Genomic DNA, 57,671 nt, shown 5'->3' with positions numbered 1-57,671 from the left:
CATGGGCCGGCTCGGCAGCAGCAACCGGGATGGTGGCGGTCATGCCGAGCAAGCTGGCCAGGCCGAAGGCGGTGAGATTCATGGAGCGACTCCTGTGCAGTGGAAAGTGGGCACAGGATGCGGAGCGGATGGCGCACGAACCAGCCGTGAAACAGCACATGATCTGTGCGATATCAGCACAGACCGCTTCTGTGGAGTCGAGCCATGCTCGACTCTACAGAGGCGGAAAAACGCAACGGGGCGCCCGAAGGCGCCCCGCTGTGGGTCCGACCGAGGTCGGCCGGCCGCTTACAGGCGGCTGGCAATGGCCTTGGCAAAGCTCATGGTGGTGCCGGTGCCACCCAGGTCGCCGGTCAGCGAATCCTTGGCTTCCATGGTCGCCACGATGGCCTTGCGCAGGCGCTCGGCGTTTTCCGGCTGGCCGATGTGGTCCAGCATCTGCGCGGCCGCCAGCAGCAGCGCGCACGGATTGGCCTTGCCCTGGCCGGCGATGTCCGGCGCGGTGCCGTGCACGGCTTCGAAGATCGCCGCATCCTTGCCGATGTTGGCGCCCGGAGCCAGGCCCAGGCCGCCGACCAGGCCGGCGCACAGGTCGGAGATGATGTCGCCGAACAGGTTCGTGGTGACGATCACATCGAACTGTTCCGGGCGCATCACCAGCTGCATGCAGCAGTTGTCGACGATCATTTCCTGGAACTCGATGTCCGGGTACTGCGCGGCCACTTCACGGGCGACATTCAGGAACAGGCCCGAGGTCGACTTGATGATGTTGGCCTTGTGCACGGCGGTGACCTTCTTGCGGCCGGTGCTCTTGGCCAGCTCGAAGGCGTAGCGCACGATGCGCTCGGAGCCCTTGCGGGTGATGCGGGTGCCGGAGAAGGCGGTCTCGCCGTCGGCCGACACTTCCTGGCCTTCGGCCAGGTAGGCACCTTCGGTGTTCTCACGGACGGTGATCAGGTCGACGTTGTCGAAACGCGACTTGGTGTTCGGGAAGGTGTGGGCCGGGCGCACGTTGGCGTACAGGTCGAAGTGGCGGCGCAGGCTGACGTTGATCGAGGTGAAGCCACCACCGACCGGGGTGGTCAGCGGGCTCTTCAGCGCGACCTTGTTGCGCGCGATCGATTCCAGGGTCACCGCCGGCATCAGGTCGCCGTGCTTTTCCAGGGCCACCAGGCCGGCGTCGGCGTCTTCGTACTCCAGGCCAGTCTTGAGCTGGTCGAGCACGAACAGGGTGGCGTCCATGATTTCCGGGCCAATGCCGTCGCCGCGGATGACCGTAATTTTCTGCGTCATTGATCGATGTTCCGAACAGGGGGAAAAACGCCGTCCGGACGTGCCCGGAAACGCCGGCGCAAAGGAAGTTTCACCGGCAATTATGCCTGAGCCGGGGCCGAGGTCCCAAATAGACCATGGTCCCAGTCCCCGGCTCAGGCAGAATTGCCCGCGCATCGCCCCTCTACCCCCGCCCTGTCGGCGCGCCCCTTCAACAAGAAGGGGCTCCTGGGCTGTTGGATCGCGGGACAGGCCCCCTCGAGGGCCCGGTAGTGCCGGCCGCTGGCCGGCAACCCCGGCCATGTCGGGTTCAGGGGATGCCGGCCGCTGGCCGGCACGACCCTCAGTGCTCGTGCGCGGCTGGCGCGGCGGCGCCGCCTTCGAGCTGGTCGAGGAAGTCGACCGCGCGGCGCAGGTGCGGGATCACGATGGAGCCGCCTACCACCAGGCCGACCGAGAAGGTCTCGAAGAACTCCTCACGGGTCACCCCGGCGTCCTTGCACTGGGCCACGTGGTAGCTGATGCAGTCGTCGCAGCGCAGCACCATCGAGGCCACCAGGCCCAGCAGCTCCTTGGTCTTCACGTCCAGCGCGCCGGCCTGGTAGGTCTGCGTATCCAGCGCGAAGAAGCGGCGCACCACCTGGTTCGGTTCGCCCAGGATGCGCTCGTTCATGCGCTTGCGGAACTCGGTGAACTCGGCGATGCGGTCCTTGCTGCCGTCGTCGGCCGCGCTCATGCCTGGCCCTGCCCGGCCAGCAGCGGCTCGAGCTTGCCTTCACGGTGCAGGGCCATCATGTCGTCGTAGCCGCCGACATGGACGTCGCCGACGAAGATCTGCGGCACGCTGGTGCGGCGGGTCAGCGCCATCATCTTCTCGCGCTCGGCCGGGTCCAGGTCGATGCGGACCTCGGTCCACTGCTGGCCCTTGCTCTTCAGGAAGTTCTTGGCGGCCACGCAGTACGGGCAGACGGCAGTGGAATAGATGGTGATGGCGGGGGCACCGCCGGCGGTCTGGGCTGTCACGGGAAACTCCACGATGGATCGACGGTCTACATATGGTACCGGTGCGCTGGAATTTCCACGCCACGGCCGCAACACTGTGGATTAACGAATGGTTGCCCCCCGCCCTGCCACGCTTGGCGCGCCCCGCCCGAGGACCTTCTGCTTGCGAGCCCTGCTGCTGACTACCGCCGTCACCCTGGCCCTGGCCATGCCGCTGGCCCAGGCCCAGGAGAAGCTGCCCGACATCGGCTCTTCGGCCGGCGAGCTGCTGACCCCGGCCCGCCAGGCCGAGTACGGCGCGATGATGCTGCGCGAGCTGCGCAACTACGGCTACCTGCTGGAAGATCCGCTGGTCAACGACTGGCTGCAGACCATGGGTACCCGGCTCGGCTCCAATAGTGACCAGCCGCGGCAGCCGTACACCTTCTTCGTGATGAACGACCGCCAGATCAACGCGTTCGCCACGCTGGGCGGCTACATCGGGGTCAATGCCGGACTGGTGCTGACCGCCGAGCGCGAGGACGAGGTCGCTGCGGTGCTGTCCCACGAAATCGCCCACGTCACCCAGCAGCACGTGCTGCGCGGTGTCGAGCGCGCCCAGCGCGACCAGATCCCGATCCTGCTGGGCATGCTGGCGGCGGTAGTGGCCGCCCAGGCCAGCAACAGCACGTCGTCCGGCAACGCGACGATGGCGGCGATCAGCTCCGGCATGGGCCTGATGCAGCAGCGGCAGATCAACTACACCCGCTCCAACGAGTCCGAGGCCGACCGCCTCGGCATCCGCACCCTGTCGCGCAGCGGCTACGACGTGGATGCCATGGCCGGCTTCTTCGAGCGGATGTCGGCAGCCATGCGCGGCAACGAAGGCGGCTACAGCGTGCCCGAGTTCCTGCGCACCCACCCGGTCAACATCACCCGCATCAGCGAGGCCAAGTCCCGCGCCCAGCAGATGAAGAAGGATACGGTGCTGCTCACCACCAGCACGCCCACCGGCGAGCGCAAGGAGCGGGTGGACCCGGCCGATCCCAGCCTGGGCGAGCCGCTGCTGCGCGGCAACAACCCGCTGCTGCCCGGCAGTGTGCTGCGCCTGCCGATCGGCCAGCTCAACCGTGGCGCCAGCGGTGACTTCGAGTGGGCGCGTGAGCGTCTGCGCGTGCTCAGCGCGGACTCCACCCCCGAGCTGGAGCGCGAGTACGCCGACCTGGCCAAGCGGCAGAAGGACGGCCTCAACGATGCGCAGCGCTACGGCCAGGCGCTGGCGGTGATGCGCGGTGGCCGTGCCGGTGCCGGCCAGGCCCGGCAGACCCTGGCCGGCCTGCTGCAGACCCACCCCGGCAACCTGTGGCTGGCGCTGGGCCTGGGCGAGGCGGAGTCACGCGCAGGCCAGGCGGCCCAGGCCAACAGCCGCTTCGAGCAATTGTTGCGCGAACACCCCAACAGCCGCCCGGTGGCACTGACCTATGCCGAGATCCTGAACGAACAAGGCAGCCGCGAAGCCGGCCAGCGTGCGCAGGCGATGCTGCGCCCCCTGCTGTCGCAAAGTGGTAACGATCCGGTCTTCCAGCAGCGTTTCGCCCGCGCCAGTGAGTTGGCTGGCGACAGCGTGCGCGCCAGCGAGGCCTATGCCGAGGCCGCCTTCCTCAGCGGGCGGCCAGAACAGGCGCTGATGCAGCTGCAGGCGCTCAAGCGCAACCCGGCGCTGGATTACATCGGCCGCGCGCGGGTTGACGCGCGCATCGAATCGATCACCCCGACGGTGCTGGAACTGCGCCGGCAGGGCGTGCAGGACCCGGATCTGGACCGTCGCTGAGCACCGCATGACCGGCCGATGGCAATCCGGGCCGGTTCCGGCCGGGTAGTCACAAACATGTCATCAAACCGTAGTCTACTGGCACCACTCCAGTAACCGAGCCCTACGGTGTCCTCGTGCAGAAACGCATCCTGATCGTCGATGACGAGCCCGCGATCCGTGAAATGGTCGCCTTCGCCCTTCGCAAGGGCGATTACGAACCGGTCCACGCCGGCGATGCCCGGGAGGCCCAGACCGCGATCGCCGATCGCGTTCCCGACCTGATCCTGCTGGACTGGATGCTGCCCGGCACCAGCGGCCTGGACCTGGCCCGTCGCTGGCGCAAGGAAACGCTGACCCGCGAAGTGCCGATCATCATGCTGACCGCCCGCGGCGAGGAGAACGATCGCGTCGGTGGCCTCGAGGCCGGTGTCGATGACTATGTGGTCAAGCCGTTCTCGGCACGCGAACTGCTGGCCCGCATCCGCGCGGTCATGCGCCGCGCCCGCGAAGATGACGAGGACGGCAGCGTAGCCGTCGGCCCGATCCGTATCGACGGCGCCGCCCATCGCGTGTTCGCCAACGACCAGCCGGTGCCGATCGGCCCGACCGAATACCGCCTGCTGCATTTCTTCATGACCCACCCGGAGCGCGTCTACACCCGCGCGCAGCTGCTGGACCATGTGTGGGGCGGCAGCGTTTACGTGGAGGAACGCACCATCGACGTGCATATCCGCCGCCTGCGCAAGACGCTGGAGCCGTTCAACGCCGAGAACATGGTGCAGACCGTGCGCGGCGCCGGCTACCGCTTCTCCACCGCCACCTGAGTCTCGTCGTGCCGGCACCGCGCACCTGCAGTGCAGGTGCCGGTGCCGGCAACTCTGCTATAACCCTCGGTTCACCCCAGTGAACCGCCGCACCTCAACGACGAGATCGCAATGCCCCGCCACATCCGCTCTGCCTGGTTGAAGACCCTGGCCACCGTTGCCGCGGTGCTGCTGTTCGCCGGACTGGTGGGGTGGTTCACGGGCCATCTGTGGTTGTGCATCGCACTGGGCGCGCTGGCGACCCTGGCCTGGCATTACTGGCGCCTGCGCAGCGTTCTGCGCCGGCTGACCGCTCGCCAGCGCTGGGACACCGCCGAAGAAGGCACCGGCGTCTGGAACGAACTGGACCGCCTGCTGTACCGCAACCAGGTGGAAATGCGCGTGCGCAAGCGCCGCCTGCTGGACATGCTGCGCAGCTACCGCGCCGCTGCCGCCGCGCTGCCCGATGCTGTCGTCGTGCTGGATCGCAACAGCCAGCGCGTGCAGTGGTTCAACGAAGCGGCTACCGCCCTGCTCGGCCTGCACCATCCCGGCGACCTTGGCGAGGCCCTGGTCGAGCGCCTGCAGCCGATGCCGCTGGCGCACTGGCTGGCCGGTGGCCGCAATGCCGAGCCCATCCTGGACGTACCCTCGCCGGTCGATCCGGCGATCCGCCTGAACCTGCGCCTGATTCCCTATTCGTCGGACTACTGGCTGCTGATCGCGCGTGACGTCAGCAAGCTGCTGCGCCTGGAGCAGGTGCGGCGGGATTTCGTCGCCAACGTTTCACACGAGCTGCGCACGCCGCTCACCGTGGTCCACGGCTACCTGGACATGATGGACCCGGAGGATTTCCCGGGAACCGGACCGATGCTGGAAGAAATGCGCAAGCAGAGCCAGCGCATGGCCCAGCTGGTGGAAGACCTGCTGACCCTGTCGCGCCTCGAATCGCAGGAACACAGCGAGGACGAGACCGTAGCCATGCAGCCGATGCTGGCCACCCTGCGCCGCGAAGCCGAAGCGCACAGCCAGGGCCGCCACCAGATCAGCATCGACGACCTGGCCGGCGTTGACCTTCAGGGCTCGACCAAGGAGCTGCACAGCGCCTTCTCCAACCTGGTCACCAATGCGGTGCGCTATACGCCGGCCGGTGGGCGCATCGCGGTGGAGTTCCGCCGCGAGGGCGACGGTGCGGTGCTGGCGGTGCGTGACTCCGGCTACGGCATCCCGGCCACCCACCTGCCGCGCCTGACCGAACGCTTCTACCGTGTCTCCAGCAGCCGCTCGCGCGAAAGCGGTGGTACCGGCCTGGGCCTGTCCATCGTCAAGCACATCCTCGGCCTGCACCACGCACGGCTGGAAATTGAAAGCGAAGTCGGCAAGGGCTCGGTGTTCTCCTGCCATTTCGATGCCGACCACGTGCGCCCGCGCGAGTCCGCCCCCTTGACCTCCATCGAAGAATGACGCCATGAGCAGCCTCGGATCCCTCCCCCTCCCCGTGAGCCCGGACAACGATCCGTTGCGTGACCCGGCGCTGTACATCAATCGCGAACTGTCACAGCTGGATTTCAACTTCCGCGTGCTGGCCCAGGCGATGGACCCGCAGGTGCCGCTGCTGGAGCGCCTGCGCTTCATGTGCATCTCCTGCACCAACCTCGACGAGTTCTTCGAGATCCGCGCCGCCGCCGTGCGCCACGCGCAGGAGTACGGCCTGCCACCCGCACCGGACGGGATGAGCCCGCAGGCCATCCTGAGCGCCATCCATGACCGCGCCGCCGAACTGGTGGACCAGCAGTACCGCTGCTGGAACGAGACGCTGCGGCCGGCGCTGATGGAGGCCGGCATCGGCGTGCTCGGCCGCCACTCCTGGACCGACCGCCAGAAGCGCTGGCTGCGCGCCTACTTCCGCAACGAGATCATGCCGGTGCTGTCGCCACTGGGCCTGGACCCGGTGCACCCGTTCCCGAAGATCCTCAACAAGTCGCTGAACATCGTGGTGGTGCTCAAGGGCACCGATGCGTTCGGCCGCGCCGGCCACCTGGCCATCGTGCGTGCGCCGCGCTCACTGCCGCGCATCATCCAGCTGCCGGAAAAGCTCGGCGGGCCCCAGAACTTCGTGTTCCTCTCGTCGGTGCTGTCGACCTTCGTCGATGAGCTGTTCCCGGGCATGGAAGTCCAGGGCGCCTACCAGTTCCGCGTCACCCGCAATTCCGAGCTGGTGGTGGACGAGGAGGAAGTGGAGAACCTGGCGCTGGCACTACGCGACGAACTGGTCGACCGCGGCTACCGGCCAGCGGTGCGGCTGGAGATCGCGCACGACATGCCGCGCGAGATCGTGCGGACCCTGCTGCAGAATTTCGGCCTGACCGAGAACGCGGTGTACCGCATCGATGGCCCGGTCAACCTCAACCGCATCATCCAGCTGTACGACCTGATCGCGCAACCGGACCTGAAATACCCGCCGATGACCCCGCGCACGCTGCGCGACAGTGACGGCATCTTCGAGACGGTGGCGCGCCAGGACCTGCTGCTGCACCACCCATTCGACGCCTTCACCGCAGTGCTGGACCTGATCCGGCAGGCGGCAATCGATCCGAACGTGCTGGCGATCAAGCAGACCCTGTACCGCACCGGCAAGGACTCACTGATCGTCGATGCGCTGATCCAGGCCGCGCGTAACGGCAAGGACGTGACCGTGGTGGTCGAACTGCGCGCCCGCTTCGACGAAGAAGCCAACCTCGGCCTGGCCGATCGCCTGCAGGAAGCCGGCGTGCAGGTGGTGTACGGCGTGGTCGGCTACAAGACCCACGCCAAGATGCTGCTGATCGTGCGCCGCGAGGGCCGCAAGCTGCGCCGCTACGTGCACCTGGGTACCGGCAACTACCACAGCGGCACCGCCCGCGCGTATACCGACATCAGCCTGATCACCGCCGATGCGGACATCGGCAATGACGTGCACCTGCTGTTCCAGCAGCTGTCCGGGCTGGCGTCGAAGATGAAGCTCAAGCGCCTGCTGCAGTCGCCCTTCACCCTGCACACCGGCATCCTCGGCCGCATCGAGCGCGAGACGCGCATCGCCGCCGCTGGCCGCCCGGCGCGGATCATCGCCAAGATGAACGCACTGAACGAACCGCAGGTGGTGCGCGCGCTGTACGCCGCGTCGCAGGCCGGCGTGCAGATCGACCTGATCATCCGCGGCGCCTGCACGCTGCGACCGGGCGTGCCGGGCATCTCGGACAACATCCGCGTGCGCTCGATCGTCGGCCGCTTCCTGGAACACAGCCGCGTCTACTGGTTCGGCAACGACGGCGCACCGGAAATGTACTGCGCCAGCGCCGACTGGCTGGAACGCAACCTGCTGCGCCGGGTCGAGACCTGCTTCCCGATCCTCGATCCGGAACTGGCCAAGCGGGTCTACCGCGAAGTCCTGCAGAACTACCTTGACGACAACCTCAACGCCTGGGAGCTGGACGCGCACGGCATCTACCACAAGCGTGCCCCAGCCCACGACGAAGCCCCGCATTCGGCGCAGATGGCGTTGATGCAGGGGCTCTGACCCTGCCCCGGTAGATCCCGACCGCTGGTCGGGGTTCGATCGCCACGGGGTCAGATCCCTTTCCTGCGGGAAAGGGATCTGACCCCTTGCAGTCCTGCGGCACGCCCTCTTCCAAAATGTGAAGGCCGCGCGGTGACGAGCACACCGCCCCTTCGGCTAACATTCGTCCATGCCGCACACCACCACGACTCCGCCCGCATTGCAGGATGGCGACCTGCTGGCCGCCATCGACCTTGGCTCCAACAGTTTCCACATGGTCATCGCGCGCTATACGCTCGGCCAGCTGCGGGTGATCGACCGCCTGCGCGAGACGGTGCGCATGGCCGATGGCCTGGATGGCAAAGGTGGTCTCTCTTCCGCTGCACGCCAACGTGCACTGGAATGCCTGGCCCGCTTCGGCCAGCGCATCCGCAATGTGCCGCCGCACCGGGTGCGCGCGCTGGCCACCAACACCGTGCGCCAGCTGCGCTCGCCGCAGTCGTTCCTGGTACCGGCCGAGACCGCACTGGGGCATGCCATCGAAGTGGTCAGCGGGCGCGAAGAAGCGCGCCTGATCTACCTGGGCGTGGCCCACGCGCAACCGCCCAAGCCCGGGCAGCGCCGGCTGGTGATCGACATCGGCGGTGGCTCCACCGAGTTCATCATCGGCATGGGCATGCAGACCCTGGAGCGCGAAAGCCTGCAGGCCGGCTGCATCGCCAGCACCCGGCGCTTTTTCCCCGGCGGCAAGCTGAGCAAGAAGCGCTGGAAGGACGCGCTGGCCGAGATTGGCCGCGAGTTCCAGCCTTTCGCCAGCAAGTACCGCGCGCTGGGCTGGCAGGAAGCGTTGGGCTCTTCGGGCACGCACAAGGCGATCAGCGAGATCTGCGCGACGATGAAGCTGAGCAAGGGCGCCATCACCGCCGAGGCCCTGCCGCAGCTGCGCGATGAACTGCTGAAGGCCAAGAAGATCGACGACATCCAGCTGCCGGGCCTGTCCAGCGACCGCCGCCCGATCATCGCCGGCGGCATCCTGGTGCTGGAAGCGGCCTTCCAGGCGCTGGGCCTGCAGAAACTGCTGGTCAGCAAGGCGGCGATGCGCGAAGGCATCCTGTATGACATCGTCGGCCGCGCCGGCGAGAACGACCTGCGTGACGAATCGGTGGCTGCGCTCAGCCAGCGCTACGGTATCGATACCGTCCAGGCCGAGCGCGTGCAGGACACCGCGCTGTCCCTGCTGGAACAGGTGCAGGAGCGCTGGAGGCTCGATGCCGACGATGCGCGCATGCTCGGCTGGGCCGCGCGCCTGCACGAGCTGGGCCTGATGATCGCGCACAGCGGCTACCACGTGCATGGCAGCTATGTGCTGGAACACTCGGATATCGCCGGCTTCTCGCGCCAGGAGCAGCAGATGCTGGCGGCTCTGGTGCGCAGCCACCGCCGCAGCGTGACCAAGACCGCCTTCGACGCCCTGCCCGAGCGACTGCTGCTGACCGCACGCCGGCTGGCGGCCCTGCTGCGGCTGGCGGTGCTGCTCAATCGCGCCCACGAAGACGATCCGCTGCCGGCACTGGAACTGACCGCCGACGACAACCGGCTGTCGCTGATCGTGCCGCAGGCCTTCATCGATGCCCGCCCGCTGCTGCGCGCGGACCTGATCGGCGAGACCGATGGCATCGCCGGGCTGGGCATCCAGTTCCGTCCGTTCGTGGCCTGAATACGCTGTCCGCTGTTGTCCACAGGACAACCGAGGTGACGCATTTCCCACTCCCACTTTGCGCAGTCTGGCGGTTTTTTGTGCTGCTCCGCACCACAACGGCGCGCTGTGGGCCATCGCTGCCATCACGTAAGCGCCTGCTTTTGTTCACGTTTTGTGAAGGCTGGCGCGGCCGCGTGACATGAATGGATACGAACTCTTTACAGAGCATTAACTAACGAGACTACTATCGGGTCACCGGCTCGGTCATCGACCCTGCTGGCTCCTTCGACGCCCCCTTTGGCGTCCTGTGCACGACCTGAGAGAGAGAGAGCTCGCCATGACTTCACGCACCACCGCACTGGGGCAGGCCATCCGCTACGCCCTGGCTACCACTGCAGCGCTGGCAGCGCTGCCCGCGTTTGCCCAGGAAGGCAGCAACGCCAACCCGACCAACCTCGACCGCATCGAGATCACCGGCTCGCGCATCCGCCAGGTGGACGTGGAAACCGCACAGCCGGTGTTCGCGATCAGCCGCAACGACATCGAAAAGCAGGGGTTCAGCTCGGTTGCCGACATCCTGCAGAACGTCACCGCGATGGGCAGCCCGACCATCAGCCGCGCCAATGCGCTGACCGCAGGCGAGAACGCGGGCGGCACCTACATCGACATGCGCAACCTGGGCACCCAGCGCACCCTGGTGCTGGTCAACGGCAAGCGCCTGGGCATCAGCACGTCCGGCTACCAGGACATCTCCACGCTGCCGGTGTCCGCCGTGGAACGCATCGAGGTGCTGAAGGACGGCGCCTCTGCGATCTATGGCTCCGACGCCATGGCCGGTGTGGTGAACATCATCACCCGTTCCAATGTCACTGGTGTGACTGCCAACGTCTACCACGGCCAGTACAGCCAGGGCGACGGTGCCCGCGACCGCTTCGACGTGGTCGCCGGCTGGAGCAATGAGCGCGTGTCGTTGACCCTGTCGGCCGAGCATGCCGAAGAGAAGGGCGTGTGGGCGCGCGATCGCGGCTTCAGCAAGTACGGCATGACCGATCGCCATCCTTACGACAGCAGCAACTGGACCACGATCAGCCAGTACGGCCAGTTCACGGGTCTGCGCGGCCCGGGCTGTACCGCCACTGCGGGTTGCGGCTATTCCCTCAACCGCGGCGCGGATCCCACCAACCCGGCCAATTACCACCTCACCGATACCACGCCTTTCACCGGTGACGTGAGCAACGCCAACGACCAGATGCATGTGATGTATCCGGTCAAGCGCGACTCGGTCTATTTCGACGGCCGCTTCAAGATCACCGACAACGTCAACTTCCGCACCGAGCTGGGCTACAACAAGCGTGAGTCCACCCGCCAGATCGCGGGCTATCCGCTGCAGTCGAGCACCGCCGGTGTCGGCTCGATGTCGATCAACAGCTACTTCAACCCGTTCGGCCGCCAGCACGGTTACGCCAACCCGACCGCCGTGGCCTGGAACCGCCGCACCTGGGAAGTGCCGCGCGTGACCACCAGCGAGCTGAAGACCTACCGCGCGGTGGCGTCGTTCGACGGTTCGTTCGAGATCGGCAGCCGCTACTTCGACTGGGAAGTGGGCTACCAGTACAACCGCAATGAGCTGGAATCGGTGGCCACCGGCAACCTGCACAAGGGTCGCGTCGCCGGCGGCGTCGGCCCGTCGTTCTACAACGCCGCCACCGGCAAGGTGCAGTGCGGTACCGCAGCTGCACCGATCTCCTATGACGTGTGCAAGCCGTGGAACCCGTTGGTGCCGTATGGCACGACGGCTGCCGATGGCCTGTACGGCAACGAAGAACTGCAGGCGTGGCTGTTCCCGGAAGAGATCACCAAGGGCCGCACCACCTCCAAGAACTTCTTTGCCAACATCGCTGGCAGCATCGTGACCCTGCCGGCTGGCGATCTCGGCTTCGCCTTCGGCGTGGAAAGCCGCAAGGAAGAAGGCAAGTACACCCCGGATGCCCTGGCCCAGACCGGCGCTACCACCAACCTGGCCGCAGGCCCGACCGGCGGTGACTACACCGTCAACGAGGCCTACCTGGAAGTGAACGTTCCGGTGCTGGCCGACCTGCCGGGCGCGAAGGAACTGACCTTCAATGGCGCAACCCGCTTCTCGGACTACAACACCTTCGGCAACACGCTCAACAGCAAGTTCGGCTTCAAGTGGAAGCCGATCGACTCGCTGATGGTGCGTGGCACCTGGGCCGAGGGCTTCCGTGCACCGACCATCAGCGACCTGTTCGGTGGTGGTTCGGAGACCTTCGCGCAGTTCAGCGATCCGTGCGACACCCGTTTCGGTTCCTCGGCCTCCAGCGCCGAAGTCCGTGCACGTTGCGCACGCGACATCGCCAATGCGAATACCTTCCGCCAGCTGCGCCAGGGCGGCACCCCGGTGAACACGTCGACGGACGCAACCCCGGTGCCGTTCACCTCCGGGTCCAACCCGCTGCTGACGCCGGAAACCTCGACCAGCAAGACCCTGGGCCTGGTCTGGAGCCCGAGCTTCATCCAGGGCTTCAACGCCTCGCTGGACTGGTGGAAGATCCGCATCGACAACACGATCATCGCCGACACGCCGACCCAGATCCTGCAGGACTGCTACGAGTCGGGCATCGAAGCGCGCTGCTCGCGCTTCCAGCGTGACCCGGTGACCGGCATCGTGACCAACCTGAAGTTCGGCAACCGCAACGCGGGCTTCATGGAAACCGAAGGCTACGACCTGGACGTGAGCTACCGTCTGGACACCCGGTTCGGCAAGTTCAACGTGAACTCGGCCACCACCTACGTGTCCAGTGCGACCTACCGCACCTCCAACGACAACTCGATCGTTCCGATCGTCACCAACGGCATCGGCAGCGCCTTCCGCGTCCGTTCCAACCTGGTGCTGGGCTACGAGCGGGGCAACTTCGGCGCGAGCTGGACCGCGCGTTACTACTCGGGCGTGAAGGAAACCTGCTCGAACATCGCGCTGTACCCGGACGAATGCTCGGATCCGGGTGTGTATGCACCGTGGTACAAGGGCGCCCGCAACTACAACGAGCGTGGTGCGGTCACCTTCCACGACGTGCAGGTGCGTTACTCGCTGCCGTGGGATGCCACCGTGTCGGTCGGTGCCAACAACGTGTTCGAAAAGACCGGCCCGATCATGTACAGCAAGCCGAACTCGGCCTTCTCGTACTACGGTGGCTACGACATCGGCCGCTTCGTCTACATGAAGTACCAGCAGCGCTTCTGATCCATCGCGCTGTGACATGAAGCACCAGGACCACGGCCCTTCGGGGCCGTGGTTTTTTGTTGGCCGCAGCGCCCCTTCGGTGGCCGGCGCCCCCGTCATCTGACGGTCGCAAAGCGGTCATGTCGGCTACATCGCCAGGCCCGAGCATGCCGGAAACCGGGAGGCCCGCCATGCGCTATGCCATCGTCACCGAGACCTATCCGCCGGAAGTCAACGGCGTCGCCCTCACCGTACAGGGCCTGGAGCAGGGTCTGCGTGCAGCCGGACACGAGATCGACCTCGTCCGCCCCCGCCAGTCCACCGAAGCGCTGGATTCGGCACCCGGCACCCTGCTGGTTCCCGGCGCTGCCCTGCCCCGCTACCCCGGCCTGCGCTTCGGCCTGCCAGCCCCGATCCGGCTGGGCCGCCATTGGCAGAATCAGCGTCCGGATGCGGTCTACATCGCCACAGAAGGTCCACTCGGCTGGTCGGCACTGCGTACCGCACGTCGCCTCGGCATTCCGGTCGCCAGCGGCTTCCACACCCGCTTCGACGAGTACTTGCCCGACTATGGCGTGGCATGGCTGCAGGCCGCGGCCATGCGCTGGATGCGCCGCTTCCACAACCAGGCGGACGCTACCCTGGTGCCGACCCGCGAACTGCAGCAGTTCCTCGGCGAACAGGGCTTCGAACGCGTGCGCCTGCTGGCCCGTGCGGTGGACAGCCAGCAGTTCGATCCAGGCCGGCGCGACCCTGCACTGCGCGAGGAATGGGGCGTGGATGGCAACGGCCTGGTGGCGATCCATGTCGGCCGCATTGCTGCCGAAAAGAACCTCGGCCTGGCGGTGAAGGCATTCCGCCGCCTGCAGCAGATCCGGCCCAAGGCACGCTTTGTATGGGTGGGTGACGGCCCGGCCCGCGAGAAGCTGGCACATGAAAATCCCGATTTCATCTTCTGTGGCATCCAGCGCGGCGATGCGCTGGCCCGCCACTTCGCCAGCGGCGATCTGTTCCTGTTCCCCAGCCGCAGCGAGACATTCGGCAATGTGACTCTGGAAAGCATGGCCAGCGGTGTGGCCACCGTGGCCTTCGACTACGGCGCCGCGCGTGAGTACCTGCGCAACGGCGAGAACGGCGCAGCGGTGGACAGCGACGAGCAGTTCATCGAGGCCGCCGTGCAACTGGCCGCCGATGACGCGAAACGCCACGAACTGGGCGGCAATGCTGCACGCGCGATGAAGCGATTGCATCCACAGCAGGTGGTGGCCGAGTTCGATGCGTTGCTGGCCGAGCTTGCGCAGTCGCGGAGGAGCGGCCATGCGCACCACGCCGCTTGAACTGCTGGCAGGGCGCGAGGCGCGCTTGTGCCGGCGGGCGAACCACTACTGCCGGCGCCGCCGCGTGCGCCACCTGTTCTCGGTCATCAGCCGTCTCGGCGATGGCGTGTTCTGGTATGTGCTGATGGCTGCGCTGGTGGTGCTGGATGGCTTCGATGGCCTGCGCGCCTCGGTGCACATGGCCGCCACCGGCCTGGCCGCATTGCTGCTGTACAAGGGCCTCAAGCGCTGGACGCGGCGTCCGCGGCCTTACGCGGCCGATCTTCGCATCCGCGCCTGGGTGGTACCGTTGGACGAATTCAGCTTCCCCTCCGGGCACACCCTGCACGCAGTGTCGTTCACCATCGTCGCACTGGCCTATTACCCCTGGCTGGCACCCTTGCTGGTACCGTTCACCCTCGGTGTCGCGCTGTCGCGGGTGGTGCTGGGCCTGCACTATCCTTCCGACGTGCTCGCCGCCACGGGCATCGCCGTCCTGCTGGCTTCGGCCAGCCTGACCTGGCTGCCGCTGCCGGTGTAGCCCAGGGATCAGATCGCTTTTCCGCCGGAAATGCGATCCGACCGCGCGACTCCCGCGGCGCTACCATCATCATTGATGGCCTAGAATGCAGGCATGACCACGTTGTTCATATCCGACCTGCACCTGGACCCCAGCCGTCCGGAGATCACCGACCTGTTCCTGCGCTTCCTGCGCGAGCAGGCGCCCGGCGCCGATGCGCTGTACATTCTCGGCGACCTGTTCGAGGCCTGGATCGGCGACGACACGCCCTCTCCGGCCGCCGATGCGGTGGCCGATGCGTTGAAGGTGCTGTCCGACAGCGGCGTGCCCGTGTACTTCATCCGCGGCAACCGCGATTTCCTGCTTGGCGAGGACTATGCGCGCCGTGCCGGCCTGCGCATCCTGCCCGACCCGTGCGTGATCGAGCTGTACGGCCGCCCGGTGCTGCTGCAGCATGGTGACCTGCTGTGCACCGATGACATCCCCTACCAGCAGTTCCGTGCGCAGACCCGCGACCCGGTGTTCCAGGCGCAGTTCCTGTCGCAGCCGCTGGCCGCACGCATCGCCTTCGCGCAGAAGGCGCGCGAGGCGAGCCAGGCCCGCCAGTCGGAAATGAAGCAGGGCGATCGCGCGCAGTTTGAGACCGTCACCGACGTCGCCCCGTCCGAAGTCGATGCAACCTTCGTCCGCCACGGCGTGGACACCATGATCCATGGCCATACCCACCGCCCGGCCATCCATACGCTGCAGGCCGGCGGCCGCGACCGCACCCGCATCGTGCTCGGCGACTGGTACGAACAGGGCTCGGTGCTGCGCGTGGATGCCAATGGCTGGTCGCTGGATACCCTGCCCCGCGGGTAATTCCCGCCGGCAGGAAATCCGCGGCCGCACAAGGCGGCCGCGGACAGTACAGACTCAGCGGAAGGCCGCGATGGTGGCCTTGGTGTTGACCAGCACGCGCTGGTTGTCAGCGGTACTGGCATTGCCCATCGGGATGCCGTTGTAGCTGATGTTCGGGTTGGACCAGTAGTTCAGGCGCGGGCAGCTGCGGGTGCAGTTATAGGCCATGATCGTGCGCCAGCCGGTGCCGCTGGACGGCTCATAGCGGTAGCCGTGGCCATAGGCGTAGGGCGATGTGCTCGGGTCGGTGGCGATGTCATGCCGCGCGCTCTGCAGGTGGCCGATCTCATGCGCGAATGAGTAGTAGCCGGTCGCGCAATCCCAGTACACCGCCGCGAACGCCGTCGACGCGGTCGAGCCGATCCCCGAGGCCAGGCCGCAGTAGGCACTGTTGTTGATCAGCAGCACGCCGACATCGGCCGCGGTGGTGTTGCGGCTGGTGTGGATGCTGTCCATGTAGCCGTCGCTGGTGCCACGGAAACGCGACAGGTCGGTGGTGAAGTTGCCAGACTCGCTGTAGCTGGTGGTCTCGTAACCGGCCAGTTGCAGCGTCAGGCCGACGTTGCTGTTGCCGTAGCCCTGGTTGGACTCGGCCACCGCCAGCTGGACCAGCGACTGCATGTTGCCGCCATAGGCGGCGACGGCGGCATTGGTCGCCACCACCAGCACACGGATGGTCGCCGGCGTACCGGACGATGCCTGCGCGATGCCGATGCGATCGTTGTTGCCCATCGGGATCTTCGGCAGCTGGTTGTAGTCGGCCGGATGGTCGGCCGGCATCCGCGATTCATCCACTTCCACCAGCACGTGGCGGTTGCCCAACGGGCGCAGGCGATACAGCTTTCCATCCTTGCGGATCGAGCCGGTGACGGTGTCGCCCGAGCGCACCAGGATCAGCGAATTGCCGGGGTCGTCCTGGCCGTTGGAGGTGGCCGCGGTCAGTTTGTCCGAGGGCGAACGGAACTGGCCGTACCAGATGCTGCCGCCATCGGGCAGTGCTTCGACCTTGCTGCGCACCGCCTGCACCCGCCGGCCGAGCAGTTCGAATTCCAGCTGCGGTTGTGCAGTAGCTGCTGCATCGACACGCACTTCCTGTACCGTCGCCGTGGACGGGGTGGCCAGCAGCTTGCCCAGCGCGGGCTCGCTGTTTGCCGATGCGCGGCTGATGACCGTCACCGGCTCGAACAACGGTGCCGCATGTGCGACCGCTGCCACCGACAAACCCAACACCAGGCCACCTGCCGCTTTGCCAATCGATCTGGACAACATTGCGTCGCTCCTTGAATGATGTGAACAGCGTTGATGCAGCACGACCCGGTTTGCCGGGTCTGGTCATATGGCCTGCGCGGGTCGTGTGAATTCAATAGGCGAGAGAAGTGAAAATCAGGATTTGTGATCGACCGCATCTGGGTTAAGTAAGGTCAAAAGCGTTACTACACGTCGCCAAGACACCGCTTTCGCGCTACCGTGACGCAGCCACGACGGGGAATGCACATGGCACCATCGCAGGACACGGACGAAGAGGTCGGCTTGCTGCGGATCGGGCTGTTCTTCGATGGCACCCGCAACAACGCACACAACCTGGCCCGTGGCAGGCCCCAGCTGCCGCAACCGCGCCCGGCGCAGCTGCGTGCGGATGACGATTCGACCTACCAGAGCCGGTTGACCAGCAGCTACGACAATGGCCTGACCAACATCGCCCGCCTGCAGCAGCTGTACCCGGACAGCCGCAGCGGGACATCGGCGGCCCCCTCGCTGTCGATCTACGTGGAAGGTGTCGGTACCCGCGATGACGCCGACGACGACCTGATCGGACTGGCGTTCGGCATTGGCGCCAGCGGTGTGCGCGCCAAAGTGCGACGCGCGCTGCAGGTGCTGCTGCCGGCAGCACTGGGTGCACTCGCTACGCGCTGGCAGCGACCACTGCGTGGCGTGCAGCTGGATCTGTTCGGCTTTTCACGGGGTGCGGCCGCCGCGCGCGATGTGGCCAACCAGTTGCAGGCCTGGGATCGCACCCGCTGGCGGCAGCTGTTGCAGGCCGCTGGCCTGTCCTGCACAACGGACTTCGCCCCGGCCGCTCCGCTGCTGCGCTTCATCGGCCTGTTCGACACGGTGGTTGCGGTCAGCGGTGGCCGCACCGACGAACAACCTCATCTCGCGCTGCATGCAGGCGTTGCCAGGCAGGTGCTGCAACTGAGCGCGCGTGACGAGCATCGCCAGCACTATCCATTGACCAGCGTGGCGCCAACGTTCACCGAGATCGCCCTGCCCGGCGTACACGCCAACATCGGCGGCGGCTACAACCAGCTCGAAGAAGGGCCCAAGCTGCTCAGTCGCCCGCGCCGGCAGCTGCTGCGCCGCCCGAGCGTGGCCGAGTACCAGACGCCACCGCTGGCGATCCTGCAGGCGACCACGGCCTACGCCGAGGCACAGGCCGACGCCGAGCGCTGGCGGCAGCAGTTGGGCCTGGACGAAAAGGAAGTCTGGGTGGATGTCTGGCACCAGTGGCAGCAACAGCGTCGCGCCGGCAGCCGCAGCGTAGTGCTGTCACCGGTGCTGTACGTGACGGCGGCCGTGGTGTTGCGCCGGCGCATCGACTGGCGCTACCAGCTGATCGCGCTTCAGGTGATGCAGCAGCATGCCATCGATGCCGGCGTGCAATGGACGGCCAATGCCAACGCAGTCCCCGACTGGGAACTGCCGTCGGCCCTGCAACCGATCGCACGACGACTGGTGGCCGGACAGCCACTGACGCAAACGCAGGAGGCGCTGTTGCGACGGCGTTACCTGATGCAGTCGGCGCACTGGAACTTCGACGCGCTGGGCGACACCGCACTGACCTACGCTGCCGACGCCGGCGTCAGCGAGCTGCCGTACCGGCCGGGCCCCGGCCTGTTCTACATCAACCGGCCAACGGTGGATGGCAAGCGCGTGGTACTGCCGAACGCATGAAAAAGGGGACGGAGGGATCAAGTCGTTTTGGCACAAACGACTTGATCCCTCCGTCCCCTTTTCTTCAACCGGCCTGCTCGACCAGGTTGGCGAGTTCGTCCGCATCGAATCCGGCCAGCAGGCGCGCTTCCATGTTGAACGGCCCGTGCAGGTAGCCGCCGGCGTACTCCACCAGCAGCTCCTTGAAACGCGTGCGCGGCTCGACACCGGCGCGGTCGCAGTACCAGCGATACCAGCGCGAACCGGCGGCAACATGCGCCACTTCCTCACGCAGGATCACCTCCAGCACATCGGCGGTTTCGCCATCGCCGACATTGCGCAGCTTCTCGATCATGCCCGGGGTGACGTCAAGGCCACGCGCTTCCAGCACGCGCGGCACCAGCGCCATGCGCGCCAGGCCGTCATGCGCGGTCTTTTCGCACATTTCCCACAGACCGTTGTGTGCGGGGAAATCCGCATAGTCGTGGCCATGCACCTGCAGGCGCTCGCGCAGCAGCATGAAATGCCGCGATTCGTCATCGGCACAGCTGACCCAATCAGCATGGAACGCCGACGGCAGGCCCCGGAACCGGTACACCGCGTCCCAGGCCAGGTCGATCGCATTGAGCTCGATATGGGCAATCGCGTGGATGAAGGCAGCCCGCCCTTCCACGCCACCCAGTCCACGCCGTGGCACCTCGCGCGGATGCACCAGCACCAGTCGTCCCGGACGACCCGGCATGCAGATCGGATCCGGCGGCGGCGCATCCGCGGCCACCTTCAGGCGGCCGGCACGGAACGCGGCCGCATACGCCTGGGTCAATGCGACCTTGCGCAGCGGATCGGCTTCAGCCAGGCACTGCTGCGCAGCGCGCAGCAGGTCGCCACCAACGTCGGGCACATCCACCACGCCTGATCCTCAGGCGCGGCGCTTGTGCTTGGCATCGTCCGAACGCAACTGCTGGATGCGCTCGAAGTAGCCCGGCTCGATACCGGTCGGGTAGTGGCCGTTGAAGCAGGACGAATCGAAGCTGCGCAGCGCCGGGTTGCCTTCGCTCACCGCCGCTTCCATGTCTTCCAGGTCCTGGTAGATCAGCCAGTCGCAGCCCAGGTGGGCCTCGATCTCTTCCACCGTGCGGTTGTGCGCGACCAGCTCTTCGGCCGCCGGCATGTCGATGCCGTAGATGTTCGGGTAACGCACCGGCGGCGCGGCGCTGGCCAGGTAGACCTTGCGCGCGCCGGCATCACGGGCCATCTGCACGATCTGCTGGCTGGTGGTGCCACGCACGATCGAATCGTCCACCAGCAGCACCACGCGGTTGCGGAACTCCAGGTGGATCGGGTTGAGCTTGCGGCGCACCGACTTCACGCGTTCACCCTGCCCCGGCATGATGAAGGTGCGGCCGATGTAGCGGTTCTTGATGAAGCCTTCGCGGTACTTCACCCCGAGCACATTGGAGATCTCCAGCGCGGCATCGCGCGAGGTATCCGGGATCGGGATGATGGTGTCGATGTCGTGGTCCGGGCGCAGGCGCAGGATCTTCTCGCCCAGCTTGATGCCCATGCGCATGCGTGCCTTGTGCACCGAGACGTTGTCGATCATCGAATCCGGGCGCGCGAAGTAGACGTATTCGAAGATGCATGGTGTGTGCTCGGCCGGCTCGGCGCAGATTTCCGAGAACAGCTCGCCGCGCGCGGTGATCACCAGCGCTTCGCCCGGCTGCACGTCACGCACGCGCTGGAAACCCAGCACGTCCAGCGCGGCCGACTCGGACGCCACGATGTACTCGTCGCCTTCTGCGTGGCTGCGCTTGCCCAGCACCAGCGGGCGGATGCCATGCGGGTCGCGGAAGGCCACCAGGCCCAGGCCCAGCACTACGCTGACCACTGCATAGCCGCCCTTGCAGCGGCGGTGCACGCCGGCCACCGCGCGGATCGCGGCTTCCGGGCTGAGCTGGCGCTGCTGCTCCAGTTCGTAGGCGAACACGTTCAGCAGCACTTCGCTGTCCGAATCGGTGTTGACGTTGCGCCGGTCCTGTTCGAACACCTGCTGGCGCAGCGCCTCGGTGTTGATCAGGTTGCCGTTGTGGGCCAGCGCGATGCCGTAAGGCGAATTCACGTAGAACGGCTGTGCCTCGTCCATGCCTTCCGAACCTGCCGTCGGATAGCGCACGTGCGCGATGCCGACGCTGCCTTCCAGCGTGGACATGGTGCGGGCGTCGAACACATCGCGGACCAGGCCGGTGGCCTTCTGCACCCGCAGGCGGCTGCCATTGGCGGTGGCGATACCTGCCGCGTCCTGGCCGCGATGCTGGAGAACGGTCAAGCCGTCATACAACTGCCCGGCGACGTTCTGGTTGCCGACGATTCCGACGATGCCACACATGGTGCGAGGTCTCCGCTGGGCTGTGCCCAGTTACAAGGAAGGTGGCCGTACCTGGCCGCGGTGGTCGCCGCGCCTGCGGTCGACATTGGCCGGATCGTCCGGCTCGATACTGTCCGGCAGTGCTGGGGCGTCCGGGCGCACTTCGGCCGGATCGTATGCATCGCCCTGTTCCGCTTTCGCGGGCCGCAGCCATCCGCCGCCCGCCACTACCTGGTTGAGGATGCCATTATCGCCTGCCCCGCCCGGCTTTCCCAACCCGGCGCCTGCGTTCTTCCCCAATTCCATCAATGCAGATGGGGACAGCATGTCGGTCGGCAAGGCCTTGGGCAGCATATCGGCGCCCGGTACCTGCCAGCGCGGCAGCTTCCCGTTCATCCAGGTCACGGCCGGATTCAGCACCGGGCGAACCGCCGAGCGCTTCCAGGAGGGCTCGGCAGTCAGCGGGGTGAAGCCGGCCAGCAGCACCAGGATCGCCGCGATCAGGCCACCACGCACGGCACCCAGTACACCGCCCAGCAACCGGTCCAGGCTGGTCAGCATGCTGCGGTGGATCATCGCCTTGATGACCATGCCGATCACCGCGACCACGATCATCACGCCGATGCCCACGCCCAGGTAGCCGCCGACGAAATGTTCGCCGCCAGGTGCGGCGGGCGCCGCCCACCAGCGCGCGGCATCGTTGCCGAAGGCGAAGGCCGCCCATGCGGCCAGCAGCCACGACAACGTGCCGATGACGATTCCCACGAAGCCACGCAGCATCCCGAGCAGCGTCGAGGCGGCGATCACGATCAGCAGCACCACGTCGATCATGGCGCCCCGCTCCTTCGGCGGCGCTGGCAACGGGCCTGCGCGTCGGTCATGGGTGCGGTCGGACCATGCCGGCGACGCCAACCTTGGCGGCGACCTGCGCCTTCAGCTGTTCGGCGTCAGCCCGGTTGGCCACCGGTCCGACACGGACGCGATGCAGGGTGCCCTTTTCGGTACGCACCTGCTCGACGAAGGCGCTGAAGCCGGCAGCACGGACCTTGTCACGCAGCGCATTGGCATCGCTGGCCTGACCGAACGCGCCCAGCTGCACGGCGAAGCCGACGCCGCTGGCCGCCGGTGCAGCCGGCGTGGTCGGTGCCGTCACCGGCTTGCTGGCGGTGGCCTCCGGCTTCGGCTCGGGCTTCGGGGTTTCGGGCTTCGGCGCCGGCTTCGGCGGCTCGGGCTTGGCCGCCGGAGTGGCCGTCGCAGTCGGCGTACTCGGCGGCAGGCTTTCGCTGCGCACCGGGTTGCTGCTGGCGGACGGCGAGGTGGCTGCGGACGGGGTACTGGCGCTTGGCGTAGCCGGTGCCGGGGTAGCTGCCACCGGGGCGCTACTGCCCGTTGCGGCATCCAGGGTGATCACTTCGGCCTTCACATCGGCGCGGATCTTCACCGCCTGCAGCCGGGCCGCCTCGGCCTGTGCACGGTCGGCATACGGCCCCACGCGCACACGCCATGCCTGACGGCCGTTGATGGTAGTCGCTTCTGCGAAGCCCGGCAGCTGCGAGCGCTGCAGGTAGGCGATCACGGCATCGGCGTCGGCCTTGCTGCCGTAGGCGCCGAAAGTGACGGCGTAGTTGCCGGCGGCAACCGCCGGGGACGTGTCCACGGTCGGCGGCGTGGCCGGCGTGGCGGCCTCCTGCAGCGGCTTGGCCTGCCCGGTCTGCAGGCCGGTAGCCCCACCGGCCGGGGCCACCAGCGGCAGTTCACGGGTTTCGAACTGGCCATCGGCCGGTGCATCCGGCGCGGCGATCGGCACCGAGGCCACGCCGCTGTCCGGTGCAGGCCCCTTGACCAGCATCGGCAGGAAAATCACGGCCAGTGCAACCAGCACGATGGCACCAATCAGACGCTGTTTCAGAGGCGTATCCACGTGAGGCGGCAACTGTCCGGAGGTTGCGGTCGATTATACGGGTGCCGGACCGGACGGCGTCGGGATTGGCTGAACGTGGCTCAGGCGCTGCCCTGCAACCACTGCAATGCGGCGGCAGCGGTATGGAAGGAGCCAAACACCAGTACGCGGTCACCGCGCTCGGCCCGGGCCAGTACCTGTGCCAGCGCCTGTTCGACCGAAGCGGCCAGCTGCGCGCTGCCAGCAGCGGTCTCGGCCAGGCGCGCCTGCAACTGGGCGGCACTCTGGCCACGCGGGCCGTCCAGGCCGGCAAGGGTCCACTCGGCAACCACGCCCTGCAATGCCTGCACCACACCCGCCGCGTCCTTGTCCTGCAATGCGGCATACACCGCCAGGGTGCGCCCGGCCGACGCCTCGGCCTTCAGCGCGCGCGCCAGCTGGCCCGCCGCCTGCGGGTTATGCCCGACGTCGACGCGGATCTGCACACCGCCACGCTCGAACGCCTGCAGGCGGCCCGGAATGCGCGCCGCCGCGATACCGGCGGCCCACGCCGCGCGCGGCACCGGCTTGTCCAGCGCGCGCAGCGCGGCGATGGCCGCACCGGCATTGGCCAGCTGGATCGGGCCGGCCAGCGCCGGGGTCGGCAGTTCCATGCGCAGGCCAACGTCCCGCCAGCGCCAGCGCTGGGCGTCGATCGGCTCGTAGAAGTAATCGCTGCCGCCGCGGATCGCGTTGGCACCGACCAGGTAGGCACGTGCGAGCACGCTCGAGGGCGGGTCGGTCTCACCCAGGATCACCGGCTTCCAGCCACGGATGATGCCGGCCTTCTCGGTGCCGATCGCCTCGCGGTCCTCGCCCAGCCATTCGGCGTGGTCGATGTCCACGGTGGTGATCACCGCCACATCGGCATCGACGATGTTGACCGCATCCAGGCGGCCGCCCAGGCCCACTTCCAGCACCGCCAGGTCCAGCCCGGCGTCGGCGAACAGCTGCAGCGCAGCCAGCGTGCCGTACTCGAAATAGGTCAGCGTGGTCTCGCCACGCGCGGCCTCGACCGCACTGAACGCAGCGACCAGCGCGGCATCGTCCACGTCCTGGCCGTCGATGCGCACGCGCTCGTTGTAGCGCAGCAGGTGTGGCGAGGTGTACGCGCCCACCTTCCAGCCGGCGGCACGTGCAATGGCTTCGATGAAGGCCACGGTGGAGCCCTTGCCGTTGGTGCCACCGACCACGATGGTGCGCTTGGCCGGCGCCCCCAGGCCCATCGCCGTGGCCACGGCGCGCACGCGCTCCAGGCCCATGTCGATGCTCGCCGGATGCTGGCGTTCAATGTAGTCCAGCCAGTCGGCCAGGGTGGTCGGGGTGTTCGTCACGGCAGCGGTTCCAGCAGAAGCAGTTGGTGCGAGGGGATCGATCAGAGTGCGCGGTGCTTGGCTTCGCCGAAGAACGGCGTGTGGTGGGCGCAGTCGTTCAGGCGCACCACTTCCAGGCTGTCAAGGTCGGCGCCTTCGAGCAGGTTGAGCGTGGTCGGTGCCTGGCGGAAGGTCCACAGGCGGGAGATCGGCAGGCCCAGCACCTTGCACAGGATCACGCGGTTCACCGCGTCGTGGGCGACCACCAGCAGGGTGTCGTGCTCGCCGAGGCCGTCGGTGGCGCGGGCCAGGCCGCGCCAGCTGCGCTCCAGCACCAGGCGCAGCGATTCGCCGCCGGGCATCAGCACGGTATCCGGCTCCTCGCGCCAGGCCTGCAGGCGCGACGGATCCTTCTCGTGGATCTCGCTGGCCAGCAGCCCCTCCCATTCGCCGTGGGCGATTTCCTGCAGTTCCGGCTCGGTCAGCAGCATGTCGGCACGGGCGGCGCCAAGCGCCAGCTGCGCGGTGCGCTGCGCGCGCGACAGCGGCGAAGCGACGGCACGGGTAATGTCGACCGAGGCCAGGCGGGCACCCAGTGCCTGGGCCTGGGCTTCGCCGATCGGCGACAGCGGGATGTCGATCTGGCCCTGATAGCGGCCTTCGGCGTTCCACGGCGTTTCACCGTGGCGGGCAAGCAGGATGCGCATGCGTGCAAGGGGTCCTGGGGGGGAGGAGGTTCCCGCGTTTCGTTCACATCCTGTGAAGTGCGCGGAACACGGATGATACCTGTTCGGCGCGCCGGGTCGGGGCGGGCATGAAAAAACCCCGCGACGTGGGTCGCGGGGTTTCGAAAACTCCGGCTGTCTGGTCGAGGTTGCCGGCCAGCGGCCGGCACTACCTTACTTCGCCAGGTTCAGTTCCTTCAGCAGCTGCGGCGCCGGCGCCACTTCCTGCATGATCCACTGCATGTAGCGGCTGTCGACGGCGATCATGCGGGTCATCACCGGGTCGAACACCCAGTTGGAGCTGACCGATTCCCAGTTGCCGTCGAATGCCAGGCCGACCAGCCTGCCGTTGGCGTCCAGCACCGGCGAACCCGAGTTGCCGCCGGTGATGTCCAGGTTGGACAGGAAGTTCACCGGCACCGAGCCGATGCGCTTGTCTTCCAGGCCGCCATAACGCTTGGCCTTGACCGCATCGAGCAGCGCCTTCGGCGAATCGAACGGATCTTCACCGGTTTCCTTTGCCGCCACGCCTTCCAGGGTGGTGAACGGGGTGTACTTCACGCCGTCCTTGCCGTAGCCCATGACGTTGCCGAAGGTGATGCGCAGCGACAGGTTGGCGTCCGGGTAGACGAACTCGCCCTGGCTCTTCTTGTAGTCGGCCACGGCCTGCAGGTACAGCGGACGCGCGGTCAGCGATTCACCTTCGCGGATCTTCTTCTGCTCTTCCTGCTTCAGCAGCGCCGGCATGACAGCCACGGCGTACTGGATGGCCGGATCGCTGCTGGCTTCAAACGCGGCACGGTCGGCCTTGAACCACTTCAGGCGTGCGTCCAGGCTGCCGAGCTCGGTGCCCGACAGCTTGCCCACCAGCGCCTTGACTGCGTTGGCATCGCTGCCGGCCAGCCACTTGTTCAGCACTTCATTGTCGCGCTGCGCGGCCGGCAGAGCCACGTACTGCTCCAGCCAGTAGGCCTGCAGCTGCTGGTCCATCTTCGCCACGTAGCGGCGGTCCATCTGCTTCAGGCCACCTTCAATGGTGGTCAGGTCGCGTTCCTGGTAACCGGCTTCGCGCTCGGCATCCGGCTTGCTGCGCTCGATCGACAGGCGGTACAGGGTGATTGCCGCGCCAACGGCCGAGGTGTTGTTGAACTGACCAACGAACAGGTCGCGTTCGCGGGTCGACTTGCTGGTATCCAGATGCTTGAGCAGCTGCGCATGTGCGGCCAGCGCGGGCTTGCCGGCAGCGCCCTGCTTCTTCAGCCACGCCAGCACGGCGGCCTCTTCCGCCTGTTTCTGGCCGGCGGCGTCGATGCGCTTGAAGCCTTCCAGCTGGCCCAGGTAGTTCTTGGCCACGTTGTTCATGCTGGCGGCGGTGGCGGCGTACTTCACCTTGACGTCGGCGTCGGCCTTGCCGGCGTCGGCGATCATCTTGAGCACGGCGTTGTAGTGCTTGGCGATGGTCGGGTAGGTGAAGCTGGCGGTTTCGTTGAACTCACCGGCCAGCGCATAGCGGTTGGTGCGGCCCGGGTAGCCGGCCACCATCACGAAGTCGTCGGCGCCCAGCGGCTGGTCGGCGAACTTCAGGAAGTGCTTGGGCTGGTACGGCACGTTGTCGGCGGCGAAGGCGGCCGGCTTGCCATCCTTGCCGACGTAGGCGCGGTAGAACGAGAAATCGCCGGTGTGGCGCGGCCACATCCAGTTGTCGACGTCGCCGCCGAACTTGCCGACGCTGCCCGGGGGCGCGTAGACCAGGCGCACGTCCTTGATTTCCATGTTGCGGAACAGGCGATAGGTGTTGCCGCCGGAGAAGCTGTACAGGCGGCAGCGGAAGCCGGCATCGGCTTCACAGGCGGCAACCTGGGCCTTGTCGAAGGCGTCCAGCGCGCGACTGCGGGCCAGCGGGTCGTTGCCGGCGGCGGCGATGGCGGCCTTGGCCTGGGCGGTGACGTCGGTGATCTGGTCGAGCACGAACACGCGGGCGTTCGGGCCGGCGCTCAGTTCATCCTTCAGGGTCGGCGCGTTGAAGCCGTCCTTGATCAGGTTCTTCTGCGCGGTCGAATTGAGCTGGATGGCGCCATACGCGCAGTGGTGGTTGGTGACCACCAGGCCCTGCGGCGAGACGAAGCTGGCGGTGCAGCCACCCAGCGCAACCACCGCACCCATCGGGTCACCGGTCAGGTTGGCCAGCTGCTCCGGGGACAGCTTCAGGCCGGCCTTCTGCAGCGGCCCGGCGATTTCCGGCAGCTGCTGCGGCACCCACATGCCTTCTGCGGCGTGGGCGACCTGGACCAGCCCAAGGCTGGCGACGATGGAAAATGCAAGCAGGTTCGAGCGCATGGAGCGGCCCCTGGTAGTGGAACCCTCGATTGTAGCCCGCCGCCCTGCCCCGGCCCGAACCCCGGAAGTCATGGGCCTGCTTCTTGCTCTGCGCACATCGGCCGCGCACACGGAATCGTCCAGAGGGGGCGTGGTCACCCTGCCCGGGACTGTTGGCGCCATGGATGGGCTTTTGCGTGTCCCGGCCAGGGTGACCACGCCCCCTCCCCCCGGAATCAGGGAGGCGCTGCTGTTTGCAGTACGTTCGAAACGCCCGCCGGCGCACGCCTTTCGTTCCGCCAAAGCACCCGCAGCGCAACATGGGAAATCCGCGCGGCACCCTATAATCCGCGCTTTCCCCCTGATGAGTTCCACCCCGATGGCGCAGCAAACGATGAAGGCCCTGGTCAAGCGCGAAGCAGCCAAGGGCATCTGGATGGAAGAGGTTCCGGTGCCGACTCCGGGCCCCAACCAGGTGTTGATCAAGCTCGAGAAGACCGCGATCTGCGGTACCGACCTGCACATCTACCTGTGGGACGAGTGGAGCCAGCGCACGATCAAGCCGGGCCTGACCATCGGCCATGAATTCGTCGGTCGCATTGCCGAAATCGGCCCGGGCGTGACCGGCTACGAGATCGGCCAGCGCGTCTCGGCCGAAGGCCACATCGTCTGCGGCCACTGCCGCAACTGCCGTGGCGGCCGCCCGCACCTGTGCCCGAACACCGTCGGCATCGGCGTCAACGTCAATGGTGCCTTTGCCGAATACATGGTGATGCCGGCCAGCAACCTGTGGCCGATCCCGGACCAGATCCCGTCGGAGCTGGCCGCGTTCTTCGACCCGTACGGCAACGCTGCGCACTGCGCACTGGAATTCGACGTGATCGGTGAGGACGTGCTGATCACCGGCGCGGGCCCGATCGGCATCATCGCCGCCGGCATCTGCAAGCACATCGGTGCGCGCAACGTGGTGGTGACCGACGTCAACGACTTCCGCCTGAAGCTGGCCGCCGACATGGGTGCCACCCGCGTGGTCAACGTCGCCAACCAGTCGCTGAAGGACGTGATGAAGGAACTGCACATGGAGGGCTTCGATGTGGGCCTGGAAATGAGCGGCAACCCGCGTGCGTTCAACGACATGCTCGACTGCATGTACCACGGTGGCAAGATCGCCATGCTGGGCATCATGCCCAAGGGTGCCGGCTGCGACTGGGACAAGATCATCTTCAAGGGCCTGACCGTGCAAGGCATCTACGGCCGCAAGATGTATGAGACCTGGTACAAGATGACCCAGCTGGTGCTGTCCGGCTTCCCGCTCGGCAAGGTGATGACCCACCAGCTGCCTATCGACGACTTCCAGAAGGGCTTCGACCTGATGGAAGAAGGCAAGGCCGGCAAGGTCGTGCTCAGCTGGAATTGACCCGAAGGGTCAATTCCCCCGCATGTTTCCTTGTCCCCGCGCCTTTGGCGCGCCCCCTTGAACAACAAGGGGGCTCTCCCCCGGATGGGATCAAGAACACTGCGGAATTGAAAAAGGCGCCCGATGGGCGCCTTTTTCGTACAGCGTGCCAGGCAAGCCCGGCACCTACCGAAGCAAGGGTTACTTGCCGACGGCCACGGTCAGCAGCACGCGGCTGTGTGCCAGCTTGCCCGAGTTGTCACGGCCATTGCCGTCGGTACCGTAGTAGCCCAGGCCGACGTTGAACAGGCCGAACTGGCGGCTGACGCCGACGTTCCAGTCGGTGTAGTCCTTGGCCAGGCCCTTCTCGAAGCTGCTGCGGCCGACATTGGCATTCAGGGTGAAGTCCTTCGGCAGGCCCCAGCTGCCGCCCAGGCCGAAGTACCAGCCATCGGTGCTGCTGTTCCAGACATCGTTGGTGTAGGCCACCGTCAGCTTGTAGGTTTCATCCAGCGTGGTGGTGGTGATCAGCTCGTTGTAGTTCAGCTCGCTGGCACCGAGGTAGGTGTAGCGGTTCAGCAGCGCGTCGAAATTGACGCGGGGCGTGACGTCAACGCCGTAGCCGATCTGGTAGTCCACCTCGGTGCTCGGGTCGCCCGGACCGAAGTCGACGCCCGAACCCCAGACACCGGCATACAGGCCGACCGGCGAGGTGTAGGTGAAACCGGCCTGCAGGGTCGGCTTTTCGTCGGTCTGCGAGACACCACGGAACAGGTAGTCCGACACGGCGGTGACGTTCCAGCTGTACGGCGATTCGTTTTCCTGGGCACTGGCGGCGAACGGGGCAGCCAGGGTCAAGGCAGCGGCAATGGCGAGGCAGGCACGGGCGTGCTTCATGAGCGTCTCCGGTGGGGGCGGTGGCGTGGAAGGCCGAGGGCGGGCGTATCGGCCGGAACGGGACAGCTCCGGTTCACGAATTTTTAACCACTTTGCTATTGCGATGCAACATGCGCCGGCCGTGGCGATGCCCCGCCCGGGCCGGTCGGCAAGCGGCGATGCCCGTTAGAATCAGCGGTTTCCCGTTCAGAGCCGTGCCCACGCCATGACCGACGCCTCCTCCGCCCTGACCCGCCACTACGCCGAGGAACTGGACGCCATCCGCGCCCAGGGCCTGTTCAAGTCCGAGCGGATCATCACCAGCCCGCAGTCGGCCGAGATCACCCTCGACGACGGCCGCAAGGTGCTGAATTTCTGTGCCAACAACTACCTGGGACTGGCCGACCATCCGGACCTGATCCAGGCCGCCAAGGACGCACTCGATACCCACGGCTTCGGCATGGCCTCGGTGCGCTTCATCTGCGGCACGCAGGACCTGCACAAGCAGCTGGAAAAGCAGATCGCCGACTTCTTCGGCAAGCAGGACACCATCCTGTACGCGGCCTGCTTCGACGCCAACGGCGGCCTGTTCGAGCCGCTGCTTGGCGAGAACGACGCGATCATTTCCGATGCACTGAACCATGCTTCGATCATCGACGGCGTGCGTCTGTGCAAGGCCAAGCGCTTCCGCTACGCCAACTGTGACATGGCCGATCTGGAAGCCCAGCTGCAGGCCGCCGATGCCGCTGGCTGCAAGACCAAGCTGATCACCACCGACGGCGTGTTCTCGATGGATGGCTTCATCGCGCCGCTGGACGAGATCACCGCGCTGGCAAAGAAGTACAACGCCCTGGTGCACATCGACGAATGTCACGCCACCGGCTTCCTTGGCGCCACCGGCCGCGGCTCGGCCGAAGTGAAGGGGGTACTGGAGAAGATCGACATCATCACCGGCACTCTGGGCAAGGCCATGGGTGGCGCACTGGGCGGCTTCACCTGCGCCAGCGCCGAGGTGATCGAACTGCTGCGCCAGCGCTCGCGCCCGTACCTGTTCTCCAACTCGCTGCCGCCGCACGTGGTGGCCGCAGGCATCAAGGCGTTCGAAATGCTGGCGGCCGCTGACGACCTGCGCAGCACCCTGGCCGAAAACACCGCCTACTTCCGCGAAAAGATGACCGCCGCCGGTTTCGACGTGAAGCCGGGCGTGCATCCGATCAGCCCGGTGATGCTGTATGACGCACCGTTGGCGCAGAAGTTCGCCGAGCGCCTGCTGGAAGAAGGCATCTACGCCATCGGCTTCTTCTTCCCGGTGGTACCCAAGGGCCAGGCCCGCATCCGTACCCAGATCAGCGCCGCGCACAGCCGCGAGCACCTGGACCGGGCGATTGATGCGTTCACCCGCATTGGTGTCGAACTGGGCGTGGTCAAGGGCTGATCATGGCCGGGGTCGGATCCCTTTCCGCAGGAAAGGGCTCTGACCCCGCACGGTCAAAGCGTGCCGACCAAGGTCGGCACCTACCGGAGCCTGATGACGTGCCGACCAGGGTCGGCACCCACGGGCGTCACTTCTTTTTCTTCTTGCCCTTCGGCTCTTCCTTGCTGGCAACCACTACCGGCTTGGCGGCAGCGTCCTGGCCATTGCCCTTGGCAACGCGGATGCCGTTGGCCTTCATCCAGGCATCGAACTCATCGGCGGTCATCTTCTTGTCGCCGTTGCTCATCAGGAAGCGGTAACTGCCGCGACCATCCAGCTCCGGGGTTTTCACTTCCACCACCGGGGTCTCGGCAGGCGTTTCCGCCTTGGCCACCTTCTTGTGGCCGCCGCAGGCGGCCAGCAGCACCATCGGCAGCAGCAGGCCTGCACAGCGCAGGGTTTGATTGAGGGTCGGGTGGTACATGGCAGGCTCCGTTCGGGAAAGTCGACAGCCAGGCGCCCCCTACGCCTGGAACGGCGGCCGGCAACTGCCGGCCACGGGCGATGATCAGCCCGGTGCAGCGGCCCCCAGCCGCTGCTGGTCGCTGACCTGCAGAACCCGCCACTGGCCCTTGCCGAGATCGCCGAGCAGCAGCCCACCGATCGCGACCCGGACCAGGCGCAGCACCTGCAGGTCGAAGGCCGCCAACAGGCGGCGGATATGGCGGTTGCGGCCCTCGTCGAGGACCACCTCCAGCCATGCGGTCTTGTCGCCACTGCGCAGTACGCGCACGGCACAGGCGGCGAGGAGCTCGCCCGCGTCTTCGACACCGGCGCGCAGCGCGGCCAGGGTGTCCTCATCGGGCAGACGATCCACCTGCACGTGATAGGTCTTCTGAGGGCCGGTCTCCGGATCGGTCAGGTGCGCCGCCCACTGCGGATCATTGCTGAACAACAGCAAGCCTTCGCTGGCCTTGTCCAGGCGCCCGACCGGCGCGATCCACGGCAGGCCGGCACCATCGAAGCAGCGATAAACGGTGTCGCGACCACGCTCGTCCTGCGCCGTGGTGACCACCCCGCGCGGCTTGTTGAGCATCAGGTACAGGCGCTGCGGCGCCCCCATCGGCTGGCCGTCGACCTCGATCGGCGGGGGCGGACTGGCAATCGGGAACTCGGGATCACGAACGATGCGGCCGGACACGCGCACGCGGCCCTCGGCGATCCAGCGCGCGGCCTCGCTGCGCGAGCACACGCCGGCCTTGGACAGTATGCGCGCCAGGCCATGGCGCACGCCACTGGTGACATTCGGAGTCGCACGCCCACGCGGTGCGCGGGAGCGGGCGGCGGGGGCGGCAGGTGGGCGGCGCGTGCGCAAGCCTCTGCCCCCGCGGCGCTTACTTCTTGTCGACCGGCTTGGTCTCAGCCGGTGCTTCGGCCGGGGCCGGAGTGGCGGCCGGAGCCGGACGCGCCTTGACCACGCGAACACCGCGCGCCTTCATCCAGGCGTCGAACTCTTCGGCGGTCATGCGCTTGCCGTTCTGGCTCATGTCGAAGCGCCAGGGCGTGTTGTCGAATTCGGTCTGCGGCTTATAGGCCGCCGGATCGTTCGGCTTCACCGCCGGTGCGCTCGGAATGGCCTTGGCGATGTTCTGGCAGCCGTCGATGCGCAGGCGCTGCAGCACCTGGTCCAGCGACTGCGACGGGTCGTAGTTGCTGCTCAGCACACCGGCCGGCATGCCCAGCTGGTTGCCACGGATGTACAGCTCGTCGGCCACCGGCGCGATGGTCGTGGCCGGCAACGGCAGCGGCGAGGCGCTGGTGTTGACCGAGCAATCGACCGCAGCGTGGGCGGCGGGAACCAGGGCCAGCGCCAGGACGGCGGCCGATGCAGAGCGCAGCATGAGGGGCATCCACGGAAGGAAGTGACGCGGCGAGTTTAGCAATGCCGCGTCAGCTTTCAAGCGCCACTTTCAATGAATACGACAACTTGTTGGTTTTACGGACAAAAGACCGACGAACGGTTGTGTTGCCGCGTCACAGGCGAGCTTCCCGGCCGCAGAAACAACAAGACCCGGCCGAAGCCGGGTCCTGCAGTGTCCTACGGGCGGAGCGTCAGAACTTAGTTCTGGACGTTCAGCTCGGTACGACGGTTCTTGGCGCGACCTTCCGGGTTGTCCGAACCATCCGGGTTGGTGTTCGGAGCAATCGGACGGCTCTCGCCGTAGCCGATCGGGCCGACCAGGCGACCGGCGTCAACGCCGTTCTTGGTCAGGTAGTTGTACACGGCGGTAGCACGACGCTCCGACAGCTTCTGGTTGTAAGCGTCGGTACCCTTCGAGTCGGTGTGACCGGCAACTTCAACGCGCAGATCCGGGTAACGCTTCAGGATCTCGGTGGCTTCGCTCAGGATCGCCACGGCGTCCGGACGCAGGTTCGACTTGTCGAAGTCGAAGTTCACGCCCTTCAGGTCGATGGAGACCGGAACCGGGCAACCGTCCGGACCGATGGTCTGACCCGGCTGCGAGTTCGGGCACTTGTCGTCGCAGTTGTTGACGCCGTCACCGTCGTCGTCCAGGTCGGCGCAGCTCGGGGCAACCGGAGCCGGAGCCGGAGCAGCCGCGACCGGAGCCGGGCCCAGCGGGATCACGACGCCGACCGAAGCCAGCACGTCGCCGAACCAGCTCTCGTCACGTGCGGCGATGCTCTGGTCGTCGAAGTCAGCGCGGTAGGCCACTTCGGCGCGGACAGCAACACGCTTCTCGAAGGTGGTCTGCAGGCCGACGCCCAGCTTGGCGGCAACATTGCCGTCCTTACGCTGGCGCGGGCCGTTGTTGTCGAGCGCAGCGTACTCTTCTTCCGACTTCTGGTAGCCCAGGCCACCGACGATGTACGGGTTCCAGCCGCGGCCTTCCTTGATGAAGTGGCGACGCAGGTCCAGCGAGACGCCGTACTGCGACCAGTTCAGGTCCTGGTTGCTGTCGAAGTTCGGGTTCTGGTAGTTCAGCTCACCGTCCAGCGACCAGTTCGGGCTGATGAACTTACCCAGGCCCAGGGTCACGAACGGAGCGTCATTGGTCAGACGGTCGCTGTCCTGGAAGTTGAAGCCGGCCGAACCGGTCAGGTACCAGCGGTCATCGAACTCCTGCGCCGAAGCTGCCTGGGCGAAAGCCAGGCCGCCCAGCAGCGCGGCAGTAAGGATCTTCTTGTTCATTGAGTACAGCTCCTATTTCGGGGGTATGAAACCGGTAGAGGCATGGGCCAGCACTAGTGCGTCGATGTTCGACAGCCGATTCAGCACGCCACCGCCGCGAACATTATGCTCAGGCGGGTGAAGGCCATGTTAACAGTCCCGTAACATGTGAAGTGTTGCGCCCGACCGTCCACCGGTCCGACGTTGAAACCCTATACAGGATGATGAAAATCCGCAAGACCCACACGCTGCAAGGGTTTGACGGGGTTTAGGCGCGAGAAGCGACATATTGCGCAACGTGCTGCATCACACGGTTCAGCGCGTCTGAGGAAACGTGAGGAACCTTATGATGGGATCACGAACCCAGCCGGAGCCGTGATGAAAGCCGTCGCCCTGAGTCGTGAATACGCGCCCGCCCTGCGTGATGTCCTGCTGCCGCCGCCGCTGCCTCCTCGCGGTCGCGATCTGCTGGTGCGGATCGAAGCGGTTTCGGTCAACCCCGTCGATGGCAAGCAGCGGGCCGCCACCGATCCGGCCACTCTTGAGGTTCCCCGGGTGCTCGGCTGGGACGCAGCCGGCGTGGTCGAAGCCATCGGTGACGAGGCCAGCCTGTTCGCCTCCGGTGACGAGGTCTACTTCGCCGGTGACGTTACCCGGCCGGGCTGCAACGCCCAGTACCAGTGGGTTGATGAGCGCCTGGTCGCGCGCAAGCCGACCACGCTCGATTTCGCTGAAGCGGCGGCGCTGCCGTTGACCACTCTCACAGCCTGGGAACTGCTGTTCCAGCGCATGCCGCTGCAGCTCGATGGCCGCCGCCACGTGGGCCAGCACCTGCTGGTGATCGGCGGCGCCGGCGGCGTCGGCTCGATGGCGATCCAGCTGGCACGCCATGCCGGTTTCGAGGTGATCGCCACCGCCTCGCGCGAGGCCTCAATCGAGTGGTGCCGGCAGATGGGGGCCACGCATGTGATCGACCATCGGCAGCCACTGCAGCCCCAGTTGCGGGCGCTGGGCATCGATGCGGTGCAGGTCGCGCTCAATCTGGCCGACACCGACCACTACTGGGATGAACTGGGCCAGCTGCTGGCACCGCAGGGCCACGTCGGCCTGATCGTCGAGCCGCGGGGTGCGCTGCGCATCGGCGATCCCTACAAGGCCAAATGCATCGGCATCCACTGGGAATTCATGTTCGCGCGTTCGCGCTTCGCCACCGCCGACTGTATCGAACAGCACCGCATCCTCAGCCGTGCGGCCAGCATGATCGATGCCGGCCAGCTGCGTGGCACGCTCAAGGAAACGCTGGGCACGATCAATGCGGCCAACCTGGACATCGCGCATCAGCGCCTGGCCAGCGGGCGCACGGTAGGCAAGCTGGCGCTGGTCGGCTGGGACGACTGACGCGGTGATGTAGAGCCGAGCCCACGCTCGGCTGCTGTGCCTGCCGCCACCCGCAGAGCACGGGCTCGGCCCTGCACAACCGCCCGCATGCAGGATCGACGCTACCTGTAGCGGCGGATTGGCCGGCATCTGTATCTATGGATGATGCAGAAACAGCGATACGGTGGAAACAGATCCCCCCCCCGGACCGCCATGCCCACCACCCTGCCCTTGCGCCTGCTGCAATTGATCACCGGCCTGTTCCTGTACGGCTTCGGCGCCTCGCTGATGATCCGTGCCGCCATCGGCGTGGCACCCTGGGATGTGCTGTCGCAGGGCATCGCTGCGCAGACGCCACTGTCATTCGGCCTGGCAACCAATGCCATCGGTGCATTGGTGCTGCTGCTGTGGTGGCCGCTGCGGCAGAAGCCGGGCGTCGGCACCGTGCTCAACGTGATGCTGATCGGCCCCTCCGCACAGTTCGGGCTGTGGCTGCTGCCGCCGGCCGTCGGCCTTGGCTGGCAGCTGGCGATGTTCTGTGGCGGCATGCTGCTGGTGGCGCTGGCCACCGGCCTGTACATCGGTGCCCGCCTTGGCCCGGGGCCACGCGATGGCCTGATGACCGGTCTGCATGCCCGTACCGGCTGGCCGATCTGGAAGGTGCGCAGCCTGATCGAAGGCAGCGTACTGCTGCTGGGCTGGTGCCTGGGCGGCAATGTCGGCCTCGGCACCCTCGCCTTCGCCCTGCTGATCGGGCCGCTGTGCGGAATGACGCTGGGCTGGTTCGGGATCGGTCGGCCCGCGCCGGTTGTGCCGGCCGCTGGCCGGCAACCGCAATCGCCCTGAGTTGACCGGAATGCCGGCCAGCGGCCGGCACTGCCAAACCGTCAGACAGCGGCCAGCCCTTCCAAAGAAGCGGGCCTTGCCCCGGCCGCCGTTTCGCGGCACGCTTCGCGCTTCCGTACGCAAGCGTATCGACCATGTCGCCAGCCAACGAAAGCGCCTATCCCCACCTGTTCGCCCCGCTGGACCTGGGCTTCACCCAGCTGCGCAATCGCGTCCTGATGGGTTCGATGCACACCGGCCTGGAAGATCGCGCCCGCGACTTCCCGCGGCTGGCGGCCTACTTCGCCGAGCGCGCCGAGGGCGGCGTCGGCCTGATCGTCACCGGCGGCTTCGCGCCCAATGTGGTCGGTTGGCTGAAGCCATTCGGTGGCAAGCTGTCCTGGCCCTGGGAAGTGCGGCCGCACCGCCAGCTCACCGCCGCCGCGCACCAGCACGGCGCGAAGATCTGCCTGCAGCTGCTGCATGCCGGCCGCTATGCCTACCACCCGTTGTCGGTGGCACCGACGAAGCTGAAGGCACCGATCAACCCGTTCACCCCGCGCGCATTGTCGGCCAGCGGCGTAGAGCGCCATATCGCCGACTACGCTCGCAGTGCCAAGCTGGCCCGCGAGGCCGGCTACGACGGCGTGGAAGTGATGGGCTCGGAGGGCTACCTCATCAACGAGTTCATCGCCCCGCGCACCAACAAGCGCGCCGATGCCTGGGGCGGCGACGCGCGCCAGCGCATGCGCTTCGCGGTCGAGATCGTGCGCCGCATCCGCGAGGCCTGCGGCCCGGACTTCATCATCATCTACCGCCTGTCACTGGTGGATCTGGTCGACGACGGCAGCGACTGGGACGAGATCGTTCAGCAGGCGCAGGCGATCGAGGCGGCTGGCGCAACGATCATCAATTCCGGCATCGGCTGGCACGAAGCGCGCATTCCGACCATCGCCACCTCGGTGCCGCGCGCGGCCTTTGCCGGCGTCACCGCCAAGCTCAAGCCGCATGTGAAGGTACCGCTGGTGGCGACCAACCGCATCAACATGCCCGACGTTGCCGAACGCATCCTGGCCGGTGGCGGCGCCGACATGGTGTCGCTGGCACGCCCGCTGCTGGCCGACCCGCAGTGGCCGAACAAGGCCCGTGCCGGCCGCGCGGAGGCGATCAACACCTGCATCGCCTGCAACCAGGCCTGCCTGGACCACGTGTTCGAGAACAAGCTGGCCAGCTGCCTGGTCAATCCGCGCGCCGCCCACGAGACCGAGCTGGTCTATCGTCCCACGGCTACGCCGAAGAAGGTCGCGGTGGTCGGTGCCGGCCCCGCCGGCCTGGCCTGCGCCACTGTCGCTGCCCAGCGTGGCCACCAGGTCACCCTGTTCGATGCCAATGATGAGATCGGCGGCCAGTTCAACGTGGCCAAGCGCATCCCCGGCAAGGAAGAGTTCCACGAGACCCTGCGCTACTTCCGCCACGCGCTGCAGGAGACCGGCGTACAGCTGCGCCTGGGTACCCGCGTCGACGCTTCCCAACTGGCTGGCTTCGACGAGGTGGTGCTGGCCACCGGCATCACCCCGCGCAAGGTCGATTTCCCCGGTGCCGATCACGCCAAGGTGGTGAGCTACCTGGACGTGCTGCTGGGACGGGTCGAAGTGGGCGCCAATGCGGCGATCATCGGCGCCGGCGGCATCGGCTTCGATGTCGGCGAATTCCTCAGCCACGCCGGTGAATCCCCCTCGCTGGATCCGCAGCGCTGGATGGCCGAATGGGGCGTGGATGCCAGCTTCGAGGCACGCGGCTCGCTGGGCCGGCCCGAGGTCGAGCCGTCACCGCGGCGCTTGTGGCTGCTGCAGCGCAGCCCAGGCAAGCCGGGCGCGCGGCTGGGCAAGACCACCGGCTGGATCCATCGCGCCACGCTGAAGGCCAAGGGCGTGCGCATGCTCGGTGGCGTCGAGTACCTGGGGGTGGACGACGAGGGCCTGCGCATCCGCGTGGACGGCAGCGAACAGCTGCTGCCGGTCGACCATGTGGTGATCTGCGCCGGGCAGGAACCGAACCGCACGCTGCGGGCCGAACTGCAGGCGGCCGGCATCAACGCGCAGCTGATCGGCGGTGCCGACGTGGCCGCCGAACTCGATGCGAAACGCGCCATCGACCAGGGCAGCCGGGTCGCCGCCGCGCTCTGATGAGCGCCTGAATGGGGGACGGAATGTGATTTCCGTCACCCCGGTTGAACCTGAATGTCAAGCCGAGCGGTTCACGATGCGTTCGGCTATGCCCCCCTACCTTGCGCCATCTTTCCGCTCACCAGCCAGTTTCCGGTGAGCCGGCGCAGTCCCCACGATCGGTACTGATCGTTTCTTTTGGGGCTGCCCACGGGGCGGCCCCGATGGCCGCCTCCCCATGACGCCAAGTCGTCCCCCACCTCCTGTCGCCCCGCGGCCGGAACCGGAGGGTGCGGCCCATACGGAGCAAGGAGTTATATGAAACTGGCCTGGATTCTCTGGCTGTCGCAGTTGTTGCCTCAGCCGGCCGCTGATTCACTGTGTTTGAGCACCACCGTCTACCTGGAAGCCCGCGACCAGACCCTGCGCGGCCAGCAGGCTGTTGCCGAGGTCGCCCTGCGCCGTCTCGACAGTGGCCTGTGGGGCGACTCGATGTGCCAGGTGGTCACCGCACGCAAGCAGTTCGCACCGACCATCGTCTCCCCCGGCACCCAGCTGGGCAATGACGCGGCGTGGAGCGAAGCGATGAACGTGGCCTTCGACGCCGAGCGCAACTGGGCGCTGCCGGCCGGCGAACGCCGCGAGATCGTCCCTGGTGCCAGCCACTTCGCCGCGCTGTCCATCGCCAGCCCGAACTGGCGCAACGCCTACCAGGTGGCGACCATCGGCGATCACACCTTCTACAAGGTGCAGAACCTCAAGCCGCGGCAGTCGTAACGATCCGTGCTGGCGGCAGCGTTGCCGGCCGCCGCCGGGCTCTGGGATAGTGGGCGTTTCCCGCCCGCATCACCTGGAGTTCCCATGAAGCTGTACAGCAAGCCCGGTGCCTGTTCCACCGCCGACCACATCGCCCTGCAGTGGACCGGCCAGCCGTTCGAGGTTGAACTGCTGAACAAGGACACCCTGAAGGGTCCGGAATTCCTCAAGATCAATCCGGCCGGTGCCGTTCCCGCACTGGTCGACGGCGACTTCGTGCTGCTGCAGAACGCCGCGATCATGGGCTACATCGCCGACCGCTTCCCGCAGGCCGGCCTTGGCGGTGACGGCAGTCCGCGCCAGCGCGCCGAAGCCACCCGCTGGCTGGCCTTCGTCAATTCCGACGTGCACCCGGCCTTCTCGCCGCTGTTCGCGCCGGGCAAGTTCATCGCCGACGAGAGCCAGTACGACGCGATCCGCGCCGCCGCGCACAAGCGCCTGCGTAGCCTGTTCGAGACCGCTGACAGGCAGCTGGCCGACAAGCCCTGGCTGGCCGGCTTCCGCAGCTTCGCCGACCCGTACTTCTACATCACCCTGCGCTGGGCCGCCGGTACCAAGGTTGATCTGTCCGGCCTGGACAACCTGGCCGCCTACAAGGCACGCATGGACGCCGATGCCGGCGTGCAGGCCGCGCTGAAGGCCGAAGGCCTTGCCTGACGCCACCGGCTACCAAGCGGGGTCGGATCCGTCTGCGCAGCAGGCGGCTCTGACCCCTCGGCTCCAACGGGGTGATCAGCCGATCTGGCGGATCACTTCGCCCTTGGCATCGCGCAGATAGGTCGGCACCACGTCGATGCGCAGCGCCTCCGTCAACGGGTAGATGCCACGTTCGGCACGCACGCCGGCCAGGGCCCGCAGCCCCGCCTCGCTCAGCGCCCAGCGCGCGCTGTCCGCCGACAGTTCGCCCACGTCGCCATGCCCGGCTGGAATGAACGCCCATTGCCGCTCGCGACCGACCAGTTCCAGCGACTTTCCGTGGCGCAGGCGCAGCGGTAGCAGTTCGCACACGCTGGCGACCTGGCCCGCGCCGAGCACCAGCGTGGTGACGCCCGCCTCCTGCCGCCAGTCCAACGTCTCGACGAACAGCATGCCGGTGCTGGAGCCCTCGCGCTCGCTGCCGGCCCTCACCCGTTCGGCCAATGCCGGATCTTCCAGCAGGTTGCCGCGATGCAGGTCGCTGACCCACAGCGGCATTGCCGGCTGCAGTGCCTGCAGCACGCCACGTGTCGACCAGCGCTTGACCGCCTCCATCTCCTCATCGGTCAGCCCGACCAGCTGCAGGAACTGCAGGTGGCCATTGGCGGTGTCGCGTGCCGGCAACTGCGGGTCGGCAATGAAGGCCAAGTGGCACAACCGCGTGTCGGTCTCCAGTGCGATCGGGCCGTTCGCATTCAGATGGTGGCCATCCTCGAACACGTTGCCGCTGCCGAACACATAGCGCGCCAGGTTCTGCAGCAGGTTCATCGGCCACACCGGCGGCGTGCTGTCGGCGTTCTCAGCGGCTTCGGCAGCAAGACGGAACGTCAGCTCGAAACCATAGCCGCTGGCGGCAGCATCACTGCTCTCCTTGGCATACAGCTCGGAGAAACCGTAGGTGATGTAGTGCCAATGCGGAACCGGCGCATCCGCCCAGTACACGCTGATGCCATCCAGCGGATCCTGGCCGCCGAGCGTGTAGGGAAGCGCGGTGCCGTAGTGTCGCGGCTCCTGCCCGGCATACAGCGGCGCCAGCGCCGCATTGATCGCGTCCCAGCCGGGGGTGTCGGTGTCATCGTGGTCGTCCTGCACGCGGGACTCCTTGTGGGAAAGTGAACCGATCACTTTACGCGGTGGCTCAGGCCTGCACGACCTCTTTGCCAGCGTTTACTACGGCGGACTGGGTTTCCTGCCACCAGCGCTGGGCCAGCGCCGGGCTGCGCGCCTTGCCCACCGCCGCCAGCAGTTCCGGGCACAGGCGTTCCAGCGCCAGCGCATCGGTGCAGCGTTCGATCTTCAACTGCATGAAGTAGCCCTTCAGCCCCAGATGGCGCCGCACCGCCTCGCTCATCGCGTCGTACAACTGCTGGTACAGCGCCGGGTCCTGTTCGCGGCCGGTGCTGATGCCACGCGCCGGAGCGGCCTCTACGCTCCCGCCGATCACCTCGATCAGTCCCTGTGCGGCCAGCTGCTCCAGTGCATCCGGAGGTGCGCGCAGGCCATCGAACAGGCCGCGCAGTTCGGTGTCATCGCGATGGCCATCGACCATCAGCAGGATTGAACGCAGTGCCGCCGGCAGGCGCCGGCCACGGTCTTCGATTTCCTGACGGCCAGCAGCCGTCTTGGCGTGCAGCAATGCCATTGCCTCCCCCTCCCTTGATGCGCCATGCCAGCGTGCCGTGTGCGGGCACGCCCCCCTTATTGCCATCCCCGGGCGGCGCGCGCGTTCCCCGGCGCGCACCGCGTGTTGCAGGTCGATGACAGGCCGAGCTTAGCGCAAGTGCCGCGGGTAGTGCCGTCCGCTGGCCGGCAACCTCGGGATTGACGGGGGGGGGCCGGCCAGCGGCCGGCGCTACCGGATCAACGGCCCAGCGCGCGGCGGATCTCCTCCAGCGCGCTGGGGTCGTCCAGCGTCGACAGGTCGCCCGGGTCGCGCTGCTCGGCCAACGCCTGCAACGAGCGCCGCAGCAGCTTGCCCGAACGGGTCTTGGGCAGCGCATTGACCACGTGCACATGCGCCGGGCGCGCGACCGCACCAAGCGAAGTCGTCACCGTCGCCATCATCTCGGCCACCACCGGCGCCGGATCCTCGCCCTCAAGCCCCTGCTTGAGGGTGACGAACACCAGCGGCACCTGCCCCTTCAGCTCGTCCTTGACCCCGATCACGGCAGCCTCGGCCACGCGCGGGTGGCTGGAGATGGCCTCCTCGATCTCGCGCGTACCCAGACGATGCCCGGCCACGTTGATCACATCGTCGGTACGGCCGAGGATGAAGGTATAGCCATCGTCATCGCGGATCGCCCAGTCCAGCGAGCTGTACAGCAGTTCCTTGAAGTGGCTGAAGTAGCTCTGCAGGAATCGGTTGTCGTCGTTCCACACCGTGCTCATGCAACCCGGCGGCAAGGGCGGCGACACCACCAGCACGCCCTTCTGCCCCGGCGCCACTTCCTCGCCGGTGTTCTCGTCGATCACCTTCATCCGATAGCCGAGATTGGGGAAGCCCGGTGAACCGAAGCGCACCGGCTTCATCTCCAGGCCCGGCAGCAGGGTCAGTGCCGGCCAGCCGGTTTCGGTCTGCCAGTAGTTGTCGATGATCGGCTTGCCCAGCGCTTCGCTGATCCAGTGCGCGGTGGGTTCGTCCAGCGGCTCGCCGGCCAGGAACAGGTACTTCAGGGCGCGCAGATCGTGGCGATGGATGAAGTCCGCGTCGTGCTTCTTCAGCACGCGGATGGCGGTGGGTGAGGAGAACATGGTGCGCACGTTGTACTGTTCGCACAGCGCCCACCAGATGCCCGGGTCCGGATTCGTCGGCAGCCCCTCGTACAGCAACGAGGTGCAGCCACCGATCAGCGGGCCGTACACGTTGTACGAGTGGCCCACCGCCCAGCCGACGTCGGAAGTGGAGAACATCACCTGGCCCGGCTTGCAGTCGAACACGGTCTCCATCGACTGCGCCATCGCCACCGCGTAACCACCGACATCGCGCTGCACGCCCTTCGGCTTGCCGGTGGTGCCGGAGGTGTACAGCAGGTAGCTCGGCTCGCTCGCTTCAAGCCACTGCACCGGCACATCGACTTCACCAACCTGTGCACGCAGCGCGGCGTAGTCCACGTCGCGACCCGACACGCGGGGTTCGGCGGCATCCAGCCCACGCGAGACGATCAGCACGTGTGGCGGAGGCGACGCCGCTTCGGCGCAGGCCGCGTCGACCATCGGCTTGTACGGAATCAGCTTGCCACCGCGCATGCCGGCATCCGCTGCGATCAGCAACTTCGGCTTCGCATCGTCGATGCGCAGCGCCAGGTTGTGCGCGGCGAAGCCACCGAACACCACCGAGTGCACCGCACCGATGCGCGCGCAGGCCAGCATCGCGAACACGGCTTCGGCCATGTTCGGCATGTAGATCACCACGCGGTCACCGTGGCCGACGCCGAGATGCTTGAGCACGGCGGCGAAGTCGTTCACTTCGCGATACAGCTGGCGATAGGTGATCTCGCGGGTGCTGTTGGTTTCGGTGGAAATCGCAACCAGCGCGAGCTGGTCGGCGCGCGTTGCCAGGTGGCGGTCGACGGCGTTGTAGCAGAGATTGGTTTCACCACCGACGAACCAGCGCCGGAACGGCGGGTTGCTGTAATCGAGCACCTGCTGCGGCGGTTTGTGCCAATGGATGCGCTTGGCTTCCTCGCCCCAGAACGCCTCCGGCTCGTCGATCGAGCGACGGTAGGTTTCCTCGTAGTTCATGACGCAGCCCTCCCAGACAAAGTCATGGGTTCGAGGATAGTCCGGCGCTGGCGCGCGGGCCGCCCTACCTTGGTAGGGGGGTGGGTTTTTCATGCAGGGCTGCGCCCTGCACCTGCAGAGGCCGAAGCCGAAGCAACAGCAGAAGCTGGCTTACTTGGGGATGGCGGGGTGGGTCCGGTGGCGGGAGACGCCGTAAACCCGTCCGTGGGGGCTTGGCCGCGGCATCCATGCCGCGGACACTCCCGCCACCGGCCCCACCCCACCTTCGACAGATTCCGCGATCTGTCGGAACGGCATATTGTTCTGGTAGGTGTCGACCTCGGTCGACACGGTAGATCCACGCCATGCGTGGATGATTCATTCGATATCTGACAGAAAAATCGTGTCGACCAAGGTCGACACCTACCAACAGCTGCGCGGAACAACGGCCACCGTTACCAACAGCCGAGTGAACCTGTCGAAGGTGGGGCGGTGTCGGAGTGCGGGGTGTCAGCCGCATGGATGCGGCTGCCAAGCCTACACGGACGTACTTGCGGCGGCCCCGCACTCCGACACCGTCCCGCCAACCCACGGATAGCCCGCCTTTGATGTTTGACGTTGCTCCGGTTCGTAGCAGGTGCAGGGCTGCAAGCCCTGCCGACCCCCTAGAACGGAGTCGCGGACTCGAACGCGAGCGCTTCGCCCGTCACCGGATGGGTGAACCGCAGGCTGCGCGCATGCAGGTGCACGCGCTGCGCCGGTGCCGCGTCATACAGCACGTCGCCAACAATCGGATGGCCAATACTGGCCATGTGCAACCGCAGCTGATGGCTGCGGCCGGTGATCGGTTCCAGCTCCACGCGGGTACGCTGCGCTTCCACATCACGCGCCATTACGCGCCAGCGCGTCAGCGCCGGCTTGCCGCGTTCGTGATCGACCGTCTGCTTCGGCCGGTTCGGCCAGTCCACAATCAGCGGCAGATCCACGTCGCCGGCATCGCCTTCAAGCAGTCCCTCCACGATCGCTTCATAGCGCTTGCCAACCCGGCGCTGCTCGAACTGCATCGACAACGCCGCCTGCATGTCCTTGCCACGCGCATGCAGCAGCAGCCCGGAAGTAACCTGGTCCAGGCGGTGCACGGTCAACGCATCCGGGTACAGCGACTGCAGGCGCGCGACGACGCAGTCCTGGTTCTCGGCGCTGCGGCCGGGCACGGACAGCAGGCCGGCGGGCTTTTCAGCCACCAGCAGCGCGTCGTCGATGTAGTGCAGGTGGATCATGCGGTTCCAGGAATTCCAAATGAAAACGGGGAAGCCGAAGCCTCCCCGTTTTCTGCGTACCGACCAGCGGTCGGTACCTACCTTGATGCAAGACCTACCGACCGGAGCCGGTACCGCCTGCATCAGCCCAGCAGGTGGGCGACGCCGGCACGCTCTTCTTCCAGCTCGGCCAGGGTCTTGTCGATGTACTTCTGGCTGAAGTCGTCGATCGGCAGATCCTTGACCAGGGTGTACTTGCCGTTCTCGGTGGTCACCGCGAAACCGAAGATCACGCCTTCCGGAATGCCGTAGGAACCGTCGGACGGCACGCCCATGGTGACCCACTTGCCGTTGCTGCCCAGCACCCAGTCACGCACGTGGTCGATGGCGGCATTGGCGGCCGAAGCGGCCGAGGACGAGCCACGGGCTTCGATGATCGCCGCGCCGCGCTTGCCGACGGTCGGGATGAACGTGTTGGCGTTCCACTCCTGGTCGTTGATCGCATCGGCGATCGAGGCGCCGTCGGCGGTGGCGAAACGGTAGTCCGGGTACATGGTCGGGCTGTGGTTGCCCCACACCACCAGCTTCTCCATGCCACCGACCGGCTTGCCCAGCTTGGCCGACAGCTGGCTCAGCGCGCGGTTGTGGTCCAGGCGCAGCATGGCGGTGAAGTTCTCCGGCTTCAGGTCCGGAGCCGACTTCATCGCGATGTAGGCATTGGTGTTGGCCGGGTTGCCGACCACCAGCACCTTCACGTCACGGCTGGCGACCTTGTTCAGCGCGGCGCCCTGGGCGGTGAAGATCTTGGCGTTCTCCAGCAGCAGGTCCTTGCGCTCCATGCCCGGGCCACGCGGACGTGCGCCGACCAGCAGGGCGATGTCGGCGTCCTTGAACGCGACTTCGGCGTCATCGGTGCCAACCATGCCGGCCAGCAGCGGGAACGCGCAGTCTTCCAGCTCCATCATCACGCCCTTCAGGGCGGCCTGGGCCTTGTCGACCGGCAGTTCCAGCAGCTGCAGGATGACCGGCTGGTCCTTGCCCAGCATTTCGCCGGAGGCGATGCGGAACAGCAGGGCATAACCGATCTGGCCGGCGGCGCCGGTCACGGCAACACGAACGGGTGCTTTCATGGGGGTTTCCTCTTGCTTGCAAGCGTTTGATGGGGCGCCGCGGGCATGGCCACGCAGGCCGGGCGGGCGGCGGGGAACAGGGAAACGGCCACCCGTGGGTGGCCGTTTCGAAAGGGGGTCAGGCGGCGAGGTGCTTGTTCCACTCCGCGACGCGGTCGGCCTGCGCGGCCAGCACGGCGTCGACGTCGCCTTCCAGGGTGATCGAATGGATCACATCGCCCTGCTTGACCGAATCGACGATGGCCTGGCCTTCCAGGACCTTGCCGAAGACGGTGTGGCGGCCGTCCAGCCAATCGGTCTTGATGTGGGTGATGAAGAACTGGCTGCCGTTGGTGTTCGGGCCGGCGTTGGCCATCGACAGCGAGCCGACCTCGTGCTTCACGCCATTCTTCTCGTCTTCGAACTTGTAGCCCGGGCCGCCGGTGCCACGGCCCTGCGGGCAGCCGCCCTGGATCATGAAGTCGGCGATCACGCGATGGAAGATCAGGCCGTCATAGAAGCCGTGCTTGACCAGGTTCACGAAGTTGGCCACGGTCAGTGGCGCCTTGTCGGCGAACAGCTCGACCTTGATCGGGCCCTGGGTGGTGTCGAAAGTGGCGATGAGGGACATGAAGATCCTTGGTGCAAAGGGGAATGCGTCTAGCGACCTAGTTTACACCTGCCTCGTGGCGGCGGTGCCTTCGACCATCGGTGGAGCCCCCGCCTTCAGCCAGGGGAAGGTGAGCCGAGGGGCCGTCCTGGCGACCTCGGCCGAACCGGTGGACAGCCAGCTGAATGGGCCGTTTGGCCGGCGTGAAATCCACCTTTTCGCGAATCGTCAAGTTCGACGTATAATGTTGGACTTCTTTTTCCAAATCCGGCGCCGACTGGCCCCCTTTCGTATGTCCATCGAAAATCTTCGCAACATCGCCATCGTCGCCCACGTCGACCATGGCAAGACCACCCTGGTCGACCAGCTGCTGAAGCAGTCCGGCACCCTGTCCGAGCGCACCGTCCTCGCCGAGCGCGTGATGGACAGCAACGACCAGGAAAAGGAACGCGGCATCACCATCCTGGCCAAGAACACCGCCATCACCTGGGAAGACAAGAAGACCGGCATCAAGAACCGGATCAACATCGTCGACACCCCCGGCCACGCCGACTTCGGCGGTGAGGTCGAGCGCGTGCTGTCGATGGTCGACACCGTGCTGATTCTGGTCGATGCGATGGACGGCCCGATGCCGCAGACCCGCTTCGTGACCCAGAAGGCCTTCGCGATGGGCTTCAAGCCGATCGTCGTGGTCAACAAGGTCGACCGTCCGGGCGCCCGTCCGGAGTGGGTGATCGACCAGGTCTTCGACCTGTTCGACAAGCTCGGTGCCACCAACGAGCAGCTGGACTTCCCGATCGTCTACGCCTCGGGCCTGAACGGCTACGCGGGCCTGGAAGACACCGTGCGCGACGGCGACATGACCCCGCTGTACGAAGCGATCATGCAGCACGCGCCGAAGCCGGAAGTGGACCCGGAAGGCCCGTTCCAGATGCGCATCAGCCAGCTGGACTACAACAACTTCGTGGGCGTGATCGGCATCGGCCGCATCCAGCGCGGCACCCTGAAGAAGAACATGCAGGTCGCGGTCATCGACCGTGAAGGCAAGAAGCGCAACGGCAAGGTGCTGCAGGTGCTGGGCTTCATGGGCCTGGAGCGCATCGAGCAGGATTCGGCCGAGGCCGGCGACATCGTGGCCATCTCCGGCATCCAGGAGCTGACCATCTCCGACACCATCTGCGCACCGGACTTCCCGGAAGCCCTGCCTGCGCTGACCGTCGACGAGCCGACCATCTCGATGACCTTCCAGGTGAACAATTCGCCGTTCGCCGGCAACAAGGACCTGTCCGGTGGCAAGTTCCTGACCAGCCGCCAGATCAAGGACCGCCTGGACCGTGAAAAGGTCCACAACGTGGCCCTGAAGGTCGAGCAGCTGGAAGACGCCGACAAGTTCCTGGTCTCCGGCCGTGGCGAACTGCACCTGTCGGTGCTGATCGAGAACATGCGCCGCGAAGGCTACGAGCTGGCTGTGTCGCGCCCGGAAGTGATCATCAAGGAAATCGACGGCCAGCTGATGGAGCCGATCGAGCAGCTGGTGGTGGACATCGAAGAAGTCCACCAGGGCGGCGTGATGGAAAAGCTGGGCACCCGCAAGGGCCAATTGAAGAACATGGAATCGGACGGCAAGGGCCGCGTGCGCCTGGAGTACCAGATCCCGGCCCGTGGCCTGATCGGCTTCCAGAACGAGTTCAAGACCCTGACCCAGGGTTCGGGCCTGCTGTTCCACGTGTTCGACCACTACGGCCCGAAGGAACAGGGCGCCATCGCCAAGCGCATCAACGGCGTGATGATCGCCAATGCGCCGGGCGTCACCCCGGCCTACTCGCTGGGCCCGCTGCAGGAACGCGGCAAGCTCTTCGCTGCCGAAGGCGACAACGTGTATGAAGGTCAGCTGGTCGGCATCCACTCCAAGGACAACGACCTGACCGTCAACGCGATCAAGACCAAGCCGCTGACCAACATGCGCGCTTCCGGCAAGGACGATGCGATCCAGCTGACCCCGGCGATCAAGTACTCGCTGGAACAGGCCCTGGACTTCATCGAAGACGACGAGCTGGTCGAGATCACCCCGAAGGAGATCCGCCTGCGCAAGAAGTTCCTGACCGAGAGCGACCGCAAGAAGGCTTCGCGCGGCGGCTGAGCCAGCACCCCGTGAACCAGAGCGGCTACAACCCGGATCCACACCGGCATCCGGGTCTGCACGTCATTGCCCTGCTCGAAGCGAGCAAGGCGATGCTGGCGCTGTTGGCCGCCACCGGGCTGGAAGTGCTCGGACCGCAGCCGCTTCGGCACGGCATCATGGTCCTGATCCGGCGTTTCAGCCTGGATCCGGACCATGGCACCCTGCCCTCGCTGCTGCATATGATCAGCCCCGACGCGGTCCACCTGGCCGCGGCGGGGATGATCGGCTACGGCCTGCTGCACCTGGTCGAAGCCTGGGGCTTGTGGCGGGCCAAGGCCTGGGCCTCCTGGCTGGGCTGCCTGACTGCCTCGCTGTACCTGCCCTTCGACATCTTCGCAATCATCCGCCACCCCGGCTGGCCGTCGTGGACGATCCTGGCGATCAACCTGATCGTGGTCTACGTTCTCGCCCGCGACCTGCGCAAGCGCCACCGCTGAGCACCGGCTACACTGGGGATTGGAGCCGACCAAGCCGCCCCATGCGCCCGTCCTTGCCGCCTCTGCTGACCTGCCTGCTCGCCGCGCTGCCTGCGCTGCTTTCGGCTGGCTGCAGCCCGGCCACGCCCAGCGCGCATGCGGCCGAACCTGCGAGCCGCAACGTGCCGTTCCCGTACGCTGAAACCGATGTTGCCGACCTGCAGGCGCGGATGACCGCCGGTGAACTGGACAGCACCACCCTGACCCAGGCCTACCTGCAGCGCATCGCCGCCCTGGATCGGGCCGGCCCCCGCCTGCGCGCGGTGATCGAGCTCAACCCCGATGCCCTGAAGGAAGCCGCGGCGCGCGACCGCGAGCGCCGCGATGGACGCCTGCGTGGCCCGCTGCACGGCATCCCGGTACTGCTGAAGGACAACATCAACGCGGCGCCGATGGCCACCAGTGCCGGCTCTCTGGCCCTGCAGGGGTTCCGCCCTGACGATGCGTATCTGGTGCGGCGCCTGCGCGAGGCCGGGGCCGTGGTGCTGGGCAAGACCAATCTCAGCGAATGGGCCAATTTCCGCGGCAACGATTCGGTGTCCGGCTGGAGCGCGCGCGGCGGCCAGACCCGCAATCCCTATCGCCTCAGCCACTCGCCTTGCGGCTCCAGCAGCGGCAGCGCGGTAGCGGTCGCCGCCAACCTGGCCAGCGTGGCGATCGGCACCGAAACCGACGGCAGCATCGTCTGCCCTGCGGCGATCAATGGCATCGTCGGCCTCAAGCCGACCGTCGGCCTGGTCAGCCGCGATGGCATCATCCCGATTTCCTTCAGCCAGGATACTGCGGGGCCGATGACACGCAGCGTCGCCGACGCTGCGGCCGTACTGACCGCAATTGCCGGCCGCGATGATGCCGACCCGGCCACCGCAACCATGCCCGGCCGTGCGGTGTACGACTACACCGCGCGGCTGGATCCGCAGGGACTGCGTGGCAAGCGCATCGGCCTGCTGCAGACGCCGCTGCTGAAATACCGCGGCATGCCGCCACTGATCGAACACGCCGCCACCGAGCTGCGTCGGGCCGGTGCCGTCGTGGTGCCGGTGGAGCTGCCCAACCAGGGCGCCTGGGCCGACGCCGAACGCAAGGTACTACTGTACGAGTTCAAGGCCGGGCTGGAGCGTTACTTCAGCGCCCACCGCGCTCCCCTGCACAGCCTGGCCGAATTGATCGCCTTCAACCGGGCGCACAGCAAGCAGGAACTGGGCCTGTTCGGCCAGGAACTGCTGGTGGAAGCTGACGCTACCGCTGGCTTGGCCGACCCCGCCTATATCCGCGCACGCAGCGATGCGCGCCGGTTGGCGGGCCCGGAAGGCATCGATGCCGCCCTCGCCGCCCACCAGCTCGACGCCCTGGTCGCGCCGACCACCGGCGTGGCGTGGCCGATCCGCAGCGAAGGCGACGACTTCCCCGGCGAGAGCTACAGTGCCGCCGCCGTCGCCGGCTATCCCAGCCTCAGCGTGCCGATGGGCCAGATCGATGGCCTGCCGGTCGGCCTGCTGTTCATGGGCACCGCCTGGAGCGAACCGAAGCTGATCGAAATGGCGTACGCCTACGAACAGCGCACCCGCGCGCGGCGGCCACCGCACTTCGGCACCGACACGCTGATCGACGCCGGCGAGCCTTGATCCGGTAGTGCCGGCCGCTGGCCGGCGCTACCGTTCGGGTTCCGGCTCCATCGGCACGATTGCCGCCTCACCGTCTTCAGCCCCCGGCGAACGCACATCTGCAGTACGTGCGCGTGGACCACGCGGCATGTCCAGCTCGTCAGCATGCTGCAGCCGCGCACGCAGCTGCGGCAGCGACTGCGGATGCTCACGTGCGAGGAAATCGAGCATGCGCTCGCGTACCAGGCAACGCAGGTCGAACGCGTCGCCAGAGCTGCGCGCACTCACCAGCAGGCGCACCTGGATCGCACGCTCGCTGGTTTCGGTCACCTGGGTCACGCAGACCCGGCCATCCCACAATGCCTCACCCCGGCAGATGCGCTCCAGCTCAGCGCGGATCGCCGCGATCGGGGCACGATAGTCCAGCCACAGAAACGCCGTACCGAGCAGATCGGCGCTGCGCCGGGTCCAGTTCTGGAAGGGGTTCTCGATGAACCAGGTCAGCGGCACCACCATCCTCCGCTCGTCCCAGATGCGTACCACCACGTAGCTGCTGCCGATCTCCTCGATGCGTCCCCACTCGCCCTCGACGATCACCACATCGTCCAGCCGGATCGGCTGGGTCACTGCAATCTGCAGGCCAGCGATCAGATTGCCGAACACCGGCTTTGCGGCGATACCGGCCACCAGGCCGATGAGGCCCGCCGAGGCCAGCAGCGCGGTGCCGATCTTCTGCACCATGGGAAAGGTCAACAGCACCAGCGAAGCACCCAGCACGATGATGCCGCCCATCAGCACACGGCTGAGCACCCGCGTCTGGGTCTGGATGCGGCGCGCTTCCAGATTATCGGAGACATCGATGGGATGGCTGCGCAGGATGGCCCGCTCACCCGCTGCCACTGCGCGTACCAGCAACCAGATGAAGCAGGCGGTCAGTGCGATATGCAGCACCCGTTGCAGGTTGCCCAGAAGGGGATCCTGCAGCGGCGTGGCCTGCAATGCAGGGATCAACAGCAGCAGCGGCCACGCGGTGGCCATTGGCAGCCCGAGCACACGCCCGATGCGCGCGCGCCGCCGATCACGCCCTTTCAGCCGATGGTAGATCCACAGGATCAGCCACGCGCCGATACCGCCCACCAATGCGGCCAAACCCAACGGCCATGCGTAGGCCTGTGCGCTCTGCCAGTGCACCGTTGCCACCTCCAGTCGGACAAGCAAGTGGACAGCCTCGCGCATGGCGCATGAGCGTCACGTCAGTCGTTTGTAAGGAGGGTGTTGGTCGGCAGGGCTTGTAGCCCTGCACCTGCCCAGAAGCCGAAGCAACAGCAACGGCAACAGCAACAGCCGAAGCAGAAGCGGGTTTGCTGTGGGATGGCGGGGTGGGTCCGGTTGCGGGGGGCGCTGCAAGTACCCCTCCGGGGCCCGGCCCAGCCGCTGGCGGCTGTGCGTTCGGGCGCTTGCGAAGCAGTGCTTCGCAAGCAAAGCGCCCTCACCCATGTAAGCTCGGTCGCCGCTTGCTCGTGTGCGCTTTCCTGCGCACACGAGCAAGCGGCTGCCAAGCCTACAAGGACGTACTTGCGGCGTCCCCGCACTCCGATACCGTCCCGCCAACCCACGGATAGCCCGCTTTTGACGTTGACGTTGACGTTGCTCTGGCTCGTAGCAGGTGCAGGGCTGCAAGCCCTGCCGAAAAATCCTTACCGCACTTGCTCCTGCTTGCGCACGATCGCCATCGCGATCTCCAGCGACTGCTCGTAGTTCAACCGCGGGTCCACCGTCGAACGATACGCACGCTCCAGGTCGCGCTCGGTCAGTTCGCGCGCGCCGCCGATGCACTCGGTCACGTCCTCGCCGGTCAGTTCCAGGTGCACACCGCCCAGGCGCGTACCGGCGGCCGCATGCAGATCGAACGACATCTCCACCTCGCCACGCACGTTGTCGAAGCGGCGTGTCTTGAAACCGTTGGCGGTGCTTTCGGTATTGCCATGCATCGCATCGCACACCCACAGCACGCGGCGACCATCACGCTTGACCGCGTCCAGCAGCGGCGGCAGTTTCTCTGCGATCTGCGTTGCGCCCATCCGGTGGATGAAGCTCAGGCGGCCCGGCTCGTCATGTGGGTTGAGCACATCGATCAGGCGCAGCAGCTGGTCCGGCGTCACCGACGGGCCCACCTTGATCGCAATCGGATTGCGCACGCCACGCAGGTACTCCACGTGCGCGCCATCGAGCGCGGCCGTGCGCATGCCGATCCACGGGTAATGCGTGCTCAGGTTCAACCAGCCCTGCTGGCGCGGCACCTGGCGGGTCAACGCCTGCTCGTAGGGCAGCAGCAGGGCTTCGTGCGACGTGTAGAAGTCGATGCGGTTGAGATTGTGCACGCGGGCCCCGGCCAGGGTCTCCATGAAGTGCACCGCATCGCCGATCGAGGCCACCATCTTCTGGTACTCGGCCGCCAGCGGCGAGTGGCTTACCCACTCCAGATTCCAGTATTCGGGGTGGTGCAGGTCGGCGAAACCGCCGTCGATCAGCGCACGCACGAAGTTCATCGTCATCGCCGAATGCGCGTGGGCCTGCAGCATCCGCTTCGGGTCCGGCAGGCGCGCCGCTTCGGTGAACGCCGGTGCGTTGATCACATCACCGCGGTAGCTGGGCAGGGTCACGCCGTCGCGGGTCTCGGTGTCGGCCGAGCGCGGCTTGGCGTACTGGCCGGCGAAGCGGCCCACGCGGATCACCGGCTGGCGCAGGCCGTGCACCAGCACCAGGCTCATCTGCAGCAGTACCTTCAGGCGGTTGGAGATGGTGCCCGATTCGCAGTCGCTGAAGTTCTCGGCGCAGTCGCCGCCCTGCAGCAGGAAGCGCTTGCCTTCCTGGGCCTCGGCCAGCTGCTGCTTCAACGCCAGGATCTCCCACGAGGTGACCAGCGGCGGCAGCCGCTTCAGCTCGTGCAGAGCGGCGTCCAATGCCACCGGGTCCGGGTAGGTCGGCATCTGCAGCGCGGTCTTGCCACGCCAGCTCTCCGGCGACCAGGCAGCGCCAGCGGTGGTCGCGGCGGGATCGGACGCGGGTGGAACGGCGGACAGGCTCATTGCAGACTTCCGGGGTGGGGGGCGGTCATGGTCGCAGAGCCAGCCGCTGACGCAAAGGCCCACACCCACCGCCCCAGCCACCTGAACGGCAGGGAAAGGCCAGCGCCGGCAGCCAGATCCAGCATGGTCAGCCGCACGGGACAGGCGCATGATTTGTTACGGAGTAACACTTCCACGTCATGGACCGGCCCCTTCCACGCCCAGCCGCCCCCTCTCTCACCATGAAGCCCTCACCCCTCGCTACCGGCATTGCCTTCGCCCTGGCCTTGGCCAGCCTGCCCGCCTTCGCCGCAACGACCGACGACACCTCTTCCTCCGTCAAGGATCTGGACGCAGTCACCGTCCACGCCCAGCTCGACCAGGCCCGCAACGCGCTGTCGCCGGACATCGGCAGCAGCCAGTACCAGATCACCGCCGAGGACATCCAGAAGCAGCCGCTGGGTGCCTCCGCGCCGCTCAGCCAGGTACTGCTGCAGGCCCCGGGCGTGGTCCAGGATTCCTATGGCGGCGTGCACGTGCGCGGCGACCACGCCAATCTGCAGTACCGCATCAATGGCGTGCTGTTGCCCGAATCGATCTCCGGCTTCGGCCAGACACTGGATGCCCGCACCATCAAGAGCATCCGCCTGATGGATGGCGCGCTGCCGGCGCAGTTCGGCGAGCGCACCGCTGCAGTGGTCGACATCACCACCCGCAATGGCGCCGAGCTCGGCAATGGCGGCAGCGCCGGTCTGACCGCAGGCTCGTTCGGCAAGATCAATCCGAATGCCTCGTGGTGGGGCAACCAGGGGCGATGGAGCTGGTTCCTTACTGGCAACTACGACCAGAACGAGGTTGGCCTGGAGAACCCGACCCGCTCGCGCAAGCCGCTGCACGACGACACCCACCAAGGCAAAGCGTTCGCTGACCTCACCTACCTGGTCAACGAGAACACGCGCCTGAGCGTGTTCGCCGGCTTCGCCAACAATCGCTTGCAGATCCCGGTCAACCCCGGCCAGACCCCGCAGTTCGGTTACCTGGACACCACCACCTTCGACTCCAGCCAGCTGGATGAAACCCAGCGCGAGACCACCCGCTTCGGCATGCTGGTGCTGCAGGGCGCGCTGGGCAGCACCGCCTACCAGCTGTCAGCCGGGCAGCGCTACAGCGATGTGGCGTTCAACCCGGATGTCATCGGCGACCTGGTATTCAGTGGCGTCGCCTCGCAGGTGCAGCGCAGCAACCGCGCCAACACGCTGCAGGCCGATTTCTCCACCCCGCTGGGCAGCGACCACACGCTGCGCTATGGCCTGTACGGCAATTACGAGAACGCGCGTGCGAACAACAGCAGCTGGGTGTTTCCGGTCGATGACGCCGGCCAGCAATCCAGCACCACGCCGCTGCTGATACCTGACCACAGTGCCTTCCATGCCAGCACGCAGGCGTTGTACGTGCAGGATGAATGGAAGATCGGCGACGACTGGACCGTCAACTACGGCCTGCGCGGAGATCGCTACAAGGCCTTTGGCCACACCGAGGGCCAGCTCAGCCCCCGCGTGGGCGTGGCCTGGAATGCCAGCGACAGCACCACCGTGCATGCCGGCTATTCGCGTTACTTCACGCCACCGGCCAGTGAGCTGATCGCCAGCAGCGACATCGCGCTGTACGACGGCACCACCAACCAGCAACCCAGCGGCGGCAACAACACGCCACTGGCCGAGCGCAGCGACTACTACGACATCGGCGTGTCGCAGCAGGTGGGCGAACACCTGACCCTGGGCCTGGATGCCTATGACCGACGCGTCGCGCGCCTGCAGGACGAAGGCCAGTTCGGTGCCGCCTACATCTACTCGACGTTCAACTACCGCCGCGGCCATATCCATGGCCTGGAGTTCAGTGCCGACTACAGCGACGGTCCGTTCAGCGCCTACGTCAACGCAGCGTACAACAAGGCCATCGGCACCCAGGTCATCACCAGCCAGTACAACCTCGATCCGGACGCGCTGGCCTATGTGGCCAACCATTGGATCCACCTCGACCACGACCAGAAGCTGACCTCATCGGGTGGCTTCAGCTACGCCTTTGCCGGACACAACCGGGTCGGCGCCAACTACGTGTTCGGTAGCGGCCTGCGTTCGGACATCGAGGGCGTGCCCAACGGCGGCGAGCTGCCGTCCTACCTGCAGGTGAACCTCAGCGCCGGGCATGACTTCAATGCCGGCAGCGGCCATCCGCTGCATGTGCAGCTGGCGGTCATCAATGCATTGGACCGCAGCTACCAACTGCGCGATGGCGGTGGCGTCGGCGTGTTCGCCCCGCAGTGGGGACCGCGCCGTGGCGCCTACCTGAGCCTGCAGCAGGATTTCTGAGGACGCCAGGGTGCCTGGGGTCGGACCCCTTTCCGCAGGAGAGGGCTCCGACCCCGCCTTAGTTCAGCGCTTGACCTTGCGCAGCGACACCACCAACGCCCACAGCGCCAGCAGCACGAACCACACGCCCGACCACATCGGCATGGTCAGGCCCAGGAACGTCCAGTCGATATTGCCGCAGTTGCCGGTACCGGTCAGCACCGTGCGGAATACTTCCAGCGGCCCCATGGTCTCGCGCAGGAAGCTCAGCGGCGGGCCGCAGGTCGCACCCATCTCCGGTGGCAGCATCTGCACGTAGACGTGGCGCGCAGCGATGCCTACGCCGACCGCGGCGGCAATGAAGGCGAGCACGCCGTAGGTTGCCCGGCCAGGACGGTTGGAGGGCCCGTGCAGTGCACCGATCAGGAACAGCAGGCCCAGCGCGGCGAACGCCAGCCGCTGGAAGATGCACAGCGGGCACGGCTCCAGGCCCATCTTCAGCTGCAGGAAGATCGCGTAGCCCAGCAGGCCCGCGCAGATCAGGAAGCCCAGGAAGAACTGGGCGCGGAAGGGCCAGCGCAGTGGATTCATCGTCAACGCTCGAATGGATCAAGGCGCCAAGCGTAACCGAGAGTGCATGCCATTCGAACCGCCACAGGTGACGCCTGTCGGAACGGTGCGGGTCAGATCCCGCAGAAACGCAAAAGCCCGGCAGAGGCCGGGCTTTCGCTGTGTCGCGTTGGAGCGGTCCGATTACTCGGCCACTTCCTCGGCCACGACCGGACGGTCAACCAGCTCGACGTAGGCCATCGGCGCGTTGTCGCCAGCGCGGAAGCCACACTTCAGCAGGCGCAGGTAGCCGCCCGGACGG

General features: G+C 66.6%; 48 protein-coding genes (2 of these 48 only partly in view). 21 read left to right on the top strand and 27 right to left on the bottom strand.

The annotated features are described in order from the left end of the window. The 4 genes from ACUDTM_RS16755 to grxC all read right to left on the bottom strand — a co-directional run. Window positions 1-82 carry the 5' end (the start) of a cysteine hydrolase family protein gene (locus ACUDTM_RS16755; protein ID WP_088496165.1) on the bottom strand. It extends 662 nt beyond the left edge of the window, so 82 of the gene's 744 nt are visible here — the first part of the coding sequence; it begins with the start codon at window positions 80-82; its stop codon lies off the left edge, out of view. A gap of 206 nt (window positions 83-288) precedes the next feature. Beyond that, window positions 289-1,293, bottom strand: coding sequence for an isocitrate dehydrogenase (locus ACUDTM_RS16750; protein WP_012479261.1), 1,005 nt, complete (start codon window positions 1,291-1,293; stop codon window positions 289-291). A gap of 322 nt (window positions 1,294-1,615) precedes the next feature. Beyond that, window positions 1,616-2,008, bottom strand: a complete 393-nt coding sequence (locus ACUDTM_RS16745) for a carboxymuconolactone decarboxylase family protein (protein WP_004154542.1) — start codon at window positions 2,006-2,008, stop codon at window positions 1,616-1,618. Next, window positions 2,005-2,295: a glutaredoxin 3 gene (grxC, locus tag ACUDTM_RS16740; RefSeq protein WP_004154541.1), complete on the bottom strand. Its 291-nt coding sequence runs from the start codon at window positions 2,293-2,295 to the stop codon at window positions 2,005-2,007. Before grxC ends, ACUDTM_RS16745 begins: the two co-directional genes overlap by 4 nt. Window positions 2,296-2,383: 88 nt before the next feature. Between grxC and ACUDTM_RS16735 the strand changes: the two genes are divergently transcribed. From ACUDTM_RS16735 to lpxH, 9 genes are all read left to right on the top strand, one after another. Then, a complete protein-coding gene (locus ACUDTM_RS16735) occupies window positions 2,384-4,084 on the top strand; it encodes a M48 family metalloprotease (protein WP_172412112.1) in 1,701 nt (566 codons plus the stop codon). Window positions 4,085-4,200: 116 nt separating this feature from the next. Then, window positions 4,201-4,890 carry a phosphate regulon transcriptional regulator PhoB gene (gene phoB / locus ACUDTM_RS16730; RefSeq protein WP_005408258.1) on the top strand — a complete coding sequence of 230 codons (690 nt, stop codon included), beginning with the start codon at window positions 4,201-4,203 and terminating at the stop codon, window positions 4,888-4,890. A 111-nt stretch (window positions 4,891-5,001) separates the two neighbouring features. After that, window positions 5,002-6,333 carry a phosphate regulon sensor histidine kinase PhoR gene (phoR, locus tag ACUDTM_RS16725; RefSeq protein WP_061479944.1) on the top strand — a complete coding sequence of 444 codons (1,332 nt, stop codon included), beginning with the start codon at window positions 5,002-5,004 and terminating at the stop codon, window positions 6,331-6,333. Window positions 6,334-6,337: 4 nt separating this feature from the next. Next, window positions 6,338-8,425 (top strand): polyphosphate kinase 1, encoded by a 2,088-nt coding sequence (gene ppk1, locus ACUDTM_RS16720; protein ID WP_053500783.1) that lies wholly within the window; start codon window positions 6,338-6,340, stop codon window positions 8,423-8,425. A gap of 169 nt (window positions 8,426-8,594) precedes the next feature. After that, the gene (ppx, locus tag ACUDTM_RS16715) at window positions 8,595-10,121 is read left to right on the top strand and encodes an exopolyphosphatase (protein WP_005415458.1); all 1,527 of its coding nucleotides are present in this window, start codon (window positions 8,595-8,597) and stop codon (window positions 10,119-10,121) included. A 319-nt stretch (window positions 10,122-10,440) separates the two neighbouring features. Further along, window positions 10,441-13,365 (top strand): TonB-dependent receptor domain-containing protein, encoded by a 2,925-nt coding sequence (locus ACUDTM_RS16710; protein ID WP_005415457.1) that lies wholly within the window; start codon window positions 10,441-10,443, stop codon window positions 13,363-13,365. Between the two features lie 170 nt (window positions 13,366-13,535). Beyond that, window positions 13,536-14,681 (top strand): glycosyltransferase family 4 protein, encoded by a 1,146-nt coding sequence (locus tag ACUDTM_RS16705; protein WP_049438746.1) that lies wholly within the window; start codon window positions 13,536-13,538, stop codon window positions 14,679-14,681. Further along, on the top strand, window positions 14,662-15,201 hold the full coding sequence (locus ACUDTM_RS16700; protein ID WP_445391417.1) for a phosphatase PAP2 family protein: 540 nt from the start codon (window positions 14,662-14,664) through the stop codon (window positions 15,199-15,201). The genes ACUDTM_RS16705 and ACUDTM_RS16700 overlap by 20 nt, the downstream gene beginning before the upstream one ends. 93 nt (window positions 15,202-15,294) lie before the next feature. Next, entirely contained in the window at window positions 15,295-16,041 is a 747-nt protein-coding gene (lpxH, locus tag ACUDTM_RS16695; RefSeq protein WP_072169156.1) for a UDP-2,3-diacylglucosamine diphosphatase, read from the top strand. Window positions 16,042-16,095: 54 nt separating this feature from the next. Here lpxH and ACUDTM_RS16690 read toward each other — a convergent pair whose 3' ends face one another. Next, window positions 16,096-17,349, bottom strand: a complete 1,254-nt coding sequence (locus ACUDTM_RS16690) for a M12 family metallo-peptidase (RefSeq protein ID WP_111007533.1) — start codon at window positions 17,347-17,349, stop codon at window positions 16,096-16,098. Window positions 17,350-17,574: 225 nt separating this feature from the next. Here ACUDTM_RS16690 and ACUDTM_RS16685 point away from each other — a divergent pair, with 225 nt between their 5' ends. Then, entirely contained in the window at window positions 17,575-19,032 is a 1,458-nt protein-coding gene (locus tag ACUDTM_RS16685) for a DUF2235 domain-containing protein (RefSeq protein WP_353080129.1), read from the top strand. Window positions 19,033-19,096: 64 nt separating this feature from the next. Here the strand turns inward: ACUDTM_RS16685 and ACUDTM_RS16680 are convergent, their stop codons facing one another. The 7 genes from ACUDTM_RS16680 to ACUDTM_RS16650 all read right to left on the bottom strand — a co-directional run bounded on the left by ACUDTM_RS16680 (window position 19,097) and on the right by ACUDTM_RS16650 (window position 27,690). Beyond that, a complete protein-coding gene (locus tag ACUDTM_RS16680) occupies window positions 19,097-19,921 on the bottom strand; it encodes a ferritin-like domain-containing protein (RefSeq protein WP_111008085.1) in 825 nt (274 codons plus the stop codon). Window positions 19,922-19,930: 9 nt separating this feature from the next. Next, window positions 19,931-21,397, bottom strand: a complete 1,467-nt coding sequence (gene purF, locus ACUDTM_RS16675) for an amidophosphoribosyltransferase (RefSeq protein ID WP_049414284.1) — start codon at window positions 21,395-21,397, stop codon at window positions 19,931-19,933. Window positions 21,398-21,427: 30 nt separating this feature from the next. After that, window positions 21,428-22,207 (bottom strand): CvpA family protein, encoded by a 780-nt coding sequence (locus ACUDTM_RS16670; protein ID WP_072169155.1) that lies wholly within the window; start codon window positions 22,205-22,207, stop codon window positions 21,428-21,430. A 46-nt stretch (window positions 22,208-22,253) separates the two neighbouring features. Continuing rightward, the gene (locus tag ACUDTM_RS16665; RefSeq protein ID WP_072169154.1) at window positions 22,254-23,297 is read right to left on the bottom strand and encodes an SPOR domain-containing protein; all 1,044 of its coding nucleotides are present in this window, start codon (window positions 23,295-23,297) and stop codon (window positions 22,254-22,256) included. A gap of 80 nt (window positions 23,298-23,377) precedes the next feature. Further along, window positions 23,378-24,649: a bifunctional tetrahydrofolate synthase/dihydrofolate synthase gene (gene folC / locus ACUDTM_RS16660; RefSeq protein ID WP_053500138.1), complete on the bottom strand. Its 1,272-nt coding sequence runs from the start codon at window positions 24,647-24,649 to the stop codon at window positions 23,378-23,380. A 41-nt stretch (window positions 24,650-24,690) separates the two neighbouring features. Continuing rightward, window positions 24,691-25,335 carry a histidine phosphatase family protein gene (locus tag ACUDTM_RS16655; protein ID WP_005415444.1) on the bottom strand — a complete coding sequence of 215 codons (645 nt, stop codon included), beginning with the start codon at window positions 25,333-25,335 and terminating at the stop codon, window positions 24,691-24,693. A gap of 192 nt (window positions 25,336-25,527) precedes the next feature. Then, complete coding sequence (locus ACUDTM_RS16650; protein WP_061480604.1) at window positions 25,528-27,690, bottom strand: S46 family peptidase; 2,163 nt, start codon at window positions 27,688-27,690, stop codon at window positions 25,528-25,530. Between the two features lie 373 nt (window positions 27,691-28,063). Between ACUDTM_RS16650 and tdh the strand changes: the two genes are divergently transcribed. Further along, complete coding sequence (tdh, locus tag ACUDTM_RS16645) at window positions 28,064-29,086, top strand: L-threonine 3-dehydrogenase (RefSeq protein WP_005415442.1); 1,023 nt, start codon at window positions 28,064-28,066, stop codon at window positions 29,084-29,086. Between the two features lie 180 nt (window positions 29,087-29,266). Here tdh and ACUDTM_RS16640 read toward each other — a convergent pair whose 3' ends face one another. Beyond that, window positions 29,267-29,962, bottom strand: coding sequence for a TorF family putative porin (locus ACUDTM_RS16640; RefSeq protein WP_072169153.1), 696 nt, complete (start codon window positions 29,960-29,962; stop codon window positions 29,267-29,269). A gap of 205 nt (window positions 29,963-30,167) precedes the next feature. Here ACUDTM_RS16640 and kbl point away from each other — a divergent pair, with 205 nt between their 5' ends. Further along, window positions 30,168-31,376, top strand: coding sequence for a glycine C-acetyltransferase (gene kbl / locus ACUDTM_RS16635; RefSeq protein ID WP_005415440.1), 1,209 nt, complete (start codon window positions 30,168-30,170; stop codon window positions 31,374-31,376). Window positions 31,377-31,503: 127 nt separating this feature from the next. Here the strand turns inward: kbl and ACUDTM_RS16630 are convergent, their stop codons facing one another. The 4 genes from ACUDTM_RS16630 to ACUDTM_RS16615 all read right to left on the bottom strand — a co-directional run bounded on the left by ACUDTM_RS16630 (window position 31,504) and on the right by ACUDTM_RS16615 (window position 34,566). Continuing rightward, window positions 31,504-31,839, bottom strand: coding sequence for a hypothetical protein (locus ACUDTM_RS16630; protein ID WP_005415439.1), 336 nt, complete (start codon window positions 31,837-31,839; stop codon window positions 31,504-31,506). Between the two features lie 84 nt (window positions 31,840-31,923). Beyond that, window positions 31,924-32,778: a pseudouridine synthase gene (locus ACUDTM_RS16625; RefSeq protein ID WP_430543882.1), complete on the bottom strand. Its 855-nt coding sequence runs from the start codon at window positions 32,776-32,778 to the stop codon at window positions 31,924-31,926. Beyond that, the gene (locus ACUDTM_RS16620; RefSeq protein WP_005408235.1) at window positions 32,750-33,256 is read right to left on the bottom strand and encodes a hypothetical protein; all 507 of its coding nucleotides are present in this window, start codon (window positions 33,254-33,256) and stop codon (window positions 32,750-32,752) included. Before ACUDTM_RS16620 ends, ACUDTM_RS16625 begins: the two co-directional genes overlap by 29 nt. A 218-nt stretch (window positions 33,257-33,474) precedes the next feature. Then, window positions 33,475-34,566, bottom strand: a complete 1,092-nt coding sequence (locus ACUDTM_RS16615) for an OmpA family protein (RefSeq protein WP_049416163.1) — start codon at window positions 34,564-34,566, stop codon at window positions 33,475-33,477. Window positions 34,567-34,923: 357 nt separating this feature from the next. Here ACUDTM_RS16615 and ACUDTM_RS16610 point away from each other — a divergent pair, with 357 nt between their 5' ends. The 5 genes from ACUDTM_RS16610 (at window position 34,924) to ACUDTM_RS16590 (ending at window position 40,385) form a co-directional block, all read left to right on the top strand. Beyond that, window positions 34,924-35,943: a zinc-binding alcohol dehydrogenase family protein gene (locus tag ACUDTM_RS16610; protein ID WP_072169151.1), complete on the top strand. Its 1,020-nt coding sequence runs from the start codon at window positions 34,924-34,926 to the stop codon at window positions 35,941-35,943. A gap of 192 nt (window positions 35,944-36,135) precedes the next feature. After that, on the top strand, window positions 36,136-36,768 hold the full coding sequence (yczE, locus tag ACUDTM_RS16605) for a membrane protein YczE (RefSeq protein ID WP_072169150.1): 633 nt from the start codon (window positions 36,136-36,138) through the stop codon (window positions 36,766-36,768). 134 nt (window positions 36,769-36,902) lie between these two features. Beyond that, on the top strand, window positions 36,903-38,933 hold the full coding sequence (locus ACUDTM_RS16600; RefSeq protein WP_072169149.1) for an NADPH-dependent 2,4-dienoyl-CoA reductase: 2,031 nt from the start codon (window positions 36,903-36,905) through the stop codon (window positions 38,931-38,933). Window positions 38,934-39,230: 297 nt separating this feature from the next. Beyond that, window positions 39,231-39,689, top strand: coding sequence for a cell wall hydrolase (locus ACUDTM_RS16595; protein ID WP_004154513.1), 459 nt, complete (start codon window positions 39,231-39,233; stop codon window positions 39,687-39,689). 84 nt (window positions 39,690-39,773) lie between these two features. Further along, window positions 39,774-40,385, top strand: coding sequence for a glutathione S-transferase N-terminal domain-containing protein (locus ACUDTM_RS16590; protein WP_072169148.1), 612 nt, complete (start codon window positions 39,774-39,776; stop codon window positions 40,383-40,385). 75 nt (window positions 40,386-40,460) lie between these two features. Here the strand turns inward: ACUDTM_RS16590 and ACUDTM_RS16585 are convergent, their stop codons facing one another. The 6 genes from ACUDTM_RS16585 to ACUDTM_RS16560 form a co-directional block, all read right to left on the bottom strand. Beyond that, window positions 40,461-41,516: a suppressor of fused domain protein gene (locus ACUDTM_RS16585; protein WP_072169147.1), complete on the bottom strand. Its 1,056-nt coding sequence runs from the start codon at window positions 41,514-41,516 to the stop codon at window positions 40,461-40,463. A gap of 46 nt (window positions 41,517-41,562) precedes the next feature. Further along, a complete protein-coding gene (locus ACUDTM_RS16580) occupies window positions 41,563-42,066 on the bottom strand; it encodes a hypothetical protein (protein WP_005415431.1) in 504 nt (167 codons plus the stop codon). A 218-nt stretch (window positions 42,067-42,284) separates the two neighbouring features. Then, on the bottom strand, window positions 42,285-44,165 hold the full coding sequence (prpE, locus tag ACUDTM_RS16575) for a propionate--CoA ligase (RefSeq protein ID WP_072169146.1): 1,881 nt from the start codon (window positions 44,163-44,165) through the stop codon (window positions 42,285-42,287). Between the two features lie 644 nt (window positions 44,166-44,809). Beyond that, complete coding sequence (locus ACUDTM_RS16570) at window positions 44,810-45,424, bottom strand: RluA family pseudouridine synthase (protein ID WP_072169162.1); 615 nt, start codon at window positions 45,422-45,424, stop codon at window positions 44,810-44,812. A gap of 122 nt (window positions 45,425-45,546) precedes the next feature. After that, window positions 45,547-46,533 (bottom strand): malate dehydrogenase, encoded by a 987-nt coding sequence (locus ACUDTM_RS16565; RefSeq protein WP_005415428.1) that lies wholly within the window; start codon window positions 46,531-46,533, stop codon window positions 45,547-45,549. A gap of 118 nt (window positions 46,534-46,651) precedes the next feature. Continuing rightward, entirely contained in the window at window positions 46,652-47,143 is a 492-nt protein-coding gene (locus tag ACUDTM_RS16560) for a peptidylprolyl isomerase (protein ID WP_005408225.1), read from the bottom strand. Between the two features lie 271 nt (window positions 47,144-47,414). Between ACUDTM_RS16560 and typA the strand changes: the two genes are divergently transcribed. From typA to ACUDTM_RS16545, 3 genes are read left to right on the top strand one after another with little or no spacing between them, the layout of a single operon-like run. After that, window positions 47,415-49,262 carry a translational GTPase TypA gene (gene typA, locus ACUDTM_RS16555; protein ID WP_061480552.1) on the top strand — a complete coding sequence of 616 codons (1,848 nt, stop codon included), beginning with the start codon at window positions 47,415-47,417 and terminating at the stop codon, window positions 49,260-49,262. 11 nt (window positions 49,263-49,273) lie between these two features. Then, window positions 49,274-49,741 carry a DUF2127 domain-containing protein gene (locus tag ACUDTM_RS16550; RefSeq protein WP_005415426.1) on the top strand — a complete coding sequence of 156 codons (468 nt, stop codon included), beginning with the start codon at window positions 49,274-49,276 and terminating at the stop codon, window positions 49,739-49,741. Between the two features lie 41 nt (window positions 49,742-49,782). Then, entirely contained in the window at window positions 49,783-51,405 is a 1,623-nt protein-coding gene (locus tag ACUDTM_RS16545) for an amidase (protein ID WP_072169161.1), read from the top strand. Window positions 51,406-51,432: 27 nt separating this feature from the next. On the opposite strand, the gene ACUDTM_RS16540 is transcribed toward ACUDTM_RS16545, so the two are convergent. Beyond that, a complete protein-coding gene (locus ACUDTM_RS16540; protein ID WP_439426613.1) occupies window positions 51,433-52,620 on the bottom strand; it encodes a mechanosensitive ion channel family protein in 1,188 nt (395 codons plus the stop codon). 461 nt (window positions 52,621-53,081) lie between these two features. After that, window positions 53,082-54,473: a class II 3-deoxy-7-phosphoheptulonate synthase gene (locus ACUDTM_RS16535; RefSeq protein ID WP_072169160.1), complete on the bottom strand. Its 1,392-nt coding sequence runs from the start codon at window positions 54,471-54,473 to the stop codon at window positions 53,082-53,084. A 221-nt stretch (window positions 54,474-54,694) separates the two neighbouring features. Here ACUDTM_RS16535 and ACUDTM_RS16530 point away from each other — a divergent pair, with 221 nt between their 5' ends. After that, window positions 54,695-56,821, top strand: a complete 2,127-nt coding sequence (locus tag ACUDTM_RS16530; protein ID WP_072169159.1) for a TonB-dependent receptor — start codon at window positions 54,695-54,697, stop codon at window positions 56,819-56,821. 63 nt (window positions 56,822-56,884) lie between these two features. Here the strand turns inward: ACUDTM_RS16530 and ACUDTM_RS16525 are convergent, their stop codons facing one another. Continuing rightward, the gene (locus ACUDTM_RS16525) at window positions 56,885-57,391 is read right to left on the bottom strand and encodes a disulfide bond formation protein B (RefSeq protein ID WP_005415421.1); all 507 of its coding nucleotides are present in this window, start codon (window positions 57,389-57,391) and stop codon (window positions 56,885-56,887) included. Window positions 57,392-57,553: 162 nt separating this feature from the next. Further along, on the bottom strand, window positions 57,554-57,671 hold the final stretch of the coding sequence (gene rplQ / locus ACUDTM_RS16520) for a 50S ribosomal protein L17 (RefSeq protein WP_005408217.1). It continues 266 nt past the right edge of the window; the window shows 118 of its 384 coding nt (coding positions 267-384); the start codon falls outside the window, past its right edge — the gene reads right to left on this strand; the stop codon is at window positions 57,554-57,556.

The sequence above is a fragment of the Stenotrophomonas maltophilia group sp. vghtpe118 genome, assembly GCF_052605195.1.
This window is presented reverse-complemented; position numbering and strand designations above follow the sequence as displayed.

Excerpts from the sequence above, each read along its gene's own strand:
- ACUDTM_RS16750 (WP_012479261.1), bottom strand. The coding sequence starts at position 1,293 with ATGACGCAGAAAATTACGGTCATCCGCGGCGACGGCATTGGCCCGGAA.
- ACUDTM_RS16745 (WP_004154542.1), bottom strand. The coding sequence starts at position 2,008 with ATGAGCGCGGCCGACGACGGCAGCAAGGACCGCATCGCCGAGTTCACC.
- ACUDTM_RS16735 (WP_172412112.1), top strand. The coding sequence starts at position 2,384 with ATGGTTGCCCCCCGCCCTGCCACGCTTGGCGCGCCCCGCCCGAGGACC.
- phoR (WP_061479944.1), top strand. The coding sequence starts at position 5,002 with ATGCCCCGCCACATCCGCTCTGCCTGGTTGAAGACCCTGGCCACCGTT.
- ppk1 (WP_053500783.1), top strand. The coding sequence starts at position 6,338 with ATGAGCAGCCTCGGATCCCTCCCCCTCCCCGTGAGCCCGGACAACGAT.
- ppx (WP_005415458.1), top strand. The coding sequence starts at position 8,595 with ATGCCGCACACCACCACGACTCCGCCCGCATTGCAGGATGGCGACCTG.
- ACUDTM_RS16710 (WP_005415457.1), top strand. The coding sequence starts at position 10,441 with ATGACTTCACGCACCACCGCACTGGGGCAGGCCATCCGCTACGCCCTG.
- ACUDTM_RS16705 (WP_049438746.1), top strand. The coding sequence starts at position 13,536 with ATGCGCTATGCCATCGTCACCGAGACCTATCCGCCGGAAGTCAACGGC.
- ACUDTM_RS16700 (WP_445391417.1), top strand. The coding sequence starts at position 14,662 with ATGCGCACCACGCCGCTTGAACTGCTGGCAGGGCGCGAGGCGCGCTTG.
- lpxH (WP_072169156.1), top strand. The coding sequence starts at position 15,295 with ATGACCACGTTGTTCATATCCGACCTGCACCTGGACCCCAGCCGTCCG.
- ACUDTM_RS16690 (WP_111007533.1), bottom strand. The coding sequence starts at position 17,349 with ATGTTGTCCAGATCGATTGGCAAAGCGGCAGGTGGCCTGGTGTTGGGT.
- ACUDTM_RS16685 (WP_353080129.1), top strand. The coding sequence starts at position 17,575 with ATGGCACCATCGCAGGACACGGACGAAGAGGTCGGCTTGCTGCGGATC.
- purF (WP_049414284.1), bottom strand. The coding sequence starts at position 21,397 with ATGTGTGGCATCGTCGGAATCGTCGGCAACCAGAACGTCGCCGGGCAG.
- ACUDTM_RS16670 (WP_072169155.1), bottom strand. The coding sequence starts at position 22,207 with ATGATCGACGTGGTGCTGCTGATCGTGATCGCCGCCTCGACGCTGCTC.
- ACUDTM_RS16655 (WP_005415444.1), bottom strand. The coding sequence starts at position 25,335 with ATGCGCATCCTGCTTGCCCGCCACGGTGAAACGCCGTGGAACGCCGAA.
- ACUDTM_RS16650 (WP_061480604.1), bottom strand. The coding sequence starts at position 27,690 with ATGCGCTCGAACCTGCTTGCATTTTCCATCGTCGCCAGCCTTGGGCTG.
- tdh (WP_005415442.1), top strand. The coding sequence starts at position 28,064 with ATGAAGGCCCTGGTCAAGCGCGAAGCAGCCAAGGGCATCTGGATGGAA.
- ACUDTM_RS16640 (WP_072169153.1), bottom strand. The coding sequence starts at position 29,962 with ATGAAGCACGCCCGTGCCTGCCTCGCCATTGCCGCTGCCTTGACCCTG.
- kbl (WP_005415440.1), top strand. The coding sequence starts at position 30,168 with ATGACCGACGCCTCCTCCGCCCTGACCCGCCACTACGCCGAGGAACTG.
- ACUDTM_RS16630 (WP_005415439.1), bottom strand. The coding sequence starts at position 31,839 with ATGTACCACCCGACCCTCAATCAAACCCTGCGCTGTGCAGGCCTGCTG.
- ACUDTM_RS16620 (WP_005408235.1), bottom strand. The coding sequence starts at position 33,256 with ATGCTGCGCTCTGCATCGGCCGCCGTCCTGGCGCTGGCCCTGGTTCCC.
- ACUDTM_RS16615 (WP_049416163.1), bottom strand. The coding sequence starts at position 34,566 with ATGAACAAGAAGATCCTTACTGCCGCGCTGCTGGGCGGCCTGGCTTTC.
- ACUDTM_RS16610 (WP_072169151.1), top strand. The coding sequence starts at position 34,924 with ATGAAAGCCGTCGCCCTGAGTCGTGAATACGCGCCCGCCCTGCGTGAT.
- yczE (WP_072169150.1), top strand. The coding sequence starts at position 36,136 with ATGCCCACCACCCTGCCCTTGCGCCTGCTGCAATTGATCACCGGCCTG.
- ACUDTM_RS16600 (WP_072169149.1), top strand. The coding sequence starts at position 36,903 with ATGTCGCCAGCCAACGAAAGCGCCTATCCCCACCTGTTCGCCCCGCTG.
- ACUDTM_RS16595 (WP_004154513.1), top strand. The coding sequence starts at position 39,231 with ATGAAACTGGCCTGGATTCTCTGGCTGTCGCAGTTGTTGCCTCAGCCG.
- ACUDTM_RS16590 (WP_072169148.1), top strand. The coding sequence starts at position 39,774 with ATGAAGCTGTACAGCAAGCCCGGTGCCTGTTCCACCGCCGACCACATC.
- ACUDTM_RS16580 (WP_005415431.1), bottom strand. The coding sequence starts at position 42,066 with ATGGCATTGCTGCACGCCAAGACGGCTGCTGGCCGTCAGGAAATCGAA.
- prpE (WP_072169146.1), bottom strand. The coding sequence starts at position 44,165 with ATGAACTACGAGGAAACCTACCGTCGCTCGATCGACGAGCCGGAGGCG.
- ACUDTM_RS16570 (WP_072169162.1), bottom strand. The coding sequence starts at position 45,424 with ATGATCCACCTGCACTACATCGACGACGCGCTGCTGGTGGCTGAAAAG.
- ACUDTM_RS16565 (WP_005415428.1), bottom strand. The coding sequence starts at position 46,533 with ATGAAAGCACCCGTTCGTGTTGCCGTGACCGGCGCCGCCGGCCAGATC.
- ACUDTM_RS16560 (WP_005408225.1), bottom strand. The coding sequence starts at position 47,143 with ATGTCCCTCATCGCCACTTTCGACACCACCCAGGGCCCGATCAAGGTC.
- typA (WP_061480552.1), top strand. The coding sequence starts at position 47,415 with ATGTCCATCGAAAATCTTCGCAACATCGCCATCGTCGCCCACGTCGAC.
- ACUDTM_RS16545 (WP_072169161.1), top strand. The coding sequence starts at position 49,783 with ATGCGCCCGTCCTTGCCGCCTCTGCTGACCTGCCTGCTCGCCGCGCTG.
- ACUDTM_RS16540 (WP_439426613.1), bottom strand. The coding sequence starts at position 52,620 with ATGCGCGAGGCTGTCCACTTGCTTGTCCGACTGGAGGTGGCAACGGTG.
- ACUDTM_RS16535 (WP_072169160.1), bottom strand. The coding sequence starts at position 54,473 with ATGAGCCTGTCCGCCGTTCCACCCGCGTCCGATCCCGCCGCGACCACC.
- ACUDTM_RS16530 (WP_072169159.1), top strand. The coding sequence starts at position 54,695 with ATGAAGCCCTCACCCCTCGCTACCGGCATTGCCTTCGCCCTGGCCTTG.
- ACUDTM_RS16525 (WP_005415421.1), bottom strand. The coding sequence starts at position 57,391 with ATGAATCCACTGCGCTGGCCCTTCCGCGCCCAGTTCTTCCTGGGCTTC.